This is a genomic window from Chromobacterium alticapitis, from assembly GCF_002924365.1.
Classification (GTDB): domain Bacteria; phylum Pseudomonadota; class Gammaproteobacteria; order Burkholderiales; family Chromobacteriaceae; genus Chromobacterium; species Chromobacterium alticapitis.
In genome coordinates this window covers 1-56,265 of the sequence record NZ_PQWB01000005.1, presented here as the reverse complement: position 1 = coordinate 56,265, position 56,265 = coordinate 1, and the positions used below count along the sequence as shown (strand labels likewise).

55 protein-coding genes, 1 tRNA gene and 1 pseudogene (1 of these 57 only partly in view) are annotated in these 56,265 nt (G+C 62.3%); 23 read left to right on the top strand and 34 right to left on the bottom strand.

The genetic code is table 11. The features are described from left to right. Positions 1-732, bottom strand: the start of a protein-coding gene (ilvB, locus tag C2I19_RS00780) for a biosynthetic-type acetolactate synthase large subunit (protein ID WP_103900822.1). The gene continues 1,035 nt to the left of window position 1, outside the view; the window shows 732 of its 1,767 coding nt (coding positions 1-732); it begins with the start codon at positions 730-732; its stop codon lies off the left edge, out of view. Positions 733-924: 192 nt separating this feature from the next. Between ilvB and C2I19_RS00775 the strand changes: the two genes are divergently transcribed. From C2I19_RS00775 to C2I19_RS00760, 4 genes are read left to right on the top strand one after another with little or no spacing between them, the layout of a single operon-like run. Beyond that, positions 925-1,491 carry an RNA polymerase sigma factor gene (locus tag C2I19_RS00775; RefSeq protein ID WP_103900821.1) on the top strand — a complete coding sequence of 189 codons (567 nt, stop codon included), beginning with the start codon at positions 925-927 and terminating at the stop codon, positions 1,489-1,491. Further along, positions 1,488-1,868, top strand: a complete 381-nt coding sequence (locus tag C2I19_RS00770) for a DUF3619 family protein (protein ID WP_158253600.1) — start codon at positions 1,488-1,490, stop codon at positions 1,866-1,868. The genes C2I19_RS00775 and C2I19_RS00770 overlap by 4 nt, the downstream gene beginning before the upstream one ends. Beyond that, a complete protein-coding gene (locus C2I19_RS00765) occupies positions 1,861-2,259 on the top strand; it encodes a DUF3106 domain-containing protein (protein WP_103900819.1) in 399 nt (132 codons plus the stop codon). The genes C2I19_RS00770 and C2I19_RS00765 overlap by 8 nt, the downstream gene beginning before the upstream one ends. Further along, positions 2,256-2,777: an RDD family protein gene (locus tag C2I19_RS00760; RefSeq protein ID WP_103900818.1), complete on the top strand. Its 522-nt coding sequence runs from the start codon at positions 2,256-2,258 to the stop codon at positions 2,775-2,777. Before C2I19_RS00765 ends, C2I19_RS00760 begins: the two co-directional genes overlap by 4 nt. Positions 2,778-2,897: 120 nt before the next feature. On the opposite strand, the gene C2I19_RS00755 is transcribed toward C2I19_RS00760, so the two are convergent. Together C2I19_RS00755 and guaD are read right to left on the bottom strand one after the other, a co-directional pair. After that, positions 2,898-3,188, bottom strand: coding sequence for a hypothetical protein (locus tag C2I19_RS00755; protein ID WP_103900817.1), 291 nt, complete (start codon positions 3,186-3,188; stop codon positions 2,898-2,900). A gap of 203 nt (positions 3,189-3,391) precedes the next feature. Continuing rightward, positions 3,392-4,699, bottom strand: a complete 1,308-nt coding sequence (guaD, locus tag C2I19_RS00750; protein WP_103900816.1) for a guanine deaminase — start codon at positions 4,697-4,699, stop codon at positions 3,392-3,394. 211 nt (positions 4,700-4,910) lie between these two features. Here guaD and C2I19_RS00745 point away from each other — a divergent pair, with 211 nt between their 5' ends. Continuing rightward, positions 4,911-5,408, top strand: a complete 498-nt coding sequence (locus tag C2I19_RS00745) for a MarR family winged helix-turn-helix transcriptional regulator (protein ID WP_103900815.1) — start codon at positions 4,911-4,913, stop codon at positions 5,406-5,408. Positions 5,409-5,455: 47 nt separating this feature from the next. On the opposite strand, the gene C2I19_RS00740 is transcribed toward C2I19_RS00745, so the two are convergent. After that, the gene (locus C2I19_RS00740) at positions 5,456-6,172 is read right to left on the bottom strand and encodes a lytic transglycosylase domain-containing protein (protein WP_103900814.1); all 717 of its coding nucleotides are present in this window, start codon (positions 6,170-6,172) and stop codon (positions 5,456-5,458) included. After that, a complete protein-coding gene (locus C2I19_RS00735) occupies positions 6,172-7,878 on the bottom strand; it encodes a proline--tRNA ligase (protein ID WP_103900865.1) in 1,707 nt (568 codons plus the stop codon). The genes C2I19_RS00740 and C2I19_RS00735 overlap by 1 nt, the downstream gene beginning before the upstream one ends. 328 nt (positions 7,879-8,206) lie before the next feature. Between C2I19_RS00735 and kup the strand changes: the two genes are divergently transcribed. Next, positions 8,207-10,072, top strand: a complete 1,866-nt coding sequence (gene kup, locus C2I19_RS00730) for a low affinity potassium transporter Kup (protein WP_103900813.1) — start codon at positions 8,207-8,209, stop codon at positions 10,070-10,072. 45 nt (positions 10,073-10,117) lie between these two features. Here kup and C2I19_RS00725 read toward each other — a convergent pair whose 3' ends face one another. From C2I19_RS00725 to mnmG, 20 genes and pseudogenes are all read right to left on the bottom strand, one after another. Continuing rightward, positions 10,118-10,690, bottom strand: a complete 573-nt coding sequence (locus C2I19_RS00725) for a phosphohydrolase (RefSeq protein ID WP_103900812.1) — start codon at positions 10,688-10,690, stop codon at positions 10,118-10,120. Positions 10,691-11,056: 366 nt separating this feature from the next. Then, positions 11,057-12,170: pseudogene (locus C2I19_RS22835) on the bottom strand (ISAs1 family transposase). 459 nt (positions 12,171-12,629) lie between these two features. Then, the gene (locus C2I19_RS21645) at positions 12,630-13,286 is read right to left on the bottom strand and encodes an MAE_28990/MAE_18760 family HEPN-like nuclease (RefSeq protein ID WP_146056708.1); all 657 of its coding nucleotides are present in this window, start codon (positions 13,284-13,286) and stop codon (positions 12,630-12,632) included. A 2-nt stretch (positions 13,287-13,288) separates the two neighbouring features. Beyond that, positions 13,289-14,350: a DUF262 domain-containing protein gene (locus C2I19_RS00710; protein WP_103900864.1), complete on the bottom strand. Its 1,062-nt coding sequence runs from the start codon at positions 14,348-14,350 to the stop codon at positions 13,289-13,291. A gap of 548 nt (positions 14,351-14,898) precedes the next feature. Then, positions 14,899-16,728, bottom strand: coding sequence for a glutamine--fructose-6-phosphate transaminase (isomerizing) (gene glmS / locus C2I19_RS00705; RefSeq protein WP_103900809.1), 1,830 nt, complete (start codon positions 16,726-16,728; stop codon positions 14,899-14,901). Then, on the bottom strand, positions 16,728-17,522 hold the full coding sequence (locus tag C2I19_RS00700; RefSeq protein WP_103900808.1) for a DeoR/GlpR family DNA-binding transcription regulator: 795 nt from the start codon (positions 17,520-17,522) through the stop codon (positions 16,728-16,730). The genes glmS and C2I19_RS00700 overlap by 1 nt, the downstream gene beginning before the upstream one ends. Positions 17,523-18,599: 1,077 nt before the next feature. Next, positions 18,600-19,964 (bottom strand): bifunctional UDP-N-acetylglucosamine diphosphorylase/glucosamine-1-phosphate N-acetyltransferase GlmU, encoded by a 1,365-nt coding sequence (glmU, locus tag C2I19_RS00695; RefSeq protein ID WP_103900807.1) that lies wholly within the window; start codon positions 19,962-19,964, stop codon positions 18,600-18,602. Between the two features lie 85 nt (positions 19,965-20,049). Then, positions 20,050-20,472 (bottom strand): F0F1 ATP synthase subunit epsilon, encoded by a 423-nt coding sequence (locus tag C2I19_RS00690; RefSeq protein ID WP_103900806.1) that lies wholly within the window; start codon positions 20,470-20,472, stop codon positions 20,050-20,052. Positions 20,473-20,483: 11 nt separating this feature from the next. Beyond that, positions 20,484-21,881, bottom strand: a complete 1,398-nt coding sequence (gene atpD, locus C2I19_RS00685; protein ID WP_103900805.1) for a F0F1 ATP synthase subunit beta — start codon at positions 21,879-21,881, stop codon at positions 20,484-20,486. Positions 21,882-21,921: 40 nt separating this feature from the next. Continuing rightward, entirely contained in the window at positions 21,922-22,788 is an 867-nt protein-coding gene (gene atpG, locus C2I19_RS00680) for a F0F1 ATP synthase subunit gamma (RefSeq protein ID WP_103900804.1), read from the bottom strand. A 40-nt stretch (positions 22,789-22,828) separates the two neighbouring features. Continuing rightward, entirely contained in the window at positions 22,829-24,373 is a 1,545-nt protein-coding gene (gene atpA, locus C2I19_RS00675; protein WP_021474888.1) for a F0F1 ATP synthase subunit alpha, read from the bottom strand. Between the two features lie 8 nt (positions 24,374-24,381). Then, complete coding sequence (locus C2I19_RS00670; RefSeq protein ID WP_103900803.1) at positions 24,382-24,918, bottom strand: F0F1 ATP synthase subunit delta; 537 nt, start codon at positions 24,916-24,918, stop codon at positions 24,382-24,384. A 7-nt stretch (positions 24,919-24,925) separates the two neighbouring features. Then, positions 24,926-25,396 (bottom strand): F0F1 ATP synthase subunit B, encoded by a 471-nt coding sequence (locus tag C2I19_RS00665; RefSeq protein WP_021474886.1) that lies wholly within the window; start codon positions 25,394-25,396, stop codon positions 24,926-24,928. Positions 25,397-25,454: 58 nt separating this feature from the next. Continuing rightward, entirely contained in the window at positions 25,455-25,742 is a 288-nt protein-coding gene (atpE, locus tag C2I19_RS00660) for a F0F1 ATP synthase subunit C (RefSeq protein WP_101710528.1), read from the bottom strand. A 65-nt stretch (positions 25,743-25,807) separates the two neighbouring features. Further along, positions 25,808-26,620 carry a F0F1 ATP synthase subunit A gene (gene atpB, locus C2I19_RS00655; protein ID WP_103900802.1) on the bottom strand — a complete coding sequence of 271 codons (813 nt, stop codon included), beginning with the start codon at positions 26,618-26,620 and terminating at the stop codon, positions 25,808-25,810. A 10-nt stretch (positions 26,621-26,630) separates the two neighbouring features. Then, entirely contained in the window at positions 26,631-26,993 is a 363-nt protein-coding gene (locus tag C2I19_RS00650; RefSeq protein ID WP_103900801.1) for an ATP synthase subunit I, read from the bottom strand. 91 nt (positions 26,994-27,084) lie between these two features. After that, positions 27,085-27,939 (bottom strand): ParB/RepB/Spo0J family partition protein, encoded by an 855-nt coding sequence (locus C2I19_RS00645; protein WP_103900800.1) that lies wholly within the window; start codon positions 27,937-27,939, stop codon positions 27,085-27,087. Between the two features lie 4 nt (positions 27,940-27,943). After that, complete coding sequence (locus tag C2I19_RS00640) at positions 27,944-28,735, bottom strand: ParA family protein (RefSeq protein ID WP_103900799.1); 792 nt, start codon at positions 28,733-28,735, stop codon at positions 27,944-27,946. Then, positions 28,732-29,361 (bottom strand): 16S rRNA (guanine(527)-N(7))-methyltransferase RsmG, encoded by a 630-nt coding sequence (rsmG, locus tag C2I19_RS00635; RefSeq protein ID WP_103900798.1) that lies wholly within the window; start codon positions 29,359-29,361, stop codon positions 28,732-28,734. The genes C2I19_RS00640 and rsmG overlap by 4 nt, the downstream gene beginning before the upstream one ends. Then, entirely contained in the window at positions 29,358-31,256 is a 1,899-nt protein-coding gene (mnmG, locus tag C2I19_RS00630; RefSeq protein ID WP_103900797.1) for a tRNA uridine-5-carboxymethylaminomethyl(34) synthesis enzyme MnmG, read from the bottom strand. Before mnmG ends, rsmG begins: the two co-directional genes overlap by 4 nt. 192 nt (positions 31,257-31,448) lie before the next feature. Here mnmG and C2I19_RS00625 point away from each other — a divergent pair, with 192 nt between their 5' ends. The 4 genes from C2I19_RS00625 (at position 31,449) to C2I19_RS00610 (ending at position 35,368) form a co-directional block, all read left to right on the top strand. Beyond that, complete coding sequence (locus C2I19_RS00625) at positions 31,449-32,198, top strand: GNAT family N-acetyltransferase (protein ID WP_103900796.1); 750 nt, start codon at positions 31,449-31,451, stop codon at positions 32,196-32,198. Positions 32,199-32,262: 64 nt separating this feature from the next. After that, positions 32,263-32,961: a tRNA (N6-threonylcarbamoyladenosine(37)-N6)-methyltransferase TrmO gene (tsaA, locus tag C2I19_RS00620; protein WP_103900863.1), complete on the top strand. Its 699-nt coding sequence runs from the start codon at positions 32,263-32,265 to the stop codon at positions 32,959-32,961. Between the two features lie 53 nt (positions 32,962-33,014). Then, positions 33,015-33,998, top strand: a complete 984-nt coding sequence (locus C2I19_RS00615; RefSeq protein WP_103900795.1) for a Tim44 domain-containing protein — start codon at positions 33,015-33,017, stop codon at positions 33,996-33,998. 167 nt (positions 33,999-34,165) lie between these two features. Next, on the top strand, positions 34,166-35,368 hold the full coding sequence (locus C2I19_RS00610; protein ID WP_103900794.1) for a sensor domain-containing phosphodiesterase: 1,203 nt from the start codon (positions 34,166-34,168) through the stop codon (positions 35,366-35,368). A gap of 66 nt (positions 35,369-35,434) precedes the next feature. Here the strand turns inward: C2I19_RS00610 and C2I19_RS00605 are convergent, their stop codons facing one another. From C2I19_RS00605 to C2I19_RS00590, 4 genes are read right to left on the bottom strand one after another with little or no spacing between them, the layout of a single operon-like run. Beyond that, positions 35,435-36,022: a BON domain-containing protein gene (locus C2I19_RS00605; RefSeq protein WP_103900793.1), complete on the bottom strand. Its 588-nt coding sequence runs from the start codon at positions 36,020-36,022 to the stop codon at positions 35,435-35,437. Position 36,023: 1 nt separating this feature from the next. Next, entirely contained in the window at positions 36,024-36,614 is a 591-nt protein-coding gene (locus tag C2I19_RS00600; protein WP_103900792.1) for a phosphoheptose isomerase, read from the bottom strand. Positions 36,615-36,636: 22 nt separating this feature from the next. After that, on the bottom strand, positions 36,637-36,975 hold the full coding sequence (locus C2I19_RS00595) for a YraN family protein (protein WP_103900791.1): 339 nt from the start codon (positions 36,973-36,975) through the stop codon (positions 36,637-36,639). Then, positions 36,972-38,120 carry a penicillin-binding protein activator gene (locus C2I19_RS00590; protein ID WP_103900790.1) on the bottom strand — a complete coding sequence of 383 codons (1,149 nt, stop codon included), beginning with the start codon at positions 38,118-38,120 and terminating at the stop codon, positions 36,972-36,974. The genes C2I19_RS00595 and C2I19_RS00590 overlap by 4 nt, the downstream gene beginning before the upstream one ends. A 60-nt stretch (positions 38,121-38,180) precedes the next feature. Between C2I19_RS00590 and rsmI the strand changes: the two genes are divergently transcribed. The 4 genes from rsmI (at position 38,181) to C2I19_RS00570 (ending at position 41,493) form a co-directional block, all read left to right on the top strand. After that, positions 38,181-39,011 (top strand): 16S rRNA (cytidine(1402)-2'-O)-methyltransferase, encoded by an 831-nt coding sequence (gene rsmI, locus C2I19_RS00585; protein WP_103900789.1) that lies wholly within the window; start codon positions 38,181-38,183, stop codon positions 39,009-39,011. A gap of 57 nt (positions 39,012-39,068) precedes the next feature. After that, positions 39,069-39,153: transfer RNA gene (locus C2I19_RS00580), tRNA-Leu, on the top strand. Between the two features lie 120 nt (positions 39,154-39,273). After that, the gene (locus C2I19_RS00575; RefSeq protein WP_199181034.1) at positions 39,274-39,669 is read left to right on the top strand and encodes a hypothetical protein; all 396 of its coding nucleotides are present in this window, start codon (positions 39,274-39,276) and stop codon (positions 39,667-39,669) included. An 891-nt stretch (positions 39,670-40,560) separates the two neighbouring features. Continuing rightward, positions 40,561-41,493, top strand: a complete 933-nt coding sequence (locus C2I19_RS00570) for a S1 family peptidase (RefSeq protein ID WP_103900788.1) — start codon at positions 40,561-40,563, stop codon at positions 41,491-41,493. A 51-nt stretch (positions 41,494-41,544) separates the two neighbouring features. Here the strand turns inward: C2I19_RS00570 and C2I19_RS21640 are convergent, their stop codons facing one another. The 3 genes from C2I19_RS21640 to C2I19_RS00560 form a co-directional block, all read right to left on the bottom strand. Beyond that, positions 41,545-41,847, bottom strand: a complete 303-nt coding sequence (locus tag C2I19_RS21640) for a hypothetical protein (protein ID WP_146056707.1) — start codon at positions 41,845-41,847, stop codon at positions 41,545-41,547. 160 nt (positions 41,848-42,007) lie between these two features. Next, entirely contained in the window at positions 42,008-42,289 is a 282-nt protein-coding gene (locus tag C2I19_RS00565; protein ID WP_103900787.1) for a DUF3761 domain-containing protein, read from the bottom strand. Between the two features lie 454 nt (positions 42,290-42,743). Further along, on the bottom strand, positions 42,744-43,538 hold the full coding sequence (locus tag C2I19_RS00560; protein ID WP_158253599.1) for an alpha/beta hydrolase family protein: 795 nt from the start codon (positions 43,536-43,538) through the stop codon (positions 42,744-42,746). Between the two features lie 311 nt (positions 43,539-43,849). Here C2I19_RS00560 and C2I19_RS00555 point away from each other — a divergent pair, with 311 nt between their 5' ends. Further along, on the top strand, positions 43,850-44,509 hold the full coding sequence (locus tag C2I19_RS00555) for a hypothetical protein (protein WP_103900785.1): 660 nt from the start codon (positions 43,850-43,852) through the stop codon (positions 44,507-44,509). On the opposite strand, the gene C2I19_RS00550 is transcribed toward C2I19_RS00555, so the two are convergent. After that, positions 44,412-45,893: an adenosine deaminase family protein gene (locus C2I19_RS00550; protein ID WP_103900784.1), complete on the bottom strand. Its 1,482-nt coding sequence runs from the start codon at positions 45,891-45,893 to the stop codon at positions 44,412-44,414. The two genes, C2I19_RS00555 and C2I19_RS00550, sit on opposite strands and share 98 nt — an antisense overlap. A gap of 532 nt (positions 45,894-46,425) precedes the next feature. On the opposite strand from C2I19_RS00550, the gene C2I19_RS00545 reads away from it, so the two are divergent. Continuing rightward, a complete protein-coding gene (locus C2I19_RS00545; protein ID WP_103900783.1) occupies positions 46,426-46,785 on the top strand; it encodes an NADH-quinone oxidoreductase subunit A in 360 nt (119 codons plus the stop codon). Between the two features lie 77 nt (positions 46,786-46,862). On the opposite strand, the gene C2I19_RS00540 is transcribed toward C2I19_RS00545, so the two are convergent. Next, positions 46,863-47,552 (bottom strand): magnesium transporter, encoded by a 690-nt coding sequence (locus C2I19_RS00540; protein WP_146056706.1) that lies wholly within the window; start codon positions 47,550-47,552, stop codon positions 46,863-46,865. Between the two features lie 1,178 nt (positions 47,553-48,730). On the opposite strand from C2I19_RS00540, the gene C2I19_RS00530 reads away from it, so the two are divergent. The 7 genes from C2I19_RS00530 to C2I19_RS00500 all read left to right on the top strand — a co-directional run bounded on the left by C2I19_RS00530 (position 48,731) and on the right by C2I19_RS00500 (position 55,779). After that, a complete protein-coding gene (locus tag C2I19_RS00530) occupies positions 48,731-49,648 on the top strand; it encodes a bestrophin family protein (RefSeq protein ID WP_103900780.1) in 918 nt (305 codons plus the stop codon). 66 nt (positions 49,649-49,714) lie between these two features. Next, positions 49,715-51,457, top strand: a complete 1,743-nt coding sequence (locus tag C2I19_RS00525; protein ID WP_103900779.1) for an ABC transporter ATP-binding protein — start codon at positions 49,715-49,717, stop codon at positions 51,455-51,457. Beyond that, entirely contained in the window at positions 51,447-53,213 is a 1,767-nt protein-coding gene (locus tag C2I19_RS00520) for an ABC transporter ATP-binding protein (RefSeq protein ID WP_103900778.1), read from the top strand. Before C2I19_RS00525 ends, C2I19_RS00520 begins: the two co-directional genes overlap by 11 nt. Beyond that, the gene (locus tag C2I19_RS00515; RefSeq protein WP_199181033.1) at positions 53,210-53,737 is read left to right on the top strand and encodes a P-loop nucleotide/nucleoside kinase family protein; all 528 of its coding nucleotides are present in this window, start codon (positions 53,210-53,212) and stop codon (positions 53,735-53,737) included. The genes C2I19_RS00520 and C2I19_RS00515 overlap by 4 nt, the downstream gene beginning before the upstream one ends. Further along, entirely contained in the window at positions 53,734-54,273 is a 540-nt protein-coding gene (locus C2I19_RS00510; RefSeq protein ID WP_103900777.1) for an NUDIX domain-containing protein, read from the top strand. The genes C2I19_RS00515 and C2I19_RS00510 overlap by 4 nt, the downstream gene beginning before the upstream one ends. Positions 54,274-54,307: 34 nt before the next feature. After that, positions 54,308-54,991, top strand: a complete 684-nt coding sequence (locus C2I19_RS00505; RefSeq protein ID WP_103900776.1) for a hypothetical protein — start codon at positions 54,308-54,310, stop codon at positions 54,989-54,991. Continuing rightward, positions 54,991-55,779 carry a TatD family hydrolase gene (locus C2I19_RS00500; RefSeq protein ID WP_103900775.1) on the top strand — a complete coding sequence of 263 codons (789 nt, stop codon included), beginning with the start codon at positions 54,991-54,993 and terminating at the stop codon, positions 55,777-55,779. Before C2I19_RS00505 ends, C2I19_RS00500 begins: the two co-directional genes overlap by 1 nt. Positions 55,780-56,265: the final 486 nt, after the last annotated feature.

Here is a 56,265-nt window from a genome sequence, read left to right as displayed (position 1 = left end):
ATAGGCGCCCAGGCCCATCAGCGTGTTGGTGCACGGCAGGTTCAAGGACCGCACCAGCTCGGTCACTTCGGCCTCGGCGCGGCCCTGCACCGCGCCGCCGCCGACATAGATGTAAGGACGCTTGGCCTCAAGCAGCAGGTTCACCGCCTTCTTGATCTGCCCGCTGTGGCCGCGGGTAGCCGGCACATAGGAGCGGATGTGCACGCTGTCCGGGTAACGGAACTCCGCGCGCTGCTGGGTGATGTCCTTGGGAATGTCCACCACCACCGGGCCGGGACGGCCGCTCTGGGCGATGTAAAAAGCCTTTTTGATCGTCGCGGCGATCTCGCCCACGTCCTTGACCAGGAAGTTATGCTTCACACAGGGACGGGTGATGCCCACCATGTCCACCTCCTGGAACGCGTCCAGACCGATGGCCGGCGACGGCACCTGGCCGGAGATCACCACCATGGGGATGGAGTCCATATAGGCGGTGGCGATGCCGGTCACGGCGTTGGTCGCGCCGGGACCGGAAGTCACCAGCGCCACGCCCACCTTGTCGCTGGAACGCGAGTAGGCGTCGGCGGCGTGCGTAGCCGCCTGCTCGTGCCTGACCAGCACGTGTTTGAACTTGTCCTGCCGGAAGATGGCATCGTAGATTTCCAGTACCGCGCCGCCCGGATAGCCGAAGACGAACTCGACTCCCTCTTCCTGCAGGCAGCGGACCACTATTTCGGCGCCCGATATCTGCATATCGCCTCTATTTCGTAATAATTTCATCCCGTTTGCTCAAAGACCTTAGCGTATTGCTCGAAGCATGGTCAAGTGCTTTTGTGCAGGTGCAAAATGACGCTAAACCACGGTTATTTCAGGCAAAAAAACAGACTAGCCTAGTCTATCCTGCTCTGTTACCATCGTTGGTTGGCATCAACCTGAAACGCACAGATGGCAAGCCGCAAGGAAATGGCCGACTTCCTCGAGTCGGTGGAGAAACGCGCCTTCAAGCAGGCCCTGTACGCGGTGCGGCAGGAAGACAATGCGCTGGACATCGTGCAGGATTCGATGATGAAGTTGGCCGACCGCTACGCCCACGCGCCGGCCGCGGAACTGCCGCTGATCTTCCAGCGCATTCTGCAAAACACCATCCGCGATCACTACCGCCGCAGCAAAGTACGCAGCTTCGTCAGCACGCTGCTGTCCTCGCTGATCCCCACCCATGCCGAAGACGACTCTCCCGATCCGCTGGAAACGCTAGACGTCGCCGCCGACGAGGCGCACACCAATCCGGAACAGTGGTATCAGCGCAAGGAAGTGGCGCTGATGATAGACGCCTCGCTGCAACTGCTGCCCGCCCGTCAACGCGAGGCCTTTCTGCTGCGTTACTGGGAAGGATTGGACGTTGCCGAAACCGCGCTGGTGATGGGATGTTCGGAAGGCAGCGTCAAGACGCATTGCTCGCGCGCCAACCACACCCTGGCCGCCATTCTTGCGCAAAAGGGAGTACTGCTGTGAAACACGCCAACGATAGCCCGGGCGACCATTTGCCGAACCACATCACCCGCATTCTGGACAACACCTCCTCCGACCCCACGCCGCAACAGCTGGCCCGGCTGCGCGCCGCGCGGCAAAATGCCCTGCGCCAGTACGACCAGCGCGCCGCCCAGCGCATGGGCTTGCATGAAAAGCTGGCGATATGGGCGCAGCGCCACCTCGTGATGCTGCGCCGCAGCGGCGCCGCGCTCGGTTTCGCCGCGATAGCCGCCGCCGGCATGATGCTGGCCGAAGGCCTGCTGGTCGAAACCGAATCGGTGGACGCCGCCGTGCTGTCGCAAGACCTGCCCTTGGACTCGCTGCTGGAGCCGCACTTCAGCAGGGGGCTGCATGAATAAGGCCGCAAGCCTGGTCCTGGCGGCAAATCTGGCCGGTCTGCTTTTCTCCGCTTCCGCCACCGCCTCTCCCCTGGCCAACCCCGATTGGAGCCAGCTGGACACCCGGCAGCAGCAAGTGCTGTCGCCGCTGGCCGGAGAATGGAATCGTTACGCGCCGGACAAGAAGCAGAGTTTGCTTGCCATTGTGCCTGGCCTCAACCATCTTCCGCCGGAACAGCAGCAGCGAGCGCAGCAGAAACTGAAAGCCTGGTCCAGCCTGACGCCGCAACAGCGGCTGGAAATCCGCGCCAACTGGAAGAAACTGCAGCAAATGGCACCCGAGCGGCGCGAGCAGGTGATGCGCCGCCTGCGGCTGCAACACGCCCGAACCGATACCTCCGCCGCCCAATGAACCAAGCCGCCACCCCTAGCCTGGCCCGTTGCCTGGCCAGCCTGTTCTACGAGTCGCTATTGATCGTCGCCATGCTGCTGATCACCAGCGCCGTGCTGACCCCGCTGCAAAAGATGTTGGGCCAGGACTCCTGGCTGCTGCACAGCCTGATCCAGATAGCCGCCGCCGGCGTGCTGTTCGCTTACTTCGGTTATTGCTGGACCCGCAGCGGCCAAACCGCCGCGATGAAAACCTGGCATATCCGGCTGGTCGCGGCCGATGGCCGGCTGCTGAACTGGCAACAGGCGCTGATGCGCTTCGCCGTGGCCGCGATGTTGTTCATCGGCCTGCCCATCATCTCCTACCTGGGCTGGCTGCGCAGCTACGGCGACCATCCCGCGGCCAAATGGCTGGCGCTGGCCTGGTGGCTGTTGCCCTTCCTGGCCCGCTATTACGACAAGGATGGCCGCCACCTGCACGACAGGCTGGCCGGCACCCGCCTGGAACTGCTGCCCAAGCCGCCGCGCGGCGGCAAATAATCCCCGGCGCCAGCGCACGCAGAGCTGCACTTATCCGGCACCGTGAAACGGGAATCCCCGCCTCCGTGCCGATCGCGCCATGGTTGATAACACCCTCAACAGCGACGCTGCAGACCAGCCTCAACGGGCCGGATGCAGAACCAGCACGCGCGCCGCGGAGGCCTCCTCCGCCCAGCCTCGCAAAGTCGTCAGCGCAGCCTCTTCAGGAGAGCCCTGCGCGGGAGCAGGGTTGGGCGTCAACTGCTCCAGAGCCTGCCGGTAGGCCTTCAAATCATGCCACTGCCAGCGGCCGCCCCACCACGGCGTGAATAGGTTCAGCCAGTAGGTGGCGGGATCGATGTCTTGCAGCACATTGCCGCTGAAAGGCAAATGAATTTGCGGCGCGAAAATCCAGAACCAGGGGAAAAACATGCGGCCTCCATTCGAAACGCGGCCCGCCCGACTGAGCCCGCCGCTTCCGCTTGGTATAAAGCCGCGCGCGCTCAAGCGAAATACGTGAAAACACGGCCCGCCCACTTATCCACAGAATTTTCCACTCAGGGAAATTATCCACAAAAAGGGCGAATCGGCTCTGCGCCGCTTCGCCCACTTCATCCCTGCGCTTCGCGCCCGCCTCAAACGCCGCGCCGATAGGCCTCCCGGCCGGCAACATACGTCGCCGCCACCGCGCGGTCGTCGCCCAGCATCATCTGGATAAACAGCACCTCTGAAAGATCGCGCGCATAGCGCATGCGGAAATCCAAGAGCGGGGTGGAACGCAGATCCAGCACCGCCAGATCGGCCTCCATGCCCGGCGTCACGCTGCCCACCTTGTCGGCGATGCCCAGCGCCTCGGCGCCGCCGCGCGTCGCCAGATAGAAAGCCTGGACAGCCGACAGCGGCTTGCCGTGGCTTTGCGCCGCCATATAGGCCGCGTTCATCGTTTGCAGCATGGAAAAGCTGGTGCCGGCGCCCAGGTCGGTGCCGAGGCCGACGGGTATCGGCCGTTCCGCTTCCACGCAGGGGCGCAGATTCAGGCTGCCGGAGCCGAGGAAAAAGTTGGAGGTGGGACAATGCGCCAAGGACGCGCCACTGTCGCGGAAGGCATTCAGCTCGGCTTCGGACAGGTGGATGCCATGGCCGTAGACCGCGCGCGGCCGCAGCAGGCCGTAGCGCTGATAAACGCTGGCGTAATCGCGGCAGCCGGGGAATAGCTGCTTGACCCAGGCGATCTCGTCCAAGTTTTCCGAGATATGGGACTGGATGGCGACGTCCGGGAACTCCGCCGCCAGCGCGCCCAGCATTTCCAGCTGGCCATGGCTGGAAGTCGGCGCGAAGCGCGGCGTGATGACGTACTCGGCGCGGCCCTTGCCGTGCCAGCGCAGGATCAGCTCGCGCGAATCCTCGTAGGCGGCAAGCGGCGTGTCGAGCAAGGCCTCCGGCGCGTGGCGGTCCATGCATACTTTGCCCGCCAGGATGCGTAGATCATGCCGTGCCGCCTCCTCGAACAGCGCATCAACCGAACCTGCATGCACGGTCCCGAACACACAGCCGGTGGTGACGCCATTGCGCAACTGCTCGCCCAGGAACACGCGCGCCACTTCGCGCGCATGCTCCGCGTCGGCGAAGCCCTGCTCGGTGACGAAAGTGTAATGATGCAGCCAGTCCAGCAACTGTTCGCCGTAGGCCGCCATCATCTCGGTTTGCGGATAGTGGACGTGGCAGTCGATGAAGCCCGGCAAGATCAGGTGATCCGGATAGTGCGCCACGGCGCTGCCGGCCGGCAGCGTGGGCAGCAACTCGGCCGCCGGGCCGCAAGCGGCTATGCATCCGTTTTCCATCACCACCAGCGCGTCGCGCTGGAATGCCAGGCAATCCTGCTCGGCCTGCCGGAACGGATTGTCCCGGAAGCTCAGCACATCGCCGCGTACCGCTGTTTTCAATCTTGGCTCCCGCCGCTATCGCGGCAATATCTTCAGATAAAGATTCTTCACATGCAAATATATCCAAAATTCTCATCTGCGGCAAGACCGCCCCGGAGCCGCAACTGATCTGCGGCAAGTTGTCTCCACATGAAGATAGTATATTTTGAAGTCGTGATACTCTTGCGCCCGACCGGATTCGCGCATTTACTTTTGATCAGGAACCAGCAGCATGCAGCAAGCCCCAGACCAGATTGACCGCATCGTCGCCCTGTGGAATGAAGTCCGTCCCGATCTCGACACCTCCGCCACGCAAGTCATCGGCCGCATCGTGCGGATGGAATACTTCATCACCCGCCGGGTGCTGCAGGATTTGTCCCGCCATAATCTCAATGTAGGCGAATTCGACGTGCTGGCGGCCCTGCGCCGCCGCGGCGAACCCTACCAGCTGTCGCCCAATCAGCTGCAAGGCATGGTGCTGATCTCATCCGGCGCGCTGACCAATCGCATCAACCGCCTGGAAGAGGCCGGCCTGGTCCACCGCTCGCCGGACCCGGACGACCGCCGCGGCGTCATCGTCACCCTCACGCCCAAGGGCTTTCAAGTCATTGAAGACGCGGCAGGCCATCACCTGGCGGCGGAGTCGGAACTGCTGGAAATGCTGGACGGCGAGGAGCGTGAAACGCTGGCGCGCCTGCTGAAGAAAATGCTGCAAGCGCAAGAGGACTGAGCGCCTCGCGCCGCGAAAAAACGAAACCGGCCATCAGGCCGGTTTTTTCATGGCAAAGCCGCCGTGCGCAACGCGGAGGGCGGCGTCCACGCCCAGCGCTTGCGCCAGGCGCCCATCACCATATTCGGGTATTCCGGCTGGCCCAGGCTGCCGTTGTAGCGGCCCAGCGCGCGGTACAGATTGCCGCGCTCGATATCGAGATAATGGCGCAAGATGGTGCAGCCGTAGCGCAGATTGGTGCTGAGATCGAATAGATTGTGCTGCGGCGCGCCGATGTGGCGGGTCCAGAACGGCATGACCTGCATCAGGCCGCGCGCGCCGGCGCCGGAGACGGCGTATTTGTTGAAGCCGCTCTCCACCTGGATCAGCCCCAGCACCAACTGCGGGTCCAGCCCCGCGCGCGTCGCCTCGTACTGGATGGCGGTGAGCAGGCGCTCGCGCATCCACGGGTCCGGGATTTTCTTTTGCAGCCGGGATGACATTTCCGCCAGCCAGGCCTGCCCCTCGCGCGGGTTGTCGAACACCAGCCGCGGCGCGTTGACGTCCGAGATGGAACGGCTCATCGCCGTGGCCACATTGGCCGACAAAGCTTCTTCCTTTTGCGCGCCTGCATCGGCGAAGGCAGGCAACAACAGAACCGCCAGCGCCAATGCGCGCAGCGCGCCCCCTCTCCCCCACCCCCTCTCCCTCGAAGGGTGAAGGGAGCAAACCGCCGCGCCTGCGCGCAGCGGTTCACAGGCTGAAGAGCTGGGGGTCCGTTTCATCACGCCAGCTTGGACAGCACGTGGTCCAGGATGGCGTCGGCGGCGACGGCGGTGGCCTCGCTGTCTCGGCGATGCTGGTATTCCACCTTGCCTTCCTTCAGGCCGCGGTCGCCGATGGTGACGCGGTGCGGCGCGCCGATCAGTTCCCAGTCGGCGAACATCGCGCCCGGGCGCTCTCCGCGGTCGTCCAGCATCACGTCCACGCCCTTGGCGGCCAGATCCGCATACAGCTTGTCGGCGGCTTCCTTCACCGCGTCGGAGCGGTCGTAGCCCACCGGGCAGATCACCACGGCGAACGGCGCCATGGCATCCGGCCAGATCATGCCCTTATCGTCGTAATTCTGCTCGATGGCGGCGCCCAGGATGCGGGTCACGCCTATGCCGTAGCAACCCATTTCGAACGGCTTGGGTTTGCCGTCTTCGTCCAGGAAGGTGGCGTTCATCGCGGCGGAGTACTTGGTGCCCAGGTAGAACACGTGGCCCACTTCGATGCCGCGCTGGATGGCCAGCAGGCCCTGGCCGTCCGGCGACGGATCGCCTTCCACCACGTTGCGGATGTCGAACACTTCCGGCTCGGCGCAGTCGCGGCCGAAGTTGGCGCCGGTGTAGTGCTGGTCGTCCTCATTCGCGCCGATGACGAAGTCGGCCATCTTGGCCACGGTGCGGTCGGCGATCACGCGGCCCTGGAAGCCCACCGGGCCCAGCGAGCCGGGATTGGCGCCGAAGGCGTCGCGGATGGCGGCCGGGCTGGCGAAAGCCAGCGGGTTCTTGATGCCGGCCACTTTTTGCGCTTTCACTTCGTTCAGCTCATGGTCGCCGCGCACCAGCATCAGCACCGCCTCGCCCTCTTCGCCTTCCACCACCACCGCCTTGACGGTCTGCTGGATATCGATCTTCAGGAAGTCCACCAGCTCGGCGATGGTCTTGACCTTAGGCGTATGCGCCTTGGTCAACGCGGCAGAGGCTGCGGCGCGCTCGCCGGCCGGCGCCACGGCTTCGGCCAGTTCGATATTGGCGGCGTATTCCGATTGCGGACAGTAGACGATGGCGTCTTCGCCGGTGTCGGCGATCACCTGGAATTCATGCGAGCGGTCGCCGCCGATGGCGCCGGTGTCGGCCGCCACCGCGCGGTAGGTCAGGCCGAAGCGGTCGAAGATGCGACGGTAGGCCGCGTACATATTGTCATAGCTCTTGCCGGCGTCTTCGGCGCTGCGGTCGAACGAGTACGCATCCTTCATGGTGAACTCGCGGCCGCGCATCACGCCGAAGCGCGGACGGCGCTCGTCGCGGAACTTGGTCTGGATCTGGAAGAAGTTCTTCGGCAGCGCGCGGTAGCTGCGCAGCTCGCGGCGGGCGATGTCGGTGATCACTTCCTCGGCCGTCGGCTGCAGCGCGAAATCGCGCTCGTGACGGTCCTTGAAGCGCAGCAGCTCGGCGCCCATCGCGTCCCAGCGGCCGGTTTCCTGCCACAGCTCGGCCGGCTGCACCACCGGCAGGCTCACCTCGATGGCGCCGGCGCGGTTCATTTCCTCGCGGATGATGTTCTCAACCTTGCGCAGCACGCGCAGTCCCATCGGCATCCAGGAGTAGATGCCGGCGGCCTGCTTGCGGATGAAGCCGGCGCGCATCATCAGCTTCTGGCTGGTGATGTCGGCGTCGGCGGGAGCTTCCTTCAGAGTGGAAATGAAAAACTGCGATGCGCGCATGGTGCGTCCTTGGAATTCGGCTAAATGGCTATGATTGTAGCGTCGTCCCGCCTTGGCGGCCAAGCGTCGCCCCTTCTCACGCCCAGGCCCGCGCCGTCAACGCCGGCCATTTCGACAGTTGCTGCGCTACAACAACCCTGCCAGCCGCGCGGCTACGCCCTCTTGGCTGCCCAGTCGCTCTGGAGTAACCTGCGCGCTCCGAGCACTTTTACGGCTTTTTTATTCCGTCGCCTTCATCCACTATGATGTTACGACGCAGGCCCAAGATGCATCCGGCTCTCGCATCGCCGCCGCGGCATGCGCGATGCACAACCCGCAATGGAAACTTATGCAGGATCACAAGAAACAGGCCATGGCTGGCCTGACGCTGGCCGCGCTGGGCGTGGTCTACGGCGATATCGGCACCAGCCCGCTGTATACGCTGCGCGAATGCTTCACCGGCCAAAACATCCCCACCACTCCTGAAAACATCTTCGGCATCCTGTCGCTGATCTTCTGGTCGCTGATCTTCGTGGTCTCGATCAAATACGTCGCCTTCATCCTGCGCGCGGACAACCGCGGCGAGGGCGGCATCATGGCGCTGATGGCGTTGGCGCGCCATTACACCACCCACGCCGCGCGCTGGAAGATCGTGCTGCTCGGCCTGTTCGGCGCCTCGCTGTTCTATGGCGACGCCATCATCACGCCGGCCATCTCGGTGCTGTCGGCGGCGGAAGGCATGGAAGTGCTGTCGCCCGCGATGCAAACCTGGGTGCTGCCGGTAGCGGTCAGCGTGCTGCTGGGCCTGTTCCTGCTGCAGCGCTTCGGCACCGCCAAGGTGGGCATGCTGTTCGGCCCGGTGATGATGGTGTGGTTCGCCACCATAGGCCTGATGGGCCTCAAGGAAATTCTGGTCACGCCGGCCGTGCTGCACGGCCTGAATCCGCTGCACGCCCTGTACTTCGTCCAGCAGCACGGTTTCCACGCCTTCCTGACGCTGGGCTCGGTAGTGCTGGCCTTGACAGGCGCCGAGGCGCTGTACGCCGACATGGGCCACTTCGGCAAGACGCCGATCCGCCGCGCCTGGTTTGCTCTGGTGCTGCCTGGCCTGGCCCTGAACTACTTCGGCCAGGGCGCGCTGCTGATGCGCGATCCGTCCGCCATCAAGAACCCCTTCTTCATCCTGGCGCCGGACTGGGGCCTGGTGCCGCTGATCATGCTGGCCACCCTGGCTACCGTCATCGCCTCGCAGGCGGTGATCTCCGGCGCCTTCTCGCTGTCGCGCCAGGCCATACAGCTGGGCTACAGCCCGCGCATGGAGGTGGAGCACACTTCGGCGCAGGAAATCGGCCAGATCTACATGCCCTTCATCAACTGGCTGCTGATGATATCCGTGATGATCGTGGTGCTGACCTTCCGCTCGTCCGACAGCCTGGCCGCGGCCTACGGCATCGCCGTCACCGGCACCATGCTGATCACCACCCTGCTGTTCTTCGTGGTGGCGCGGGTCAACTGGCGCTGGCCGCTGCCGCTGGCGCTGAGCATCACCGTGTTCTTCGGCATCATCGACTTCGCCTTCTTCAGCGCCAACTTCCACAAGATAGGCGACGGCGGCTGGCTGCCGCTGGCGATGGGCGCGGTGATCTTCCTCTTGATGAGCACCTGGAAGCGCGGCCGCGAGCTGCTGTTCAACCGCCTGCGCGAACAAGCGCTGCCGCTGGAAGGCTTCATCGAGAATCTGGAAGCCTTCCCGCCGACGCGCGTGCAGGGCACCGCGGTGTTCCTGACCAGCACCTTGCACGGCGTGCCGCACGCGATGCTGCATAATCTGAAACACAACAAGGTGCTGCATGAGCGAGTCGTGCTGATGACGGTGCGCACCGAGGATGTGCCGTATATTTCCGACGATGACAGACTGGACGTGGTGCAGATGTCGGCCTCGTTCTGGCGCGTAGTGGCGCGCTACGGCTTCAAGGAAGACCCGAACGTGCTGCAGGTGTTGGAAATGTGCGCCAAGGACGGCCTGGAGATGGAACTGATGGACACGTCCTTCTTCCTGTCGCGCGAGACCATCGTCGCCACCGAGCATCCGGGAATGGCGCGCTGGCGCAGCAAACTGTTCATGTGGATGAGCAAGAACGCCCTGCGCGCGACGGACTTCTTCCAAGTGCCGACCAACCGCGTGGTGGAGCTGGGCGCCCAGGTCGAGCTGTAAGCTCCCGCATGATGACTGCCAGGCGCGCCCAAAGGCGCGCCTTTTTCACGTCCCGACCAGCCCGTCGCGCCTCAACTGGATGCGTGACGGCTGCGGCCAGCGCAGGGCCTGCTCGTATTGTTCGCAGAACCTGGCCAGCGCCTGGGAGATGGGCATGGGCCAGATCCGCTCCTGCAGCGGCTGAATCCCCGCCAGAATCGGCCACTCTTGCCGGTCAGGCGGCATCAGGTCGCGCCGCTCCGTGGCCAGCAGCCGCGCCTCGGCCAGGGCCAGCTCCGCCCTGTCCTCGCCATTCAGCTCCAGTTCGAAGCGCGCCTCCACCGCCGCCGCCAGCCTGTTCCGGCAAGGCGCGACGTCGTAGCGCTCCGCCCTCACCACCTCGCCGCAATAGGCCTTGGCCGCGCCGCTCAGCAAACCCGCCAATTGCAGCCTGCCAGGCAGGATTTCCGCCAGCCGCACGGCGTGCTCCGCTTCGCTGTAAAACTGGCGGCAAGCGCCGCAGAAACGGCAAATATGCGCCAGATGGTGGGCGATATCGACAATATCGATATCCTCCGGCCTTGGGTCCAGCACATTGAGATAACGACCGGAAACGGTCTGAATGAATGCAGCGTTCATGCCATTGCTCCATACCGCCGGGATGCTCGCCTCCGCGACTTTCGCCAGCGAAGATGGCCCGCAAACTGGAAAACCAAAAAAATCATAGAAACTGAAATCGATTCATGCCGCATGCCGCCGGCCATTCATATGCCATCACCGGCAATATCGCACGAAGCGGCATGGAATATCAATTTAGCACGCCATTCCCTGCAGTTACCACTCATCGCGCCTTGACTGGATTTTGAAATTAAATATCAAAACGAGTTTAGTCAAAATAGAAAACAAATTTGAAGGCAAGCCCGCACCCCCGCCCCATCCCGCGTGAAGGAAGGCATGGGATATTATAAATGGACCACTCACCCAGCAGGGCCATTCAATGCTATCTCATGCCAGCTTGCATAGCGCCAGTAACTGGTCTGGCGACCAACCCAGTTGTTCGCGTGCCGCTTTGATATTGTGATGGCCTGCCCAACGCAAGCCGTTCAGTGCCCAGCTACGCAGCTGAGCAAACACACCAGGATTCACGCTGATTTGGCTGGCATCTTCGTTCAGGGTCACGTCACGTACGTAGTGGCAGCGGTTCTCTATGCCCCAATGACCCCGAACCAACTGACTGGCTTGCTCCGCCGTCAGCTCCCGAGTGCAGACATACCAGGCGGTGTCCTGGCTTGAGCGCCATTGCTGATGTCCAACGTCGAAACGCTCCACGTTGCGCTCCACGCCAATCAGCGTGCGCAGCAAGGCCCAGTCTTCCGGCAGGGTGCCCTCCGATAGCCGCCAGATACGTGTCTCGCGTCGTTCTATTCGGTTGCGGCGACCCACATCTTGCTTGGCGCACAGCTCCGCTGCCGCATGTGAGGTAGCCAATTCCAATAGCAGCTTGTGGAGCTTGGGTTGGTTGCGCTTGACCTGCACCAGCACGTCACTGCCGCTTTTTTGAGCAATCTGCAGTGTTTTTTTGGCAGTGTAGGGCATCCAGCGTGTACAGCTGGCCGGGCAGCCCCAACTCTTCAATCAGTTGCTGCGCCGCTGCGATTTCGTTGTTCTTGTCGCCATCGCGCCAGCTGACCTGTCCCAGCACCAGGTGATCGAGATGGCGAAAGGCTGACAGCCATTGCAACGCTGGCGTTTGTGCCGCTTGGTCGAGGCTGCCGCGCAGGGTCTTTCCGTCCAGCGCGACGGCGCAGAGGCCCTCGTCCTGGGGGGGCGCCGTCAGTTGTGCGGCTTGCTGGCGCAGTGCCTGCTCCAGGGCGGAGGCATCGATACCTCGCAGGATGGTGTAAAGCGCGGTGTAGCAAGGCTTGCGCCGCCAATTGAGGCCTGTGTGCTGGCGCAGCCAGTCCCAGCGAACATCAATGAAGCGATAGACCGAGCGGTAGCTGTCTGCGCCGGCGAGCACGGCCAGAATGCTGCACAGGAGCACGTGCGGCAGGTCGAACAAGCGGCCTTGGCCGCGCCGATGGTCGGGGATGGAGGAAAGGATGGCGAGGGTTAGCATGTGGCATATCGCAAATAAATACTGACCGTTCATTTGCCTACGAGTTCAGCGTTGAATGGCCCTGGTACGACAGGGACCTGCTTGCAAACGCGTTAGGAGGGGAATGGCCAAAAAATCTGACTGGATGGCTCGACCTCAGACCAATGATCGATACCACCGTGTTCAATCAAGCAGTGGAGCGCTATCACACCCCAGAGCGGCCATGGCATCACGCGTTGTACGATGCCCGAGCACATCGCGCTGGTTGGCTTGCCTGGATGAATGACAGGAAGAACAAGCTCTAAACAACCATTTCAATGTACTCAGGCAGCAATTCGAGCAAATCCCAACCTACGGACTTTCCTGCAATTTTTTCTAATCTGAAAACGATCAGGATCGTAATTTCCTTACTTTGTGGAAGTACACAAGTACGGTCAGTATACTAGTGCCTACGCTCTTCTTTTCCCGCAGCCCCCCTGTTCACGGAGAGCTACGGTAGCCATTTTCATTCAGATATAACTCTACCGCACAAATGAAATCGCGAAGAATTTTGCCTACAGATATTGCCGCACGCCTTAGATCTGATGTTTTTATACCTTGACCGCCATCAGACATAGACTGCTCACCATGTGCTATTTTATTTCTCTTATTCTTCACCCAAAGCATTTTATCAGCATCCTGCCTTGAAAAGGCCAATTTTGCTACACCATAAGAAACCCCAATTACATTTAATTTTCTAGCATCAACATTTCCAGAAAATAGCGACTGCCTGCGAAGGAAGTCAGAAAATTCCGGAAAGGTTTGAGACGTTGTTCTAAATTTTAATTCCTCCTCAGAAACTTTTTGCTGATCCTTTACGAACGCACTAGCAGTTTTTCCAAAGGAATACCGAAGCATCTTCATTCTCAACGGAGCTGCAATCTCATCATAAGTCAGCGAAGATGCGGAATCGTGAATTCTTTCAACCACAGAATATACTGTGGCCTCAATATTGTTATATAGCGCAATAAAGACACTTGATTTAAGAACCACTATCACATCAACTTTTCCTCGAGTCTCCCCAACATCATCAATATGATCAAGAAGACGCCCGATAGAGTATTCTCTATCCTCAAGATCTACGATCACCCCCCGCATAATTAGGCCTTCATCAATAGAATGTGATCCCTTACAAAGTGGATTCTTTTCTGCAAGTTTTCAGTCGAATGTGTTCTATACTCACCATTTACAGATTTATAAAAATCCCGATCCCTCAGCCAGTACTGCACATCAATTTTTTTCCTAAGCACGAGCTGTGGAACCTCTTTGAGCGCAAGATGACACCCCACAGAAATCGCTTCGAAGAAGATACGAGAAACATCCTTGTTCGGCCCTTTCAGGAATCCATACTCGAAATTATTAACAACGAATTCAATCATTTTTTTGAAGTCATGAAGTTTCTGAGCTTTCTCTCCGTCGCTAAATTCATCTCGTTTTTGTGCCATGTAACTATCCAACGCTTTGCTCACGCTACGGGAAAATTCAGAATACTTCGGGTAGATATCAACGAGAGCAAAAAACCTCAAAACAAGCTCTTCGTACTCCTGCCTATTTTGGACATTTCTAGAAAGTCGGATTGATTCCCTAAAATCAGGACGATTGGCACATTCATTATAAATAAAATCAGTAAATGCTCCTCTATAGATCCCTTTACGGGTTTCCATATTTCGCAGAATATCACTACCCTTATTAATTCTTTCAAAAAGATCATTTTTTACTTCATCTGTCGCACTTTCAGAGAGAACTATAACCGTAAAGGTAGTATTATTAAATTTTCTCTTTCGCGAAACATCAAAGTCGTCGAAAGCCATGCCATTTAGCATGGTAACCTTCTCTAGACCATCCAATCGCAGTTCATTATTTAGAAAAGCACTTAATGTGCGCACCCGTTGTGAGCCATCAACTATCTCCAAACGTCCATCTTTATTCTCCGCAACAAAAATCGGTGGGATTGGTAGCCCTAAAACTATTGACTCTATAAGACGTGATTGGCGGGAATTATCCCAAACAAACTCACGCTGATATTCCGGCACATATATTTCATTTTCATTATCCTCCACCCCTTCTAAATATTTTTTTACTAAAATTTCAATCGTATAATCCTTACTGTCATAGGCAACTGTCTTTTTTAGTTCAATAATCTGCTGTTCCACATCACTCATCATTGGTTCCTTTGATTTTTAACAGTCAATAAAGTTAAAATTAAAACTGCCTTATAGAGTCATTTATCTATTAAGCATAATATATAATATGAGTTACCTACGATCGTTTCCGCAGCTGCCAATAAGGACGTTCCCTTACCACTACTTTCTACGCAATGTTCTTGCGTCAGCTTGAACAACAGATGTTGAAACAACTCGTCAAAATGACCGCAAAGCATGAGCGTTGGCAGTCTAACGAACGACCGCTGCATCTCGGAAGCACATCGTTCTCACAATTCCAGATCCCATGAACATGGGGAGTCACTTGGCGTTATTGTATCACTACGTCATCAAAATCGGCGCCAGCAGAATTACCGTCAGACATTGGCCAACTGAGTGGCCGTTGCAGTAGGTCAGAGGGCTGTTGTGGAATTGGGATACGCAAAAAAACAAAGCCCGGCAAGCAAGCTTGCCGGGCTTTTTTACATATTTATTGTATGAGATACAACTTTATTGTTTAAGCGAGATATTTATTGCTTGTAAACAAAGTCAAGCGCTCGCAACGCCCATTACTCGACAGTGACCGATTTTGCGAGGTTGCGCGGCTTGTCCACGTCCGTGCCGCGCGACAGCGCGACGTGGTAGGCCAGCATCTGCACAGGGATAGTGTGGACGATGGGGCTGAGCACGCCTACATGCCGCGGGGTGCGGATCACGTGCACGCCGTCGGATTCGCTGAAGTGGCTGTCGGCGTCGGCGAACACGAACAGCTCGCCGCCGCGGGCGCGGACTTCCTGCATGTTCGACTTCACTTTTTCCAGCAGCGCGTCGTTGGGGGCGATCACCACCACCGGCATATTCTCGTCCACCAGCGCCAGCGGGCCGTGCTTGAGTTCGCCGGCCGGGTAGGCTTCGGCGTGGATGTAGGAGATTTCCTTCAGCTTCAACGCGCCTTCCAGGGCGATGGGGTAATGCAGGCCGCGGCCGAGGAACAGCGCGTCGTCCTTGGCGGCGAAGCGCTCGGACCAGGCCTTGATCTGAGGCTCCAGGTTCAGCGCGTGCTGCACGCTGCCCGGCAGATGGCGCAGCTCGTCCAGGTATTGCGCCTCCATCTCGGTGGACACGCGGCCGCGGGTCTTGCCCAGGGTCACGGCCAGCGCGAACAGGCCCACCAGCTGGGTGGTGAAAGCCTTGGTGGAAGCTACGCCGATTTCCGCGCCGGCGCGGGTGTAGAACACCAGGTCGCTGGCGCGCGGGATGGCGGATTCGCGCACATTGCAGATGGACAGCGCGTACTGATGGCCCAACTCCTTGGCGTACTTCAGCGCCTCCATGGTGTCCAGCGTTTCGCCGGACTGGGAGATGGTGACGATCAGGTGCTTGGGATTGGCGAAGGCGTCGCGGTAGCGGTATTCGCTGGCGATCTCCACATCGCAGGCGATGCCAGCGATGCTTTCTATCCAGTACTTGGCGGTCATGCCGGCGTAGTAGCTGGTGCCGCAGGCCAGGATTTTCACGCCTTCCAGCTGCGGCAGGATGCCGGTCGCGGCCTCACCGAACAGTTCCGGATTGAAGCCGGTGTCTTGTACCGCTTCGATGGTATCGGCCAGCGCCTTCGGCTGCTCGTGGATTTCCTTCTGCATGAAATGGCTGTACGGGCCCAGCTCCAGCGAGGCCAAGGACACGTCGGACAGATGCACCGGGCGCTCGATGGGCTGGTCGTTCTTGTCCATCAGCTTGACACCGTCGCGGGTGAGGTGGCCGATATCGCCCTCTTCCAGGAAGATCACGCGGCGGGTGGCGGACAGGATGGCGGAGACGTCGGAGGCGATGAAGTTTTCGCCTTCGCCCAGGCCCACCAGCAGCGGGCAGCCCATGCGGGCGCACACCAGTTCGTCCGGGCGGTCCAGCGCGATCACGCCGATGGCGTAGGCGCCGGTCAGCTCGCGGGTGGCTTGCTTCACCGCGTCGAACAGGCTGCTGCCCGCCTGGTAGTAGTGATGCACCAGGTGGGCGATCACTTCAGTGTCGGTTTGCGATTCGAACGCGTAGCCCAGGTCTTTCAGACGCTGGCGCTGCTCTTCGTGGTTCTCGATGATGCCGTTGTGCACCACGGCGATCTTGCCGAAGGAAATGTGCGGGTGGGCGTTGTATTCGGTCACGCCGCCGTGGGTGGCCCAGCGGGTATGGCCGATGCCGAGCTGGCCCTGCAGGCTTTCCTCGGCGGCGGCGCTTTCCATTTCAGCCACGCGGCCGACGCGGCGCACGCGGCGGATTTCGTCGCCGGCCAGCACGGCCACGCCGGCCGAGTCATAGCCGCGGTATTCCAGACGCTTCAGGCCATCCACCAGGATGGGAACGATATTACGCTTGGCGATGGCGCCAACAATGCCGCACATTACTTTCTCCTTGCACTACTGTCTTGAATTGCGGGGGCGCAAATCAGCGTCACGCCCTTCGCTTGAATCTTGTCTCTGGCTTCCTGGCCCAGCGCGTCGTCAGTGACCAGGGTGTGGATCTTGTCCCACGGCAACTCCAGATTGGGAATGCGGCGGCCGATCTTTTCCGACTCCACCATCACGATCACTTCGCGCGCCACTTCCGCCATCACGCGGGACAGGCCCACCAGTTCGTTGAAGGTGGTGGTGCCGCGCGCCAGGTCTATGCCGTCGGCGCCGATGAATAATTGGTCAAAATCATAGGAGCGCAGCGCCTGCTCGGCGATCTGGCCTTGGAATGATTCCGAATGCGGGTCCCAGGTGCCGCCGGTCATCAGCAGCACGGGTTCATTTTCCAATTCGCGCAGCTGGCCCGCCACGTTCAGCGAGTTGGTCATCACCACCAAGCCGCGCTTGTTGCCCAGCAGCGGAATCATCGCGCTGGTGGTAGTGCCGCTGTCGATGATCACGCGGTTGTGGTCGCGAATGCGCTCCGCCGCGGCGCGGGAGATAGCCTGCTTTCGCTTCGAAACTTTTTCCGCATCCGGCTCCGCCACCATTTCGCTGGGCAGCGATACCGCGCCGCCATAACGGCGCAGCAACAGGCCGCCGGTTTCCAGCAAGGCCAGATCTTTACGGATAGTGACTTCAGAGGTGGAGAAACGTTGAGTCAGCTCTTCCACGCTGACTTCGCCTTTTTCCTGCACCAGCGCCGCTATCGCATGGCGGCGCTGCTGAGTGTTTCGTTTAGTCATCACAAGTTTCGTTTCGAAAGTTTTGTGATGATATCAGCGAGGGATTTTGCTTGGCAAGCCCCCCTCTCCCCACCCCCTCTCTCGCGAGGGGAGAGGGGCTTCCCTGCGGCAAAAACATGGCGCAAATCGGCCCAGGATGGATGCGTGCCTGGTTTCAAACTCGTCGCGCGGCTTGGCTATGGGTCATACCCGTTGCCCGTTTTACCACCCTGGCATCGCTCGCGGTTACGGCCCTCCGGCCGACCCTCACTACAGAACGCTCCCGCAAGGCGAGAGGGGCTTCCCTGCGGCAAAAACATGGCGCAAATCGGCCTAGGATGGATGCGTGCCTGGTTTCAAACTCGTCGCGCGGCTTGGCCATGGCTCATGCCCGCTGCCCGTTTCACCACCCTGGCATCGTTCGCGGGCATGGCCTCCAGCCAACCCGCGCTACGGAACGCTCCCGCAAGGGGAGAGGGCTTCCCTGCGGCAAAACATGGCGCAAATCGGCCTAGGATGGATGCGTGCCTGGTTTCAAACCCGTCGCGCGGCTTGGCCATGGCTCATGCCCGCTGCCCGTTTCACCACCCTGGCATCGTTCGCGGGTATGGCCTCCAGCCAACCCGCGCTACGGAACGCTCCCACAAGGGGAGAGGGGCTTCCCTGCGGCAAAAACATGGCGCAAATCGGCCCAGGATGGATGCGTGCCTGGTTTCAAACTCGTCGCGCGGCTTGGCCATGGCTCATACCCGCGGCCGGTTTCACCACCCTGGCATCGTTCGCGGGCATGGCCTCCAGCCAACCCGCGCTACGGAACGCTCCCGAGAGGGGAGAGGGGCTTCCCTGCGGCAAAAACATGGCGCAAATCGGCCTAGGATGGATGCGTGCCTGGTTTCAAACTCATCGCGCGGCTTGGCCATGGCTCATACCCGCTGCCCGTTTCACCACCCTGGCATCGCTCGCGGTTGCGGCCCGCCGACCAACCTGCGCTACTGGACGGCTTGGCAGATGGAGAGGAGGCGCGATGCAAGGCAAACAAATGCAAAACGCCCGGCGCGCTGTAGCAGCACACCGGGCGCAGAAAGGGCAATCAGCTAATCAGCTCTTCTTTTCCGGCCGCTTCCAACCTGGCACGGTCACCTGGCGCGCGCGCGCCACGGTCAGCTCGCCTGCCGGCGCGTTTTTGCTGACCACCGAGCCTGCGCCTATGGTGGAGTCGCGCTCAAGCGTCACCGGCGCCACCATCAGCGTGCCGGAGCCGACGAATACATTATCGCCGATCACGGTCTTGAACTTGTTCACGCCGTCATAGTTGCAGGTGACGGAGCCCGCGCCGATGTTGACCTTGCGGCCGATCTCGGCATCGCCGACATAAGTCAGATGATTGACCTTGGAGCCGTCGCCTATCTTGCTCTTCTTCACCTCGACGAAGTTGCCGATGTGCACATGGCCGGCGAGTTCCGCTCCTGGACGCAGCCGCGCATAGGGGCCGATCTTGCAGGCTCCGCCCACCACCGCGTCTTCCAGATGCGAGAAAGGCGCGATCTTGCTTCCCGCCCCGATCTTCACATTCTTCAGCACGCAATGGGCGCCGACTTCCACATTGTCGCCCAGCTCCACCAGGCCTTCGAATACGCAGCCCACGTCAATGCTGACATCCATGCCATGCTGGATTTCGCCGCGGATGTCGATGCGCGCCGGGTCGGCCAGCGTGACGCCGGCTTCCAGCAGCGTGCGTGCCTGGTTGGCCTGCAGGATACGTTCCAGCTCAGCCAGCTGCAGCTTGTTGTTGACGCCGGCAGCCTCCCAGCTGGCGTCCACGCTGGTGCTTTCCACCGTCACGCCGTCCTTCACCGCCAGTTCCAGCACGTCGGTCAGATAATATTCGCTCTGGGCATTGCCATTGTTCAAGGCGGCAAGCCAGCCGGCCAGGCGCGCATTCGGCAGCGCCATCATGCCAGTGTTGATCTCGCGAATAGCCAGTTGCTCCGGCGTGCAGTCCTTGTGCTCGACAATGGCTTGCAGCTTGCCGTCAGCCCCGCGCACCATGCGGCCGTAGCCGCTGGCGTCGTCCAGCACATCGGTCAGCACCGCCATGCCTTCTCCCGCCGCTTCAACCAAGCGCTGCAAAGTAGACATCTTGGTTAAGGGCACGTCGCCGTACAGCACTAGCGTCTTGCCGTCCGCCGACAGGTACGGCAGCGCCATCTTCAGCGCGTGGCCAGTCCCCAATTGTTCAGCCTGTTCGGCCCAGATAATGTCGCTGTCGGCGATGCGCTCGCGCACTTGGTCGCCGCCATGGCCGTATACCACCACCAGCCGGGACGGACTCAGACCGCGCGCGGTGCGAATCACGCGCGCCAGCATCGGCTCGCCGCCAACGGGATGCAATACTTTGGGCATGCTGGAATACATGCGCTTACCCTTGCCCGCGGCAAGGATAACGATATTCAGACTATCCATAATGTTTCTTTGATCGAGCCAAAAATGGAAAAAGGCCGCCACTTGCGTGGCAGCCTTGCACTATACACGATTGCATCTCGCGTAATCAGTGAGCGCGCTTCTTGAGGTAGTCCAGCGTCTTGAGCTCGGCAATGGCCACCGCCAGTGCGGCGTGGGCCTTGGCCGTGCTCAGGTCGTCGGTCGCGCGCTTGAGGACATCCTCGGCAGCGCGTTTCGCCTCATTGGCGCGGGCCTCATCGAGATCCTCGCCGCGGATCGCCGTATCGGCGAGTACCGTGATCAGGCTCGGCTGCACTTCCATCATGCCGCCGGACACTGCCACCAGTACTTCTTCCTTGCTGCCCGGCACCTTCAAACGAAGCACGCCGGGCTTGATACGGGTCAGGAGCGGCACGTGTTGCGGGTAGACGCCGATCTCGCCTTCGGTAGCCGGCGCGACGACGAATTCCGCCTCGCCGGAGAAGATGAGCTGTTCGGTGCTAACCACTTCGACACGCATCTTGGACATCCGCCCTCTCCTTAGTTAAGGGTCTTGGCTTTCTCGGCAGCTTCGTCGATCGCGCCAACCATGTAGAACGCTTGTTCCGGCAGGTGGTCGTATTCGCCAGCGAGAATGGCCTTGAAGCCTTTGATGGTTTCGCGCAGCGGAACGTACTTGCCCGGGGAGCCGGTAAATACTTCAGCCACGTGGAACGGCTGGGACAGGAAGCGCTGGATCTTACGGGCGCGAGCCACGACCAGTTTGTCTTCCTCGGACAGTTCGTCCATGCCCAGAATCGCGATGATGTCGCGCAGTTCCTTGTAACGCTGCAGAGTGGACTGCACGCCGCGAGCGACGGAGTAGTGCTCGTCGCCAACCACCAACGGATCCAGCTGACGCGAGGTGGAGTCGAGCGGGTCCACGGCCGGGTAGATACCCAGCGAGGCGATGTCGCGCGACAGTACCACGGTAGCGTCCAAGTGGGCGAAGGTGGTCGCCGGGGACGGGTCGGTCAAGTCATCCGCAGGGACGTATACGGCCTGGATGGAGGTAATGGAACCATCCTTGGTCGAAGTAATACGCTCTTGCAGACGGCCCATTTCCTCGGCCAGCGTCGGCTGGTAGCCCACGGCGGACGGCATACGGCCCAGCAGAGCGGACACTTCGGTACCGGCCAGGGTGTAGCGGTAGATGTTGTCCACGAACAGCAGAACGTCGCGGCCCTTGCCGTTTTCGTCCTTCTCGTCGCGGAAGTGCTCGGCCATGGTCAGGCCGGTCAGGGCTACGCGCAGACGGTTGCCCGGCGGCTCGTTCATCTGACCGTACACCATCGCTACCTTGTCCAGAACGTTGGAGTCCTTCATTTCGTGGTAGAAGTCGTTACCCTCACGAGTACGCTCACCCACGCCGGCGAACACGGACAGACCCGAGTGGGCCTTGGCGATGTTGTTGATCAACTCCATCATGTTCACGGTCTTGCCCACACCGGCGCCGCCGAACAGACCCACCTTGCCGCCCTTGGCGAACGGGCACAGCAGGTCGATCACCTTGATGCCGGTTTCCAGGATGTCGGAGGCGGCCGACAGTTCGTCGAACTTCGGAGCCGACTGGTGAATGGCGCGGCGCGCGTCAGTCGCTACCGGACCGGCGTCGTCCACCGGGTTGCCCAGTACGTCCATGATGCGGCCGAGGGTGGCGGCGCCAACCGGCACCGAAATCGGTGCGCCGGTACTGGCAACGGCCATGCCACGCTTCAGACCGTCGGAGCTGCCCATCGCAATGGTACGGACCACGCCGTCGCCCAGCTGTTGCTGAACTTCGAGCGTCAGGTCGGCGTCTACCAGCTTCAGGGCATCATAAACCTTCGGCATGGCGTCGCGCGGAAATTCCACGTCGATCACCGCGCCAATGATTTGTACGATTTTGCCTTGGCTCATTATCGCTTCCTAAAAATAAACTTTGTGTTCCGCAAGTGGGCTACACCGCGGCGGCGCCTGCCACGATTTCCGACAACTCGGTCGTAATCGCCGCTTGACGCGCCTTGTTGTACACCAGGCGCAGCTGCTTGATGGTGTTGCCCGCGTTGTCGGTGGCGGCTTTCATCGCCACCATCCGCGCGGCCTGCTCGGAAGCCATGTTCTCGGCCAGAGCCTGGTACACCACCGATTCCAGATAACGGCGCACCAGGAATTCCATCAGCGTCGGCGCATCCGGCTCGTACAGGTAATCCCACGAGTGCGAATGCTCCACCACCATGTGGTGCGGCGTCAGCGGAAGCAGCTGTTCAAGTGCCGGCTCCTGCTTCATGGTATTCACGAAGCTGGAGTACACGATGTAAACCGCATCCAGTTCGCCTTCGGCGTACTGATTGAACAGAACCGTAAGCGGGCCAATCAGTTTTTCCATCTTCGGCGTATCGCCGAGATGAACCGCGCTTGCCACCACGTTCAGACGGGCGCGCTGGGCAGCTCCCAGGCCTTTCTGGCCCAAGCAGCAGACGTCGACTTCGACGCCCTGATCCTGCAGTTCCTTGACCTTGGCGAAGAAGCGCTTGAACGAGTTCACGTTCAAGCCGCCGCACAGGCCCTTGTCGGAGGAAACCAGGATGATGCCGGCGCGCTTGATCGTCTCGCGACGGGCAAGCAAGGGGTGACCAAGTTCCGCGTTCGCCTGAGCCAGGTGCGCCATGACTGTGCGCACCTTCTCGGCGTAAGGACGGGCAGCGCGCATACGCTCTTGCGTTTTGCGCATCTTCGAGGTCGACACCATCTGCATAGCGCGGGTGATCTTCTGCGTGTTTTGCACGCTGCGGATCTTGGTGAGAATCTCTTTACCGACTGCCATATCCTGAACCTTTCTTTAGCAACGACTTATCGTCTAAGGCTCAGTTGAAGCTGTAGCCAGCCTTGAACGATTCCATCGCCTTGGCCAGTACCTTCTCGTTGTCGGCAGACAGATCACCGGAGGCGTTCACGGCCTGCAGCACTTCGGCGTGGTTGGCACGCACGTTGGCCAGGAACTCGGCTTCGAAAGCCAGGGCCTTCTTCACCGGAACGTCTTCGTAGCTGCCCTTGTTCACCGCCCACAGGGTCAGCGCCATTTCCGCGGTGGACAGGGTGGAGAACTGCTTCTGCTTCATCAGTTCGGTCACCACTTCACCGTGGGACAGCTGCTTGCGGGTGGCTTCGTCCAGATCGGAGGCGAACTGCGCGAACGCAGCCAACTCGCGGTACTGGGCCAGCGCCAGACGGATACCGCCGCCGAGCTTCTTGATCACCTTGGTCTGAGCGGCGCCGCCCACGCGAGATACCGAGATACCGGCGTTGATGGCCGGACGGATGCCCGCGTTGAACAGGTCGGTTTCCAGGAAGATCTGGCCGTCGGTAATCGAAATCACGTTGGTCGGAACGAACGCGGATACGTCGCCGGCCTGGGTTTCGATGATAGGCAGAGCGGTCAGCGAACCGGTTTTGCCCTTCACGGCGCCGCCAGTCAGCTTTTCCACTTCGTCTTCGTTGATGCGCGCGGCGCGCTCCAGCAGACGGGAGTGGAGATAGAACACGTCGCCCGGGTAGGCTTCGCGGCCCGGCGGACGGCGCAGCAGCAGCGAAATCTGACGGTAGGCGACGGCTTGCTTGGACAGGTCGTCGTATACGATCAGCGCGTCTTCGCCGATGTCGCGGAAGTATTCGCCCATCGCGCAGCCGGAGTACGGGGCGATGAACTGCAGGGCGGCGGCTTCGGAAGCGGTGGCGGCCACGATGATGGTGTGACCCATCGCGCCGTGCTCTTCCAGCTTGCGAACCACGTTGGCGATGGAGGAAGCCTTCTGACCTACGGCTACGTAGATGCAGATGACGCCATTGCCCTTCTGGTTGATGATGGCGTCCAGCGCCACGGCGGTCTTGCCGGTCTGACGGTCGCCAATGATCAGCTCACGCTGGCCGCGGCCAACCGGAACCATGGAGTCGATGGACTTCAGGCCGGTTTGCATCGGCTGCGATACCGATTGACGCGCGATCACGCCCGGAGCGATCTTTTCGATCGGGGACGATTTCTTGGCGTTGACCGGACCCTTGCCGTCGATAGGCTGACCCAGAGCGTTGACCACGCGGCCAATCAGTTCCGGACCAACCGGCACTTCCAGAATGCGGCCGGTGCACTTGACTTCGTCGCCTTCGGAGATGTGCTCGTACTCGCCCAGTACCACGGCGCCGACAGAGTCGCGCTCCAGGTTCATGGCGAGGCCAAAGGTGTTGCCCGGGAATTCGAGCATTTCGCCCTGCATCACATCGGCCAGGCCGTGGATGCGGACGATACCGTCGGTCACGGAGATAACCGTGCCCTTGGTGCGAACTTCAGCGCCTTCAGCCAGATTCTGGATCTTGGCCTTGATCAGATCGCTGATTTCAGAGGGGTTCAACTGCATGATCTCTCCTAATTCTTGAGGCTTGCTGCCATTGCCTGCAGTTTGCCGCGCACGGAAGCGTCGATGACATCGTCGCCCACCGACACGCGAACGCCGCCGATCAGGTCGGCGTTCTCACGCACGTCAAGGCGCACGGCTTTGCCGTACTTCTTGGAAAGCGTGTTGGTCAGTTCGGCTTTCTGTTCATCGGACAAAGCAAAAGCGGACTCCACCAGGGCGTCCACGATGTTTTCCGATTGCGCCTTCAGCAATTCAAACTGCGCGGCAATTTCAGGCAGCAGCGTCAAACGGGCGTTCTCGATCAGCGCGGCGATGAAGCGTTTCACGTCTTCGTTGCCGCGGCCGCCGAGCACATCCAGCATCAGCGCCTCAACCTCTTGTGCGGTATGTTTCGGATTGGTGACGACTTGGGCCAGATCCGGGTTATTCACCATGGCAGCCAGCCACGACAGCGCATCCGACCACTGGTCGAGCTTGCCCTGTTCCGTGGCGAGGCTGTATACCGCTTCGGCGTAGGGCCTTGCGACGGTAATGAGTTCTGCCATGAGTTAGTTAAAACTCCGCTTTGATGGAGGCAAGCAGGTCGGCGTGCTTAGCGGCGTCGATCTCCTTGCGCAGGATCTTCTCGGCGCCGGAAACGGCCAGGTCGGCGACATGCGCGCGCAGGGATTCCTTGGCGCGCAGCACTTCCTGGTCGATTTCAGACTTGGCGTCAGCCACGATGCGGGCACCTTCGGTGCGCGCCGCTTCCTTGGCTTCGTCCACGATCTGGTTAGCACGCTTTTCGGCGGCAACCACGATCTCGGTAGCCTGCTGCTTAGCCTTGCGGATTTCGTCCGCAACGCGCTTTTCAGCGGCTTCCAGATCCTGCTTGCCACGTTCCGCGGCGGCCAAGCCGTCAGCAATGCGCTTGGCCCGCTCATCCATCATGTTGGTAAGCGGAGGCCAAACAAACTTCATGGTGAACCATACCAGGATGGCGAACGTGATCGCCTGGCCCAGTAGTGTTACGTTGAATTCCACGCTTGTTTTCCTCCAGAGTATGACTACAACAACCGTCTACGCGTCCGTTGGAAACGGATTAGTGAGCAGCCTTAACGACAGCCAGGGCAGCAGACAGGAACGGGTTGTTGAAGGTGAACAGCATGGCGACACCAACACCAATCATGGAGATCGCGTCCAGCAGACCGGCGATGATGAACAGCTTGGTTTGCAGAACCGGGATCATTTCCGGCTGGCGAGCGGAGGACTCGAGGAACTTGCCGCCCAGAATGGCGAAACCGATAGCGGTGCCCAGAGCGCCCAGACCAATGATCAGGGCTGCAGCGATAGCGGTCATCGACTGGATCTGAGAAACGAGTGCTTCCATTGTGTATCTCCTAAGACTTAAAGCAAGGATGGTTGGTAAAAAAGTATGGTGAATCTACGGGTAAATCAGTGCGCTTCCACTGCCAGGCTCAGATACACGATGGTCAGCATCATGAATACGAAGGCCTGCAGGGTGATGATCAGGATGTGGAAGATCGCCCACGGCGCGCCCAGCACCCACTGCAAGCCCCAGGGCAGCAGCGCGATCAGGATGAAGATCAGCTCGCCGGCGTACAGGTTGCCGAACAAACGAAGAGACAGAGAAATCGGCTTGGCGGCCAGTTCCACCAGCTGGAACGCGAAGTTCAGCGGAGCCAGGATGATGGCGCCGACCGGGTGGGAGCTGTGGAACGGAGCCGTCAACAGTTCCTTGCCCCAGCCGCCCAGGCCCTTGGCCTTGATCGAGAAGCCCACGATCAGGATCAGCACGGACAGCGACATGGCGAAGGTGGAGTTCACGTCGGCGGACGGCACGACGCGGAAGTACACGTGATGCGGTTCCAGGCCGAAGAAGGCGTAGCCTACCCATTGCGCGGCCATCGGGAACAGATCCACCGGGAACAAGTCCATGAAGTTCATCAGGAACACCCAGCAGAAGATGGTCAGCGCCAGCGGGGCGATCATCTTGCTCTTGCCGTGGAACACTTCGCGAACCTGGGTCTGCACCATCTCGATGATCATTTCGACGAACAGCTGCAGCCGGCCCGGCGCCTCGATGCTGGCGCGGCGAGCCACGCAGGCGAACACGCCGGCGAAGATGAAGCCGAGCAGCAGCGAGATGGAGAAGGTGTCGACGTGCAGGCTCCAGAAGCCCGCGGACGGATCCGAATTCCAGAAGGTCAGGTGGTGCTTGATGTAATCGGTTGCGTTGCTTGCCATCGCTCTTTTCTCAATTTTTGATTAGAAGCCCGAAGCCGTAGCCGGAGGTGGCGGCAAAAAACCCACCCAAAAAGCCGACTACGGACAAATCCTTGAAACTGGCCAAAACCGCACCACTTAACAGCACGGTCAGACAAAACTTTACCGCTTCGGCCAAAAAATGCGCCTTGATCAGCGCCGCCGGCGGCACATGGCGTTTGGCATAAGCGATCCTGGCATACAGCAGGGCCGGCAGCAGAACGGCCAGGCCGCCCAGCAGCGCGGACACCGCTACAGCCGCGCTGCCGCCACTGACGAGTAGCGCGACGATTACAGCCAGGCCGACCAAGCTGGCCTGCAGGCGCAGCACGCGCTTCACTTCCTGAGAGATCATGTTCGTCAGTGTAAAAAAACCGCTGGATTATAGGCTTCGCATTTGCGTTGCGTCAACTTTGCCCAACGTAGGGTTTGGCACCGCAACAAGCTCATTTTTGGGGATTTTTTTGCAGCTTGGCCAATATGGAATCGAGTTCGTCCAAGCTGGCATATTCTATGATCAGCCTGCCATTGCCGCCGCTGGCATGGCGTATGCTGACGCGCGCGCCCACCGCCCCTGAAACCTGTTCTTCCAGCCGCGCCACATCGGGATCGACGCGTTTTTGCTGCGGCGAAACTGTCTCCTTTTGCGCAACATGCTGCGCGCGGCGCTCCACTTCGCGCACTGACAAGCCCTTGCGCGCCACTTCGCCAGCCAGTTCCAGCTGCGCCACGGCCGGCAGCGTCAGCAGAGCGCGGGCATGGCCCATTTCCAGCTGCCCCTCGTGCATCATTTGCTGCAGCGGCTGCGGCAAAGCCAGAAGGCGCAACAGATTGGACACGGCGCTGCGCGAGCGGCCCACCGCGTCGGCGGCGGATTCATGCGTGAGGCCGAACTCGTCGATCAGGCGCTTGATGCCCTGCGCCTCCTCTATCGGGTCCAGCTCCTGGCGCTGGATGTTCTCGATCAGCGCCATGGCCAGCGCGGCCTCGTCCGGCACACTCTTGATCACCACCGGCACTTCGGCCAAGCCCGCCTTGCGCGAGGCGCGCCAGCGGCGCTCGCCGGCGATCAGCTCGTAGTCGCCCAGACCCAGCTCGCGCACGATCAGGGGTTGAATGATGCCCTGGGCGCGGATGGAGGCGGCCAGCTCATCCAGCGCGGCCTCGTCCATGAAGCTGCGCGGCTGGTACTTGCCGGGTCGGATGCTGTCTATCGGGAGAGTGGAAAGTCTGTCGTCCACCGCGTCGACGGTGGACAGGAGCGCGTCCAGGCCGCGCCCCAATCCTTTTAATTTGGCCATATTGTCAGACGGAGGGGGTTGCGGTTGCGGGTTCGAGCCGTTCGACCAGCTCTTGCGACAGCGCGAGATAAGCCTGCGCGCCGCGCGAGTTGCGATCGTAGACCAGGCCCGGCAGGCCGTGGCTGGGCGCCTCGGCCAGGCGCACATTGCGCGGGATGACGGTCTGGAACACCTTTTCGCCGAAATGGCGGGCCAGCTGTTCCGATACCTGTTGCGACAGATTGTTGCGGGCGTCGAACATGGTGCGCAAAAGACCCATGATCTCGATCCGGGGATTGACCGCGACGCGCACCTTGCGCAGCGTGGCCACCAGATCGGACAGGCCCTCCAGCGCGTAGTATTCGCACACCATGGGAATCAGCACGCTGTCGGCGGCCACCAGGCCGTTCAGCGTCAGCAGGTTCAGCGAGGGCGGGCAGTCTATCAGCACGTAATCGTACTGGTCCGCCACCTCGGCCAGCGCGTTTTTCAGCCGCGCCTCGCGCGCCAGCTCGTTGACCAGCTCCAGCTCGGCGCCGCCCAAATTGCGATTGGCCGGCAGCACGTGGTAGCCACCCGCCTTGGCGTCCTGGCGCGCCTCCTCCACCGTGGCTTCGCCCAGCAGCACGTCGTAGCCGGATTTCTCCAGCGGATGCTTGGGGATACCGCTGCCCATGGTGGCATTGCCCTGCGGGTCCAGATCGACGATCAGCACCCGCCGGCCCAGATCGGCCAAACCGGCCGCCAGATTGACGACGGTGGTGGTCTTGCCCACCCCGCCCTTCTGGTTGGCCACCGCGATCACGCGTGGATTCATTGCAGCACCATCCTCACCAGATGGCGTTCGGCGTCCAGCCCCGGCACCGTTACCGGCAGCACCTCCGAAACCGCCACGCCTTGCGGCAGCAAGGCGATTTCTTCATACGGATACACGCCCTTCATCGCCACATACTGGCCGCCGTCGGCCATCAGGTGGCGGGTCAGCTTGACGAACTCGCCCAGATCCGAGAACGCGCGGCTGGTGATGCGATCGAACTTCTGCTCCGGCTGATAGGCTTCCACCCGGTCGGTGATCACCTGCACATTGGGCAGGCCCAGTTCCAGCGCCACCTGGCGCAGGAAGGTGGTTTTTTTATGGTTGGAGTCCAGCAGCACCACTTGCAAGTCCGGCCGCGCGATGGCGGTGGGAATGCCGGGCATGCCGCCGCCGGAACCCACATCCAGCATGCGCGTGCCGCCGGCCAGATGCGGCACCAGGCTCAGGCTGTCCAGCAGATGATAGCTGACCATGCGCTCTTCCTGGCGGATGGCCGTCAGGTTGTAGGTCTGGTTCCACTTCACCAGCAGCGCCAGATAGCGCTCCAGCAGCTCCAGTTGCGGTTCGGTCAGATCCAGCGCCAGTTGCGCCAGCCCCTGTTTCAATTCGGCGGTATGTAGTGTCATGCGGTTTTAGCGTCGGTGAAGCCGCGCTTCAGGTGAACCATCAGCAGGGCGACGGCGGCCGGGGTGATGCCCTGGATGCGCGAAGCCTGGCCCAGCGTCTCCGGACGCTGCTGGTTCAGCTTCTGCTGCACTTCCTTGGACAGGCCCTTGACCAGGCTGTAGTCGATGTCGCCCGGCAGACGGATGTCTTCCAGATTGTCGCGGCGAGCCAGCTCTTCGTTCTGGCGATTGATGTATCCCTGGTATTTGACCTGAATTTCCACCTGCTCGGCAACCTCGTCCGACAGTTCCGGCGCGCCTTCGGCAGCCTCCGGCACCGTCATCAGCGCGCGGTACGGCACATTGGGCCGCTTGAGCAGGTCGATCAGCGTGTATTCGCGTTCGATGGGTTTGCCCAGCACCTGAGTCATCGCCTCGGGGTTTTGCAGCTTGGACGGATGCACCCAGGTGGCCTGCAGCCGCGCCTTTTCCGCCTCGACGGCGTCGCGCTTGCGGCAGAAGGCGTCCCACTGCTCGTCGCCCACCACGCCCAGCTTGCGGCCCATCTCGGTCAGACGCAGGTCGGCGTTGTCCTCTCTCAATTGGAGACGGAATTCGGCGCGGCTGGTGAACATGCGGTACGGCTCGGACACGCCCTTGGTGATCAGATCGTCCACCAGCACGCCCAGGTAGGCCTCGTCGCGGCGCGGACACCAGGCGTCCTGCTCGCGGGCGAACAGGCCGGCGTTCAAGCCGGCCAGCAAACCCTGGGCGGCGGCTTCTTCATAGCCGGTGGTGCCGTTGATCTGGCCGGCGAAGAACAGGCCCTGGATGGCCTTGGTTTCCAGCGAGGCCTTCAGGCCGCGCGGATCGAAGTAATCATATTCGATAGCGTAGCCGGGGCGCAGGATGTGCGCGTTTTCCAGGCCGCGGATGGAGCGCACGGCGGCCAGCTGGATGTCGAACGGCAGGCTGGTGGAAATCCCGTTGGGGTAGAACTCGTGGGTGGTCAGGCCTTCCGGCTCCATGAACACCTGGTGGCTGTCCTTGTCGGCGAAGCGATTGATCTTGTCCTCGATCGACGGACAGTAGCGCGGCCCCACGCCTTCGATCACGCCGGTGAACATCGGGCTGCGGTCGAAGCCGCCGCGGATGATCTCATGCGTGCGCTCGTTGGTGTGGGTGATCCAGCACGGCAGCTGCTTGGGATGCATCCCGCGATTGCCGCGGTAGGAGAACACCGGTTCCGGCGTATCGCCCGGCTGCTCTTCCATCACGCTGAAGTCGACGCTGCGGCCATCGATGCGCGGCGGCGTGCCGGTCTTCAGCCGGCCCACCGGCAGGTTCAGCTCGCGCAGGCGCTCGCCCAGCGTGGACGCCGCCTGATCGCCGGCGCGGCCGCCGGTGTAGTTTTCCAGGCCGACGTGGATCTTGCCGGACAGAAAAGTGCCGGCGGTCAGCACCACGGCCTTGGCGCGGAAAGTGATGCCGATGGCGGTGATGGCGCCGGCCACCCGGTCACCTTCCATCAGCAGGTCGTCCACCGGCTGCTGGAACAGCGTCAGATTGGGCTGGTTCTCCAGCATCTCGCGAATGGCGGCCTTGTACAGGATGCGGTCGGCCTGGGCGCGAGTGGCTCGCACCGCCGGCCCCTTGGACGCGTTCAGCGTGCGGAACTGGATGCCGCCGATATCGGTGGCCAGCGCCATCGCGCCGCCCAGCGCGTCCACCTCTTTAACCAGATGGCCCTTGCCGATGCCGCCGATCGACGGATTGCACGACATCTGGCCCAGGGTCTCGATATTGTGCGTCAAAAGGAGCGTGGCGCAGCCCATGCGCGCGGCGGCCAGCGCGGCCTCGGTGCCGGCGTGACCGCCGCCCACCACTATCACGTCGAAGCTTGTCGGATAAATCATGGCTGAAAGCGCAAATCGAGCGGAAAAACGGCCTATTCTACGCCAATTCCGACAATCCGGTAAGTCATTGATTTCAATAACCGCAACGCCGTCACCGCTTCGTCAAGCCACGGTCACCACATAGTCATATTCCGGACATTGGCCTGTCAAACTGCCCGCCTAGCATGAGCCCATCATCACGAGGGGCAAAACATGCTGCTAAATGAACAGCTTGCAAGCAGAACCAAACCAAAACTGGCCGTCCGCCTGGCGCAAAGCGCCGAAGACATCCGCCGCGCGCAGAAACTGCGCTACGACGTTTTCGCCGGAGAAATGGGCGCCGAGCTGGCCTCGCGCGAGCTGGGCATAGACTGCGACGAATACGACGAGCTGTGCGAACACCTGATCGTCGAAGACCACAACAGCGGCCTGGTGGTGGGCACCTATCGCATGCTCTCACCCGCCAACGCGCGCCGCGCGCCCTCTCTGTATTCCGAACACGAATTCGACCTGTCCCGCCTCTCCCACCTGCGCGACAGCCTGATAGAAGTGGGCCGTTCCTGCGTGCACCGCGACTTCCGCTCCGGTGCGGTGATCGCGCTGCTGTGGACCGGCCTGGCCGACTACGTCGCCAGCCACAACGGCGCCTACCTGGCCGGCTGCGCCAGCGTGTCGCTGACCGACGGCGGCCACCAGGCGGTCAGCCTGTATCGCCAATTGGAAGGCCAATACCTGGCGCCGCCGGAATGGCGCGTGTTCCCGCACCTGCCGCTGCCGCTGGACCGGGTGATAGACGACACCGCGCCGGTGCCGCTGCCGCCGCTGATCAAGGGCTATCTGCGCGCCGGCGCGCATGTCTGCGGCGAGCCGGCCTGGGATCCGGACTTCAATTGCGCCGACTTCTTCATGCTGCTGCCCATGAGCCGGCTCAGCGCGCGCTACAACAAGCACTTCGTGGGCTGAACGCCACGCCGGCCCGCCCGGGCCGGCGCCTCCTGGCGGCATGGGCGAGTGCTACAATCCCGCCATGAACTACTCCTTCGAACCGATAGGCGTGATCCGCTCGCCGTACCGGGAAAAATTCGGCATCCCGCGCCAACCGTCCCTGGTCAGCGCCGCGCGCGTCACGCTGGAACTGCTGCCGCCCTATGATCATCCAGACTGCGTGCGCGGTCTGGCGGATTTTTCACACGTCTGGATCCATTTCGTATTTCATGAAACGCTGGCCCGCGGCTGGCAGCCGCTGGTGCGGCCGCCGCGGCTGGGCGGCAACGCCAAAGTAGGCGTGTTCGCCAGCCGCTCCACCCACCGGCCCAATCCAATTGGTCTGTCGCTGGTGGAATTGGCATCGGTCAACACCGCGGGCCGCGTGATGCTGGAACTGGCCGGCGCGGATCTACTGGACGGCACGCCGGTGCTGGACATCAAGCCCTACATCCCCTTCGTCGAATCCAGGCCGGAGGCCAGGGGCGGCTTTGTGGACGGCCCGCCGCCGCGGCTAAGCGTAGCCTGGAGCGACAACGCCCTGCGCCAGCTGGCGGAGCTGGCCCCTCCTCCCGGCTTTGCCGAGCTGGTGGAGCAGGTGCTGGCGCAAGACCCTCGGCCGGCCTATCAAAACGACCCGGGCCGCGTCTATGGCGTCATGCTGTACTGCTACAATGTCCGCTTCGCCATAGATGGCGAACACGCCCTTGTGCTTGAAATTCTGCGAGAAAACCAAAACTAAATCGCATCTTCCCGGTCCTACCCGGGCAACTCAAACCACTCAGGACAAAGAAAATGACCACTCGCGCGAAGACGATCGTACTCGCCTTCACCCTGGTTTCCGTGTTGGCGACACCATTTGCCGAGGCCGCGCGCCTGGGCAAGGGCAAGAGCGCAGGCATGCAGCGCTCCACGCCCACCCGCAGCTATCAGCCGAGCACCCCGGCGCCGGCGCAACACGCGCCCGCCCCGGCAGCCGCTCCGGCGCCCACCCAAGCCCAACCGCAGAAGAGCGGCCCGGGCCTCGGCACCGCGCTGGCGGCAGGCGCCGCAGGCGCCGCAGCCGGCTATATGCTGGGCTCCGCGGGCAGCGACAAGCAGCACGCGGCACAACAGGCCGCCCCGCAGGATGGCGCCGCCGCCGCGGCTCCGGCGCAGCAACAGAAGGAAAGCGGCATGCCGTGGGGCATGCTGGCCCTGCTGGGCCTGCTGCTGGCGGGCGGCTTCATGTTCTTCCGCCGCAAGGCCGGCAATCCTGCCGCCAACGCGCCTCAACCGGCAGGCATGCCGCAGGGCATGGCCCAGCAGGCTGGCGGTTTCGAACCGATCCCCAAGATCGGCTCCGGCATGAACGGCGGCGCCAGTCAGCAAGGCTTCGGCGGCGGCGTCAACGCCCCGGCCGCGCCGATGACCCGCCTGCCGGACGGCACCGAGACCCCGCACTTCCTGCGCCAGGCCAAGGCCACCTTCCTGCATCTGCAAAACCTGAACACGCCGGACAGCATGGAGGAAGTGCGCAAGTACATGACGCCGGACCTGTTCAACGCGCTGCTGGGCGACATCGCCGCCAACAGCGGCGTGGCGGACTTCCCGCAGCTGGATTGCCAGCTGGCGGACGCCACTCTCGAGAACGGCCGCTACGTGGCCAGCGTGCGCTTCTCCGGCCAGGTGAGCGAGGAAGTCGGCTCGCCGGTGGTGCCGTTCAGCGAGATCTGGCACTACATCAAGGACGACAGCACCGGCGGCCGCTGGCTGGTGGCCGGCATCCAGCAAGACTGACGGCAAGCGCGCCGGCCTGTTGCTTTCCCGGCGCGCTTAACACTCGTTCACGACGGGCCTTCGGGCCCGTTTTTTATTTTCACACCGATGCACTAAACTGGAATGCCGATTGCTTTCGCAACGGGGACGGGTCGCCATAAGAACCCGAAGACTGGAGACCGTACGCGATGACAGCATTCGAGCACGCCGGCCTGAAAATCGGCAGCCATTTTCAGCCCATCTACAGCCTGGCGCATAGGCGCAGCATAGGCGTGGAGGCGCTGTTGCGAGCCGAACAGGGCGACACCGCGCTCACCCCGGCCGAAGCCTTCTACACCGCCGTCTCTCCCGAGCAGCGCCACCAGTTGGACCTGGCCGTCAGCCTGGCCCACATTCAGCGCTTCCGCGAATTGACGTTTGAACAACCGCGCTGGCTGTTCCTGAACATAGACGCCGCCTCGCTGTCGCGGCCGGACCGCGCCATGGCCCTGGTCAACGCCATCCGCCAGGCCGGACTGGAGCCGCACCACGTGGTGCTGGAGGTGCTGGAGCACGTGCTGGAGGTAGACGAGGCGCTGCTGGAAGGCGTGCACCTGTTGAAGAACAACGGCTTCATGATCGCGATAGACGATTTCGGCGTCGGCCACTCCAATCTGGAGCGGGTATGCCAGCTTGAGCCGTCCATGGTGAAGTTCGACCGCCAGCTGCTGCGCAACGCCATCAATCAGCCGCGCAGCCGCAGCCTGCTGTCGCGATTGGTGCGACTGATGCACGAAATTGGTGCATTGGTGGTGGTGGAAGGCATCGAAACCGAGCGCGATGTGCTGGTGGCGATGGATTCCGGCTGCGACCTGATCCAGGGCTTTTTCATCGCCCGTCCGGCGGAGCAGCCGGAAGTCGACAACATCATCACGCCCAAACTCGACGAACGCTGGGACGAGCTGATGGCGCACGCGCTGCTCAAGCGCAAGCTGACGCGCCGCCAGATCGAACTGGCCCGCCAGAGCTTCGTGCAAAGCGCCATTTCGCTGATGCAGGGCACGCCGTTCGACCTGGCGGCCAAACCCATGCTGTCGCTGCCGGACGTGATCCGCTGCTTCCTGCTGAACAGCGAAGGCAGGCAGATAGGCCGCAACCTGAACAACCGCCAGGCCTCCGCCACGCCGGACCCGCGTTACGCCCCGCTGGCCGACACCACCGGCGCGGTGTGGTCGCGCCGCAGCTATTTCCAGCACGCGGTGGACCAGCCCGGCGTGCTGTACATGAGCGAGCCCTACCTGTCCATGACGGATCCGCGCTCCTGCGTGACCATGTCGATGGCGATAGAGATAGACGAATGCATGCACGTGCTGTGCGCCGACCTGCTGGTGCCGCAAAGCGACATCAACTGAGCCTGGCGGCGCAGGACAAAAAAACAAGCGGCCGCGCGGCCGCTTGTTTTTTGCCCGGACAACGCCTTACTGCGCCGGCGTCACGTCCTGGATGTATTCGAACAGCGTCACCACCTTTTGCACGCCCGCGGTCTGGCTGACCACCTGGGCCGCCGCAGCGCCTTCCGGCTGCGTCACCAGGCCCAGCATGTAGACCGCGCCGCGCTCGGTCACCACCTTGACGTCATTCGGATTGTAACCCTTGCCTTCCAACAGCCGCGCGCGGACCTTGCTGGTGATCCAGGTGTCGTTGCTGCGCTCGGCCAGGCTAGACGCCGGCCCCACCGTCAGATAGTTATAGACGCGGCGCACATTGGGAATGCCGCGCACCACCAGTTCCGCCTGCTGGCGCGCCTCCTCGGACGAGGCCTCGCCCGTCAGCAGCACCGCGCGGTTGAAGCTGGTGCGGTTGACATGGGACGACGGCAGCCGGCTGGCGATCTGCTCGCCGGACTTCAGCTCTATGCCCTGATCGTCCACGTAAGCGCCGCTGGTGCGCCTATCCGACGCCACCAGCGCGCCGCCGGCCGCGCCTGCCGCCACCAGACCCACGCAGCCGCTCAGGCCGCTCATCACGCCTGCCGCCAGCAGCAGCGTCAATACGGTTCGTTTCATTTCATTCCCCTCCCAGCAGCATGCAGTCTATGGCGTCGCACAAGGCGTGAATCAGCAGGATGTGCGTCTCCTGAATGCGGCAGGTCCGCAGCGAAGGCACATTCAAGTGCATATCCTCCGGCGACAGGATTTCCGTGATCTTGCCGCCGTCACCGCCGGTCAGCGCGATCACGCTCATGCCGCGCTCGTGCGCCGCGTAGATCGCCTCTATCACGTTGGCGGAATTGCCTGAGGTGGAAATCGCCAGCAAGAGGTCGTTGGTATGGCCCAGCGCCCGCACCTGCTTGGAAAACACCATGTCGAAATCGTAGTCGTTGCCGATGGCAGTCAGCGCGGAGGTGTCGGTGGCCAGCGAAATCGCCGCCAGGCCCGGCCGCTCCTTCTCGAAGCGTCCCACCATCTCGGCCGCGAAATGCTGGGCGTCGGCGGCGGAACCGCCGTTGCCGCAGGCCAGAATCTTGCCCTCGTTCATCAGGCAGGTCACCATGCGCTCGGCAGCCACCGCCACGCCGGGCGACAGCAACTCCATCGCCTCCTGCTTAACGGCTATGCTTTCCAGAAAATGGCCGTTGACCCGGTCAATCAGATCCATTGGGGAATCCCCTTCTCAACAATTACTGCGTAAACACGTTCTTCAGCCACTGCGGCGCCTCGGCGCCCACGCTGACCACCGCGTCGAAGCGGCAGGGCGAATCAATATTGTGGCTGGCTAGATAGACTTCCGCCGCCAGCAGCAGTTTCCGCTGCTTGCCCGCGGTGATGCTGTCGGCCGCGCCGCCAAAGCGGCTGCCGCCGCGATGGCGCACCTCGACGAACACCAGTTCGGCGCCGTCGCGCATGATCAGGTCGATTTCGCCGCCGCGGCAATGCCAGTTGCGCGCCACCAGTTTCAGGCCGCGCTTTTGCAGCAGCGCCAGCGCGCGGTCTTCGGCGTCGCGCCCGGCCTGGTTCATTGCAGCGCGTTGCCGCCCATCACGCCGGCCGGCAGCTGGCGTTCGAACACGCGGTCGCGGCCCAGCTTCAAGTCGCCGGTGACGCCGTCCAGCTTCACCGCCGCGCCGGAACGCCCCCCGGCCAGCAGCACCGCCAGCCGGTAGGCATCAATGCCCAGCGCGTACAGGCGCTCGGTTTGCGGCGTCAGCGGCGTCGTCGGCCGCGGATAGCGCTGCACCGCCGGATGGCCCGGCATCAGCAGCCAGGGCATGTCGATGAAACGCACGCCGGCCAAGCCCGGCTGATTGCCGCCAGCGTTCAGCTGCGAGGTGCCGTACACCGGCACGTCCTGAGTCAGCGCGGATTTCAGCTTGACCGCCTGCGCCGCATCCAGCGCCAGGGCCACGCCGTCCGCTTGCCCCGCGGCCTCCAGCAGCGCGGTCATGTCGCCGGCGTCGAAAGCGAGTTGTCGCGCCGGCCTGCCGGACAGCGTACGCCATTCCTCGGCGAAAGCCTTGCCCAGACGCTGCGACAGGGCGTCGCCGCCCACCACCAGCAGCGGATTGACGCGGCCGTCGTCGCGCATCAGCCGCGCCAACTGCCGCGCCTCGCCCTCCACCGTCAGAGACAGCGAAAACAGCTTGGGATTGGCCGCAGCCTGCTTGTCTATCGAATTCAGCGCGAGCGTGGGCACAGTCACCGCCGGCGCCAGCTGTACGATGGCGCCGCGCGACAGCGGCCCGATCACCACGTTGACGCCGTCCGCCACTGCCGCGCGGTAGCGCGCCACCACGTTGTCGGTGGTGGCGTCCACGCTGATCAGCTCGGCGTTCTGATCCACCTGGGCCGCGGCTTCCACGCCGCTGCGCACCACGGCGGCGGCCTCGCCCAGCTCGGAGGATTCATTCGGCAGGATCACGCCTATGCGCAGCTTGCCGCGGCCGCCGGCCGGCTGCGCGGCGCGCGCGTCTGACGCGGCATCGCCCGCCGCCTTGGGGGCGCTCGCCGCGATCAATGGCGCCAGCCGCGGCGGCTGGCCGGGCTGCTGCAGCGCGCGCATCGGCGCGCCGTTGCTTTGGATGATATAGTCTGCGGTTTGGGCCATGGCCGGCGTGAACCACGTCAGCGCCATGCCAACCAACAACAGCGGAGTCAGTCTTTGCATACCTCGTTCGCCCACCTTATCGATGCCGCCAGGGATAGTTTCTGTAGCGGGACATTATATGTGGTGGCCACGCCCATTGGAAATTTAGCCGACATCAGCGCCCGCGCGCTGGCGGCGTTCGCGGCCGCCGATGTGGTATGCGCCGAAGACACCCGCGTCACCGGCCAGCTTTTGTCCGCCTACGGCATCCGCGCCAAACGCCTGGTCAGCCTGCGCGAGCACAACGAGCGCGGCATGGCCGAACAAGTGACGCGCTGGCTGGCGGAAGGCCAAATCGTGGTCCAGGTATCCGACGCCGGCACCCCGGCTGTGTCCGACCCCGGCGCGCGGCTGGTGGAGGCGGTTCGCGCCGCCGGCCACCCGGTGCGCCCGCTGCCCGGCGCCAGCGCCGTGATCGCCGCGCTGTCCGCCTGCGGCTTCACCGCGCCCACCTTTTTATTCCACGGCTTCCTGCCGCCGAAGAGCGGCGAGCGCCGCCGAACCTTGCAGCAATGGCTGTCCGCCCCCCACCTCACCGTCTGCTACGAGGCGCCGCACCGCATCGTGGACGCGCTGGAAGACATCGTGGCGGAATTGGGCGGCGAACGCCGGGTGATGATCGCGCGCGAACTGACCAAAACCTTTGAAACCTTCCAGGCGCTGCCGGCGGCAGAACTGCTGGAGTGGGTAAAAGCCGACAGCAACCAGCAACGCGGCGAAATCGCCCTGATCCTGGACGCCGCCCCGGCCGTGGAAGCCGACGCCGACGCCCCGCCGGCCGAAGCGCTGCGCGTGCTGCAAATCCTGGCCGCCGAGCTGCCCACCAAACAAGCGGCCACGCTGGCCGCCCAGATCAGCGGCGCCAACCGCAAGCAACTGTACGACCACGCGCTGAAACTTAAGAAAGACTGAGCGCCAACTATTTACAAGCGCTTGGCGCGAGGTTAATATCCGTATCTCGCAGATGTCGCCCGGGTGGCGAAATCGGTAGACGCAGGGGATTCAAAATCCCCCGCCGCAAGGCGTGTCGGTTCGAGTCCGACCCCGGGCACCACAAGACATCATGCAAAGCAATCACCGCACGGCGCAAGTCCTGCGGTTTTTTGTTGTCCATTGCCACTCCGCCTCATTCAGTCAACTCCGCTACAAGTCCATTGAAAACCTGCTGGCGGAAATGAGCAGACACAGCGTTGACACCGACGGCAGCCGCCTGCCCTGGGTGTGGATCATGGAAATCCTGCTGTCCGAGCTGGAGGCCCGGCGCTACGACTACCCGCACTGCTGGGACCGGGTGAAGCATGCCGACGGCCACACCGAGATGGCGCTGTTCATCCGGCCCAACCATGTAATGGACCATCTCTCCACCGCGCCGCATCTGCGCGCCAAGTTCGACGCGCTGCCGATAAAGACCGGCCGCATCTTCAAGAATCAGCTGCTGCAAAGCCCGGTAGTGCTGGCCGACGGCGTCGAGAAGACCATCCACGGCCGCCGCCAGGGCCATCTGACCGCCATCAGCCTGCCGCAGTTGGAAAAGCTGGGCCTCTACGCCGCGCCGGACGTCCAGCCCTAAGCCCAAACCTGCCCGCCCTTCCCCTCGACAGCCCGCCTTGTGTGGGCTGTCACGCTTTGCCCCGCTGAAACTGCGCACAGTAAACCCTTCCCTGCACCAAATATGACATTGACACGAGCAAGCCAGCGAGAACGGCCGGAAATCGCCGGTTTCCGCGCCATTGGGTATGGGAGGATGTGAAAAAATTCCGTGGATTGACCCCTTCACCAAAGCTAAGTCATTGATTGTTGAGAACAACCCATCCACGGTTTGCCCTCTGAAATCCACGGTTTCCCCTCCCACTTCCACGGTTTGCCCCGATTCTTCCACATCGTAGTTTTACGGATTCTCTTCATTTCTTCTCTTCTTCTTTTATAAAAAACAAAGAGATAGAGAAGGAAAGCAGTGAAAAAGGAAGCAAGGGGCCATCCACGGTTTCAGAGCGCTGCTTAAAAAAGCATCCACGGGTTTGCCGGCTGATGTGGTGGAAATGGTGGATTCGCCCTTCCCTTCATCGCATTGATTTTATTGAGGTTTCTGGAGCATCCACGGAATCGGGGGGAGAGGTGGTGGACAAACCGTGGATGAAAATCTATTACAGGACAATGACTTAGGGGCCAATCCACGGTTTTGGGGGGATTTTAGGTGTGTGTGTCTGGCCGGGCTGCGGAGAAGACGCGGTTTACAATCGACTGTTAACGACCATAACCGGTCACTGCACATTTGCCCGGCAGCAGACATCCTACCTGTCCAGCCGTCTTTCTGGCATTCGTATTACTGGAGATGTTATACGTACCCAGCAGGCCGGCTTACTTGCTCGGCGAATAATTTCAAACACATAATAGAAACCTGCATATCAATACATAGACAGATCCGACGGGTCCGTCCAATAACTGTTAGGCGCTAACGTCAATGTCGGAGTTCATCCATCCCATCGCGCAACTCGTGCATAGCACAGTCCGGATTGAGTGCACGGATTTGGAAAATAGAACCTCCTCTGGTTCTGGCTACATTTTTGTGTTTTGTGAGGCAGACGGAAAAGGAATTCCCTGCGTAGTGACAAACAAGCATGTCGTCGAGGGCGCGACCCGAGGAACCTTTCATTTAACGCTGAAGAAGAAAGACGGCACTCCTGATCTTGGGAACTACGAGGCTGTAGTCCTCAACGACTTAGGCAAATATTGCGTCCCCCACCCAATAGATGCGATAGATTTAGCTGCCTTCCCTATCGGCTCAATCTTGAACAGCGCAAGCAAGGCCGGGCGCGCATACCACTTTGTACCCCTTGGTAAAAACGTGCTAGCAAGCAATGATCTTCTGGAGTCCTTACCTCCGATGGAGGAGATCGTAATGATTGGCTACCCTAACGGACTCTGGGATCAGCTTCACAACTTGCCAATAATCAGGAAGGGAATTACGGCAACACATCCCAAGCTGAAGCTGAACGGGAAACCTGAATTCCTCATTGATGCAGCCTGCTTCCCTGGCTCATCAGGATCCCCCGTATTCTTGGCAAACATTGGGAGCTATGTGAGTCTGGACGGCACGCTACACACAGGTACCCGAGTAGCATTGCTTGGAACTCTGTATGCTGGTCCTCAGCACACCACAACCGGCGAAATAGTGGTGGTTGACGTTCCTACGGACACGAAACCGATAGCGGTAGGACATATCCCGAACAACCTTGGCTACGTCATTCAAGCGAGTGAGCTTCTAGTACTCGAAGAAGCAGTAAGGAAAGCTCTCGAACCAACTCCGGCGGTACCGCGAAATGCGCAGTGCCCCTGCGGGAGCGGGAAAAGATACAAGCAGTGTTGTGGCGCACTGAATGAAGCCTTGCGATGAGTGCTTGGTGCTGATATCTCACTCCAGCAGATTCACCTAAAATCTGTGAAGTCAATTGACATCAAATGTTAACCGACTGCTTTTTAAATCCTCGAACGGCAGCATTGAATCTAAACCTGCCATTTCAGAATGTGTATATTTTTGCGTATAGACGCATTTTTCACATCGTGAAAAATAAAATAATAACAACGACTTAACAAATCTTTTCGATAGAGACTCTGGCAACGAAAAATAACCGCACGGCGCAGGCCCTGCGGTTTTTTTGTTGTTCATTTGCGGAACCATCCGTCCAACCCGAGTTTTGTAAGCCCTGCTCCAACAGCCAACGGCTGCTGCGGTCTGGCTGCTTTGCATTCGGTGGCACGCCAAAGCGGTGCAATGCCCGGCAGAAAGGCGGTTGCAGCGACAGGTTTCTGGCCGGGTATTGCACCCTACGCTTACGATATACGTCCGCCATCCAACAGGTAGGCACCCTACGGCGCGGGAATCTCAATGTAAGGAAGGCCTCACGATCTTAGAGCCAGGATGCGACGCCGCCATGGTGTGAACAGGTGCCTCTGCGATGCGTGCTGAAGCTGTAGGTGCCGTCGCCGCACTGGGCGGATGCGCCGGCCGGAGCCTTGCCGGTTTTAGAGTGCGCCGGGCTATGCACGGCCTGGCCATCCGAATTTTGGTAGCGGCCATGCTCTAGCAATTGGGACTCGTTTGGGGTGTTGCTATAGGAGTGGCTGGGTTTCTTGGCGAAAACAGGCTGAAATGCCAATGCTGCTGCGAGGGCGAGGACGGCGAGGCGCATGCAATTTCCTTTTCTGCTCGAGAAATGTCAAGTGCATTTTACGTATTTTTACCAGTTCTCGCACACCTGATTCTGACACTGCGCAGCCTCCTGGACGCGAGACTCGGCCGCGGCCTCATCCATGCTGCCGGGCATCGCACTGATTGGCTGTGCGGAACTGCCGTTACAGCGAGATGGGCGGCGTGATGGAAATCAACAGGCTGCCGCCACGCTGATTTCCCCGCAGCCCTTGGTCCCCACGCAGCATCAACGCCCCATCTTACGCAAAACCGCCCCCGCGCCTTGAACCGGGCGGAGCGCGGGTTCAGGACCATAGCTTGAGCTAAACCACGCGAAGCCCAACGTTTACCGCGCAATGCAGCTTATGAAGGCATCGCCCACACTGCGCACCCGCGCGCGGTAAGCCATGCCCGATAAACGCCAGCAGCCAGCCCGAATGCGCTAAGCGCGCTAGCTACTCGTCTGTGGACTCTCCCTCCAACGCGGCGGATAACCACTCGCGCACCGCGTCATGCGCGCTGCTGGCTGGATCCAGAAAGGCCATGTGGCTGGAATCCGGCAGCTCCAGCAGCCTGATGGAATCGCCCGCGGCGCGGGCTGCGGCGGCGTAGGTCCGCGACATCTCAATGGGCACGGCATCGTCATCGATGGCGTGAACCAGCAACTGAGGAATGCCGAGCGGCAGGAGGCGCAAGGGCGAGGCGGCGGCGTAGCTTTCCGGCCGTTCCTCCGGCGTAGCGCCCAACAGCGCTTGAGCCGCGCCTCGGCCCAGCCCTAGCCGATGGGCGGCCTGCAAGTCGCTGACCGGCGCCTCGCCCGCCACCGCGCGGACGCGCACCCCTTTCAGCGCTTGCGCCGCCGCCCACAAAGCCAGATGGCCGCCAGCCGAATGGCCCACCAGCGCAACGCGGTTCAAATCCAGATCCATGCCCTTTCCAGCCAGCTCAGACAGGTATTCGATGCCGCGCAGCGCGTCTTCGCCGGTATTCGGCCACCCTCCCGTCGGCGCGCCTATCCGGCGGTAGCCTAGGTTCCACACGGCAAAGCCGCCAGCAGCCAGGTCTTGCGCGATGGCATGCATCTGCTCGCGGCCATAAGGCATGCGCCAAAAGCCGCCGTGAAACAGACAGACGACGGCGGGATGCGGCTGGTCGGGAAGGTATAGATCGCCGGCCTGCCCCTCATGCGGGCCATAGGACTCGGTAAGAATAAGCGGCGCGGGCGGGCAAGATGCGGCAGCGTGTTTCATAGCGGATGGTTTCCAGAAGCCAGGGCGAAACGGCGGCAGGCAAGGGGCTGCCGCGCATAGCAACATCATGCCATTGCCATTGAGTTTGACAAGCGAGTTGCCATTTCTGGCCTCTTCGCCGGGCCGCGCGGCTTGGCCAAACCGGCCTTGCCCGCCTCCACTTGGCCAGGCTGATTCTTTGCTAGCCTCAATCCCGCTCGCGGCATGGCCGCCTTGTCGCTTGTCCGCATCGCTGAACGCTGTCGCCTTAGCCTCTTGCCGCCGCAGGAGCATGCTGCTTCCCATTCAAACCACCCTTGGGGGAAACCGCGATGCCCTCCTGCATCCTGCCGCCTCGGAAACCGCAGCAGCCGCCTCGCCGCGCCAGCGGCGGCGCGCCCCTTCCGGAAATGCTGCTGCAACGCGTGAACCTCGTTTGCGCGTTAGAACGCTGGCCTGGGCAGGCGCGAGCGGAGTGGCTGGCCGTGCTGAGCCGGCAGCTGGCGCGCGACGGCGTGCCGGCGGCGGAATTGGCGGCGGCGCTGGACGCGCATCTGGCCATCCACGCCTCCGCCCATGCGGCCGACCATGAGGCGTTTGAAGAGAGAGCCGCCATTCTGGAATTCGACGGCGGACTGCCGCGCGCGGAGGCCGAGCTGAAGGCGGCCAGGCGCAATGACTGCCAAGGCTGCCGCCACTGGCGCGGCGAAGCCACGCTGCCGGATGCGCGCCAGCGCGCCGCCATGCTGGTTGGCCTCGCGCCCGCGCGGCTGGGCAACGCGACGGTAGGCGTATGCGCCGCGCGCTACCGGCCATGGCGGGCATCCAATATCGCCGGCGAGGCGGATTATCTGCGCTGGCACTATATAGGCGAGTGCTCGCGCGAGCCCGCCGCTACTTCCCCAGCCGCCGCAGCGCGGCCACCCGCGCTTCGAACTCCGCAAAACGGCCATCCAGCAGCTTCAGCTGCCGCGCCTTGTCCGCCGGGCTGAGGAAGGAATAGCGGATGCTGCGGTATACCGTTTGCTTCAGCTCGTCGTACGATGGCTTGTAGCGGCTGGCATACAACAGGTATTCGTTGCCGATGTCGCTGCGCGACACCCCTTCGTCGTCGGTGGAAATCACAAAGGGCACGCCATAGCGCCGGTACAGCGGCAAGGGATGGGACGCGCCCTCCACGCCCAGGATGAACTGATTGCTGGTGAGGTTGATCTCCACCGCCACGTCGCGCCGCCGCATCTCCGCCAGCAGGCGATCCGCGCCTTCTTCGTGGCTGATGTCTATGCCGTGGCCGATGCGGTTGGCGCCGGCCAGCTCCACCGCCAGCCGGATATGGTCGCGCAGCCCTTCCGGCGGCACCATGCCCAGCACCAGCTCGCCGGCATGCAGCGCCAGCTTCACATCGGGGAAACGCTGCTTCAGGAAATGGATCATCCGCATGTGCAGCGCGTAGTCGCGCATCGCCACGATGCCGTTTTCCGGGCCGACGATGTTCAGGCCCACCACCAGCGGGTTGTCATGCGCCGCGACGAAACCCGCGTACAAGGCGGCGAAGGTGGCTGATGGCGCGTTGTTGCGCGAGACATAGGTCTGGAAGCGCAGCGTGAAGCCGGCATCATCCATGCCCTGGGCGTAGCCGGCCAGCTGTTGCCGGTAATCGCGGATCATCCCCTGGGTGGCGGCATCCGCCGCCAGGCTCGCCAGGGAGCGGCCCAGCGCCTGGTTTATCGCATCCGCCCCGGCATTTGCCGGCAGCGCGTCCAATTCGGCCGCAAGCTTGCCGCTGTCGCCGGACGGCGCGCCGCGCAGCATGGTTTCCAGGTACTGCAGGTTTTCCGCCTTGGCCCGGTCCTTCAACAGCTGCAGCCCCACGCGCGGCGAATAACCGGCCGCCGCGCCGAAATAACCGAAGGTGTCGAAGAACTGCTTGTCCGGCGGCGGCTGGTCATGGCTGTGATTGTAGAAGTCCTTGTCAGACCACACGGTCAGCAAACGGCGATACAAGCCGTTGTCTTCCTTGACCTGCTCCGCGCTCAGGCACTCATTGCCGGGCTGGGGCGCCGCCTGCTGCGGCTTGGTTTCTATCTTCAGCGTCGAGCGGTAGATGCAGTAAGCCTGCTTGTCCACCCACTCCAAATAGGTTTCCACATACAGCGCGCCGGTGTAATGGTGATGCAGGTCGCCGCCTTTGGGCATCATGTTCATCAGCAGGCCCAGCTCCGCCAGCCGCCCGCCGTCCGACGCCAATTGCCGGTAGTAGTCTTGGGTTGCCTGGTAGTTGGCCTGCCGCGCCGCCGGGGCGGCCTCCCCCTGAGCCCATGACGGCAACGTCAGCAGGGCCATCTGCATGCCGATTACAGCCAGTCTCTTCTTCATCGCGGCCTCCACGCGTTCTGCAATCGTCATAACATAGTCTGGCGCGGACGGCGGGGGAAGAAGAATCGGTTTGCGTCAGGATGATATCCATTGAATCCAGGCGAGCTACACGCTGAAACAAAGCGTAACCAAAACAAGACTTTATTCCGGGGAATATCTGCCGATATTAAGTACAGGCAGTACCCGATAGTCTTACCATGGAGAGCAGCCTAGCGGCGAATCCGGAAGCCCATCTTCATCACTGACGACAGCTTAGCGCCATTGCCCGCTACCCTACGCAGATACCCACCAGACCGCGCCCCAGGCCGGGAGCCCTGTAGCTCAGCGACGGTCACGCTGCGAACGATGCGACGAGCGAAGACGCCGGATGGCCGGGAGGCCATCCCTAGCAGGGCCATCTCATACGGTGGCCTTTGTCATGCCAAGCACCTATGCCGTTGCGGTTTTACCAATCGTTTACGACTTTTCACGGCAATTCAAAGCCGTTTTACGGTCTATCCCTGTTTAGCCATTGCAACAGGAATAGAAAGCCATGCTGGAGAATTACTTTCCCATTCTGCTGTTCATCGTGGTGGGCCTCTTGATGGGCGTGCTGCCCATACTGGCCGGCCGCTTCCTTGGCCCAAACCGCCCGGACCCGGAAAAGCTGTCGCCATACGAATGCGGCTTCAACGCCTTCGGCGACGCGCGAAAGCGCTTTGACGTGCGCTACTACCTGGTAGCCATCCTGTTCATCCTGTTCGATCTCGAAGTGGCCTTCATGATTCCATGGGCGGTGACGCTGAAAGACGAGCTGGGCTTGTTCGGTCTGGGGGCGATGGCGGTATTCCTGGGCTTCCTGACCATAGGCTTCATCTATGAATGGAAAAAGGGCGCGCTGCGCTGGGAGTGAGGCCCGCCTGCGCGGAACTATAAAAAAAGCCTGGTGGGGTAACCAGGCTTTTGTTGCGCTTTGCGCGGGGGATGCCGTCACACCAGATTGCCGCCCAGAATCACCATGGCGAAGCCCAGGTAAATCAGCACGCCGACGAAGTCACAAATGCTGGTCAGCATGGGCGAGGACAGGGTGGCCGGGTCCGCGCCGAACTTCTTGGCGGCGAAGGGCAGGACCGCGCCGATGATGGAGCCGGTAATGGTGCAGGCGAACATGGACACGCCCACCACCAGCAGGATGTCGCCGCCCGGGGACTTGGTGAAGTGCGCCATCACCACCTCGGCCAATGCCACTACGCTAGCCAGCATGGTGGCGATCACGATTTCCTTTTTCAGCACCAGGAGCACGTCCTTGACCCGGACCTTCAGGTCTTGCAGCGCGATGGAGCGGATGACCAAGGTGGCCACCTGGCTGGCGGAGTTGCCGCCCATGTCCACGATGGCCGGCAGGAAGGCCGCCAGAATGATGGCCTTGTCCAGCAAATCGGCCTGTCCCGCGATGATGCTGCTGGTCAGAATGCCGAAGGCGGTGAGGATGAGCAGCCACATGGCGCGGACGCGGAAAATGCGCCAGATGCCATCCCGCTTCATATCCAGGTCATTGCCGTCTATCGCGTGGTTGCCGCCGAAATCGGAAATATCGTCTGCCACCTCTTTGACGTAGTCGGCATTGACCCAGCGCATGCCCTGAGCATCGGTCATGTAAATTTTAGTTGCTTGATTCACTTGGCATTCCTTTTCCGAATAGCTATGCGTCTCCAGCGCAGCTTTTCAGCGTGCCGCGCTGGAATTGCGCGCAAATATCCAATCATCTACGAATGGAAATTTAATGATGTATGAGAATTTGTGACGCTCCATTAGCGCGGATCCATCCGATGTCAGACAGGCCTTTAAAATCAAATGCCTGCCGGATTCAAACCGGAAAGAGCTGCTTGCAGGAAGCGCGCGCCCGGACGGTGATCCGCGGCGGAAAGTTTCCGTCATAGCTCCCCATGGCCGGCTTGATGACGCAACCGGTCCCGCAGCCAAGAGCTGCCGCCCGCCTGTACGCGACAGACGCAACGACCCCTCCGCGCTGCGACGGAAAAATCCAAAATGGGGAGAAACAGACGGGACTAGCCGCGCCCACTTTCCAGGCTATGCCGACGGGACAGCCGCGGCCCCGCCGCGACCAAGGTCAGCGGGGCGACGGCTCCGGCCGGCACGGTCGAGGTTCTGGCTCTTCAGACATCGAAATCTCCGTGTGGCGGATCAAGAAAGTGCGCTAGGCGGGCGGTCACAATGGCCGCGCGCCTGGCGCTTCGGTTCAGCAGGAACAGGGTGCGATGCGGCGGGCCATAGGCCGGCCGGCTAAGCCGCCCTGGGGCGGCAATGAGGAAGGACGTGCGGCCTCAGGGGCCGATGACGCCTCACCCTTGCTTGGCAGGATGAGGCAGCAAGAAAATCAGACTGCTCGCATCCCGCAAAGCGACGCGGCGATGGAGGATCGCCTACACCCGTCGTTGTTCATGATGAACCTTTGCTCTGTGGATAACGCGGCAGACTATAGCGGCCATGAGACGGGCAGGCAAACCTTGTAACAATGGTTTTACACTTTTCCCGCACAAACTCATAAAAATCCCAAATAAAGACGAATTTTCATACAAAATATTCCATTGGCACAAACATGCGAAGCCGCCCCTTTCCGTCAAAAATGCCAAACCCATGGGGCAGGACTGCATTCATCGATGGCTCGCCCGGCATGTTCCATCCTCCTCGGCCCTGGAAGCAAGGCCATTGCCACGACGAAAACACCAGCCTGCCAGCGCCGACATGCTCGCTCCAGCGCAAACCGACGGAACAAAGGCCATCTGACGGCGGGCAATTGTGTAACATTCAAGCTTTATGACACTCCACCCTCCGTCATGATCGTCCGCCACATTCCCTCTTGGTTCCGCCTGCTGTTTGTCTGGCATGGCTCGGTGCTGCCGCGCGTCTGGCCGCGCCTGCTCATCGTCTTTTGTGTGGCGCTGCTTGCCGCCGCGCTGCGCCACTGGTGGCTGCAGAGCCTGCATGACTCCTCGCTGAGCATTCCTGCCTTCACCCTCTTGGGCGTATCGCTGGCTATTTTTCTGGGCTTCCGCAACTCGGTCAGCTACGACCGTTTCTGGGAGGCCCGCAAGCTATGGGGCGGTTTATCCATCGCCAGCCGTTCACTGACGCGGCAAATTCTCGCCGCATTGGGCGACGATGCCGACAGCCGCCGCTTCATCAACAACCTGTGCGCATTCTCTTATGCGCTGAAAGGGCAACTGCGCGGCGAGGACGTAGCCGGCCACTTGCGGCGGCTATTGCCGCCGGATGAGCTTAATCGCGTATTGGCCGGGCGTTTCCGTCCGGCGCTGATCCTGGCTTGGCTGGGCCGCGAGGCGCAGCGGCTGCAACGCGAAGGCCGGCTAAGCGAACTGCAATGGCATGCGCTGGACCGCAATCTGAACACGTTGTCGGAAATCCTGGGCGGCTGCGAACGCATCGCGTCCACCCCCATGCCCTTCACCTACCGCGTGCTATTGAACCGCACCGTCACTTTCTATTGCCTGCTGCTGCCGGCTGGCCTGGTCAGCAGCATAGGCTGGCTGACGCCGCCCATCGCCGTCTTCATCGCCTACACCTATTTCGCACTGGAAGAGATCGCCGAGGAGCTGGAAGAGCCGTTCGGCACCGAGGGCAACGACCTGCCGTTGGCCACGCTGTGCCACACCATAGAAAGCTCGCTGCGCGAAATGCAAGGCCTGTCGCTGGACCTGCCGCCGCCGCCGCGCCAAGGCATCTACCTTCATTGAGCCACGGTGGCAATGACAATGGCTTTTCCATAGAATGAACGCCTCCGAACCAAGCCCGCCCCGCCCATGACCCTGTCCCGCCTTTTGCTGAATTTCGTCTCGCGCCACTGGCGCGCCTATATTCTGGCCGCGCTGATGCTGGCCGCGGTGGCGGTCATGACCGTGATGATCCCGCGCCAGGTCGGCCACATCGTGGATGGACTGGTGGCGCGCAAGCTAGCCGGAGACGCGCTGCTCAGGCAGCTGGCCTGGCTGCTGGGCATGGGCGTGGCCATTTATTTCCTGCGCGTGGGCTGGCGGCTGCAGCTGTTTTCCGTGTCCTACCGGCTCGGCGTGGAACTGCGCACCCGGCTCTACAAGCAGCTGTCGCGCCAGGGACCAGGCTTCTTCCAAAGCCAGCGCACCGGGGACTTGATGGCGCTGGCCACCAATGACATAGACTCGGTGGAAATGGCCGCCGGCGAAGCCATGCTGGCCGGTTTCGACGGCGCGCTGTCCCTGGTGCTGGTGCTGGGCATGATGACGCTGGGCGTGGACTGGCGGCTGGCGCTGGCGGCGCTGCTGCCCTTCCCCTTCATGGCCATGGGCTTCTCCCGCATCGCCAAATACATCCACCAGCATTGGGACGAGGCGCTGAAGCGCTTCGGCAAGCTCAACAACCATGTGCAGGAAACGCTGAGCGGCGTGCGCACCTTGCGCGCGCTGGGCCTGGAAGCGCGCAACGACGCCGAGCTGGCAAAGCTGGCCAAGGCCGCCGCCCACAGCAGCTTCGAGGCGCAGCGGGGAGAGGCGGCGTTCGAACCGGTGGTGGGCGTGTCCCTGGTCAGCGCCACCGCCATCGCGCTGACGGTGGGCGGCTACCTGGTATGGCATGGCCAACTGAGCATAGGCGCGCTGACCAGCTTCAATATGTATCTGGTGCAGCTGATCTGGCCGATGTTCGCCGCCGGCTGGGTCTTGTCGCTGCTGCAGCGCGGCTCCGCCGCCTGGCAGCGCCTGCAGCCGGTGCTGGACGCCGCGCCCGACGTGGCCGACGCCGGCGGCCGCGCCGAGCTGCCCCCCGGCTCCCTGCATTTCGACAAGCTGACTTTCCACTACGCGCCGGACGCCGCCGCCGCGCTGCGCCAGGTGTCCATTGACCTGCCGCCGGGCCGCACATTGGGCGTGGTCGGCCCCACCGGCAGCGGCAAATCCACGCTGCTCAAGCTGCTGCTGCGGCAATACCCCTTGCAGCAGGGCAATATCCGCTGGGACGGAGTGGACATCGCCGACTACCGCCTGGCGACGCTGCGCGGCGCCATCAGTTGGGTGCCGCAGGAAGCTTTCCTGTTCTCCGCCACCGTGGCGGAGAACATCGCGCTGGCGCGGCCGGAAGCCAGCCAGGAAGAGATAGAACGCGTGGCGCGGCTGGCGGCGGTGCACGAGGACATCCTGCGTCTGCCCCAGGGCTACCAGACGCCGGTGGGCGAAAAAGGCGTGGCACTGTCCGGCGGACAGCGCCAGCGCGTCGCCATCGCCCGCGCGCTGCTGGCCGACGCCCCCCTGCTGCTGCTGGACGACGCCTTGTCCGCGGTGGACACCCAGACCGAAACGCAAATCCTGCAGCACCTGCGCGAGGCGAGGCGCGGCCGCAGCGTGATCATCGTCAGCCACCGGCTGTCGGCGGTGGCCGACGCCGACCACATCATCGCGCTGCACCACGGCCACATCGCCGAACAAGGCAGCCACGAGCAACTGCTGCAAGGCGATGGCTGGTACGCCAGCCAGTGGCGCTATCAACAACTGGAGGCCAGCCTCGATGCAATCTGACGCTACCCGCACCCAAACCCGCGAAGCCGTCGCGCTGCTGACCGACGCCGCCCGGCCGGACCTGAACCATCTGTGGCGCGGCGGCGGCTGGCTGCTGATCGCCGCCCTGCTGGAGGCTGCCGCGCCCTTGCTTGGCAAGGTCTTCATCGACAGCTACCTGCTGCCGCACCGGCAGGAATGGGGCGCCATCGCCAGCCTGCTGGCCGGCAGCCTGCTGCTGGGCGTGGCCGCCGCCGTGCTGCGCTATCAGCAACTGGTGCGGTTGGCCGGCGTGGCCATGCGCGCCGTGGTGCGGCTGCGCGAACGCGTGTACGGCCACGTCATCCGCCTGCCCATGGCCTTTTTCGACCAGGCCATCACCGGCCAGCTGGTCAGCCGCGTCACCAATGACACCGAGTCGGTCAAGGCCCTGTATGTGCAGGCGCTATTCGTCATCCTCAACAGCAGCATCGTGGTGCTGGGCGCGCTAGCGGCCATGGCCTGGCTGGACTGGCGGCTGATGCTGGTGACGCTGCTGCTGTTCCCGGCCACTTTTCTCATCGTCTGGCTGTACCAGCGGCTGAGCGCGCCGTCGGTGGCGCGCGCCCGCGCCTTGCGCAGCGACATCAACGCGCAGATGGCGGAGTCCATCTCCGGCATCGCCGTGCTGCAGGCCAGCAATGCCGAGCGCCGCTTCATCGGCCGCTTCGACGACACCAATCAGCGCTATTACCAGTCGCGGCTGCGCGAACTGAACGCCAACGCCTGGCTGCTGCGACCGGCGCTGGACCTCTTGAACGTGCTGCTCTTGATCGCGGTGATCTACAGCTATGGCCAGCGCGAGCTGGGCGGCGTGGAAATCGGCGTGCTGTACGCCTTCGTCGGCTACATCGGCCGGGTGGTGGAGCCGCTGATCCAGATCACGCTGCAATTCGGCCAGCTGCAACAAGCCGTGGTGGCGGCCAGCCGCGTCAGCCACCTGCTGCAAGAACCCGCCGCCCAGCAGCCCGACGCGGACGGCGGCATCGCCGCCGGCGCAGTCAGCTTCCGCCAGCTGACCTTCGGCTACCAGCCGGAACACCCGGTGCTGCACGAGCTGTGCCTGGAGATTCCAGCCGGCGGCTTCATCGGCATCGTCGGCCACACCGGCAGCGGCAAATCCACGCTGCTGTCCTTGCTGCTGCGCTTCTACCGGCCGCAGCAGGGTGAGATCCTGATCGACGGCCAGCCGCTCTACGCCATCGGCGACGCCGCCTTCCGCGCCGGCGTGGGCCTGGTGCCGCAGGACCCGTTCCTACTGGCCGCCAGCGCGCGCGAAAACATAGACATGGGCCGCGGCTTGCCACAAGAACGGATAGAGGAAGCCGCCCGCGCGGCCGGCGTGCACGAGCTGATCCTGTCGCTGGAAAACGGCTACGACAGCGATATGGGCGAAAGCGGCGCGCGGCTGTCCAGCGGCCAAAAGCAGCTGATCGCCATCGCCCGCGCCCTGGCCGGCCAGCCGCGCATCCTGCTGCTGGATGAAGCCACCTCGCACATCGACAGCGAGACCGAACAGTTGGTGCAGCAGGCGCTGGCCAAGCTGGCCGGCAAGATCACGCTGATCTCCATCGCCCACCGGCTGTCCACCATACGCGACGCCGACACCATCATCGTGCTGAACCACGGCCGCATCGCCGAAACCGGCGACCACGAGCGGCTGATGCAGCTAGGCGGCATCTACCAGCGGCTGTACCTGCTGCAGCAGATGCAGACGGAAGAAGAGGAAGAGGCGTGAGCGGCTTGCTGATCGCCCTCGGCGGCCTGCCCGGCGCGGGTAAAACCACCATCGCCAGGCTGCTTGCCGGCAAATTGGCCGCAACGCATCTGCGCATCGACACGATAGAGCAGGCGCTGCTGCGCGCCGGCAGCCTCGCCCAGATGGGTCCCGAGGGCTATTTGATCGCCTATGCGCTGGCGGCGGACAATCTGAAGCTCGGCCACATCGTCATCGCGGACTCGGTCAATCCGCTGTCCATCACTCGGGAAGCCTGGCGCGAAACGGCGCAAGAAGCCGGCGCGCGCTTGCTCGAGGTAGAAATCGTCTGTTCGAACGCCACCGAGCATCGGGCCCGGGTCGAGTCTCGCGCTGCCGACATCTCCGGCCACCAGTTGCCGAATTGGAAGGCAGTGGCGGATCGCGGCTATGAAATCTGGGAATCCGCGGATTTACGCATAGACACCACCCTACTCACCGCAGAGCAGGCAGCGGCGCGCATTGTCGGAGAAGTCGAAACTAGATGGCCGGGGTCCGGCGAATGACTGCGGCTCCGCGCGCCGCCATCCGCGCCGAAACGGCCGCCATCGTCCCGCTGGACGCGCTGGAGGCGGAGCACCAGCACGCCGCGCTGGCCTGGATAGACTCCGGCGCGGAGCTGTGGCGGCGGCAAAAACCGGCCACGCCGCCGGTGCATCTGTCGACTTATTTCGCGCTGCTGGACGATGCCGGCATGCTGCTGGTGGACCACATGAATGCCGGCCTATGGCTGCCGCCAGGCGGCCATGTCGATCCGGGCGAGCATCCGCGCGATACCGTGGCGCGCGAGCTGTTCGAGGAGCTAGGGCTCAGCGGCATTGCCGTGCCCGCCGCTTCGTTCATCACGCTCACCGCCGTCGCCGGCCATCACCAGGACGTGACGCTGTGGTACGCGCTGCCGGTTTCGCGAGACCTGCCGCTGCGCCATGACCAGACGGAATTCCGCGAGGCGCGCTGGTTCGACTTCGACCAACTGCCTCATGCCGACAGCGAACCTCATCTGGCGCGCTTCGTCGCCAAACTGGATAAGATAGACATCTGAACGTGGGCTGCGGCCCTTTCACACTGGAGCCTTCATGTCCCGCCCGCTTTATCTCGCCAGCCTGTGCGGCCTGCTGCTGGCATCCCTGCCCTGTCTGGCCGATGACGGCAAGGACCTCGACCTGTCCATCAGCGCGGAGCTGATGACGCGGCAAACGGCCTACGGAAATTCCTCGCGGCTGCAACCCAGCGTGGACTTGCAATATCGCACCCGTTTCGGCGCCCTGTACGTGCAGGACGGCGAAGGCGGCTGGGCATTGCCAGCGCCCGGCGGCTGGATGTCGCTGGGCGTGGCCAGCGAGCCGGCGTGGAGCCTGGGCGGCGGCGTGTCGCAAAGCCTGTCCATCGCGCGCTACGGCTTGGACCTGCCGCGCGATGGCAGCCTGTCCTTCGGCTACGCCAGCCGCATCGGCGACAGCCACCCCGGCCAGCTGCTGGTGGCCAGCCTGGACGCGCCGCTGGGAGACTGGATGGGACAAAAATTCTCCGTGCTGGGCTGGGCCAGCCTGGCCAACCAGAAACGGCGGCTCGGTCTGAACCATAGCGATGACGGCAAAGGCTGGCAGTTGGAGCAAAGCAATCTCTTGCTGGTGATGTCCCACCCCATGGGCCAGCACTGGACGCTGGACCTGGGCACCGGCAGCCGCTGGGCGGCGGAAAACACCGCCAGCCACACCGCCGGTTGGCAAACCCTGCTCGGTTTCACCTGGAAGCTGTGATGCGCTTCGACCCGCTGCCGCCAAAAGACTGTTTGATAGACAGCCACTGCCACTTGGACGCGCCGGAACTGGCGGCCGATGTGGACGGCGTGGTCGCCCGGGCGCAGGCGGCCGGCGTGGGCCAATTGCTGGTGCCGGCTGTGACGGCCGGCAATTTCAGCGATGTGCTGGCGATGCGCGAGCGCTACGGCTGCTGGATCGCCCTCGGCCTGCATCCCATTTATCTCGCGCAGCATCTGGACGATCATCTGGCCCTGCTCGACGCGGCGCTGGCAGCCCATACGCCCGCCGCCGTCGGCGAGATCGGCCTGGATTTCTATCTGCCGGAGCTGGACCCCGCGCGGCAGGAGGCGCTGCTAGTGGAGCAACTGAAACTGGCGCGCAAGCATGGCCTGCCGGTGGTGCTGCATGTGCGGCGTTCGGTGGACCGCGTGCTCAAGCACTTGCGCGAGCAAAAGATAGAAGGCGGCATCGCCCACGCCTTCAACGGCAGCGAGCAACAGGCGCAGGCCTTTATCCGCCAGGGCTTCAAGCTCGGCTTCGGCGGCGCGATGACTTACAGCGGCTCCCGCCGCATCCGCCAGTTGGCGGCCACCCTGCCGCTGTCCAGCCTGGCGCTGGAAACCGACGCGCCGGACATTCGCCCAGAATTCGCGCAGGACGCGCCCAATGAGCCATCGCGGCTGGCGCGCTTCGTCGAAATCTTAGCCGAATTGCGTGGCAGCAATATTGCCGCGTTGCGCCGCGCGCTGCGCCACAACACGCTGGCGGCGCTGGCCTTGGCTTGAGCCCGCCTCGCCAAAACAGGCGGCGCCGCCCCCTCTCCCCAACCCCTCTCCCGCGAGGGGAGAGGGGCTTCGCTGCGGCAGGGCATGGCGCAAACCGGCCTGGGGTGGGTGCGCGCCTGGTTTCAAACCTACGCCCGTGTAACTTTCAAACGCGTAGCGCGGCTTGGCCATGGGCCATACCCACGGTCCGTTTGCCCCGAAGTCGCTCGCGGGCATGGCCTCCGGCCAACCCGCGCTACGGAACTGGCTTGGCCCAGGCCAGACGGAAACAGGCGGCGTCGCCCCCCTCGCCCCAACCCCTCTCCCGCGAGGGGAGAGGGGCTTCCCTGCGGCAAAACATGGCGCAAACCGGCCTGGGGGGTACGCGCCTGGTTTCAAACCTACGCCCCATGTAACTTTCAAACGCGTAGCGCGGCTTGGCCATGGGCCATACCCACGGTCCGTTTGCCCCGAAGTCGCTCGCGGGCATGGCCTCCGGCCAACCCG

Bases quoted from the DNA above. Each gene is read 5' to 3' on its own strand.
- C2I19_RS00775 (WP_103900821.1), top strand. From the start codon at position 925: ATGGCAAGCCGCAAGGAAATGGCCGACTTCCTCGAGTCGGTGGAGAAA.
- C2I19_RS00765 (WP_103900819.1), top strand. From the start codon at position 1,861: ATGAATAAGGCCGCAAGCCTGGTCCTGGCGGCAAATCTGGCCGGTCTG.
- C2I19_RS00760 (WP_103900818.1), top strand. From the start codon at position 2,256: ATGAACCAAGCCGCCACCCCTAGCCTGGCCCGTTGCCTGGCCAGCCTG.
- C2I19_RS00755 (WP_103900817.1), bottom strand. From the start codon at position 3,188: ATGTTTTTCCCCTGGTTCTGGATTTTCGCGCCGCAAATTCATTTGCCT.
- C2I19_RS00745 (WP_103900815.1), top strand. From the start codon at position 4,911: ATGCAGCAAGCCCCAGACCAGATTGACCGCATCGTCGCCCTGTGGAAT.
- C2I19_RS00740 (WP_103900814.1), bottom strand. From the start codon at position 6,172: ATGAAACGGACCCCCAGCTCTTCAGCCTGTGAACCGCTGCGCGCAGGC.
- C2I19_RS00735 (WP_103900865.1), bottom strand. From the start codon at position 7,878: ATGCGCGCATCGCAGTTTTTCATTTCCACTCTGAAGGAAGCTCCCGCC.
- kup (WP_103900813.1), top strand. From the start codon at position 8,207: ATGCAGGATCACAAGAAACAGGCCATGGCTGGCCTGACGCTGGCCGCG.
- C2I19_RS00725 (WP_103900812.1), bottom strand. From the start codon at position 10,690: ATGAACGCTGCATTCATTCAGACCGTTTCCGGTCGTTATCTCAATGTG.
- C2I19_RS21645 (WP_146056708.1), bottom strand. From the start codon at position 13,286: ATGCGGGGGGTGATCGTAGATCTTGAGGATAGAGAATACTCTATCGGG.
- C2I19_RS00710 (WP_103900864.1), bottom strand. From the start codon at position 14,350: ATGAGTGATGTGGAACAGCAGATTATTGAACTAAAAAAGACAGTTGCC.
- glmS (WP_103900809.1), bottom strand. From the start codon at position 16,728: ATGTGCGGCATTGTTGGCGCCATCGCCAAGCGTAATATCGTTCCCATC.
- C2I19_RS00700 (WP_103900808.1), bottom strand. From the start codon at position 17,522: ATGACTAAACGAAACACTCAGCAGCGCCGCCATGCGATAGCGGCGCTG.
- glmU (WP_103900807.1), bottom strand. From the start codon at position 19,964: ATGGATAGTCTGAATATCGTTATCCTTGCCGCGGGCAAGGGTAAGCGC.
- C2I19_RS00690 (WP_103900806.1), bottom strand. From the start codon at position 20,472: ATGTCCAAGATGCGTGTCGAAGTGGTTAGCACCGAACAGCTCATCTTC.
- atpD (WP_103900805.1), bottom strand. From the start codon at position 21,881: ATGAGCCAAGGCAAAATCGTACAAATCATTGGCGCGGTGATCGACGTG.
- atpG (WP_103900804.1), bottom strand. From the start codon at position 22,788: ATGGCAGTCGGTAAAGAGATTCTCACCAAGATCCGCAGCGTGCAAAAC.
- atpA (WP_021474888.1), bottom strand. From the start codon at position 24,373: ATGCAGTTGAACCCCTCTGAAATCAGCGATCTGATCAAGGCCAAGATC.
- C2I19_RS00670 (WP_103900803.1), bottom strand. From the start codon at position 24,918: ATGGCAGAACTCATTACCGTCGCAAGGCCCTACGCCGAAGCGGTATAC.
- atpE (WP_101710528.1), bottom strand. From the start codon at position 25,742: ATGGAAGCACTCGTTTCTCAGATCCAGTCGATGACCGCTATCGCTGCA.
- atpB (WP_103900802.1), bottom strand. From the start codon at position 26,620: ATGGCAAGCAACGCAACCGATTACATCAAGCACCACCTGACCTTCTGG.
- C2I19_RS00650 (WP_103900801.1), bottom strand. From the start codon at position 26,993: ATGATCTCTCAGGAAGTGAAGCGCGTGCTGCGCCTGCAGGCCAGCTTG.
- C2I19_RS00645 (WP_103900800.1), bottom strand. From the start codon at position 27,939: ATGGCCAAATTAAAAGGATTGGGGCGCGGCCTGGACGCGCTCCTGTCC.
- C2I19_RS00640 (WP_103900799.1), bottom strand. From the start codon at position 28,735: ATGAATCCACGCGTGATCGCGGTGGCCAACCAGAAGGGCGGGGTGGGC.
- rsmG (WP_103900798.1), bottom strand. From the start codon at position 29,361: ATGACACTACATACCGCCGAATTGAAACAGGGGCTGGCGCAACTGGCG.
- mnmG (WP_103900797.1), bottom strand. From the start codon at position 31,256: ATGATTTATCCGACAAGCTTCGACGTGATAGTGGTGGGCGGCGGTCAC.
- C2I19_RS00625 (WP_103900796.1), top strand. From the start codon at position 31,449: ATGCTGCTAAATGAACAGCTTGCAAGCAGAACCAAACCAAAACTGGCC.
- tsaA (WP_103900863.1), top strand. From the start codon at position 32,263: ATGAACTACTCCTTCGAACCGATAGGCGTGATCCGCTCGCCGTACCGG.
- C2I19_RS00615 (WP_103900795.1), top strand. From the start codon at position 33,015: ATGACCACTCGCGCGAAGACGATCGTACTCGCCTTCACCCTGGTTTCC.
- C2I19_RS00610 (WP_103900794.1), top strand. From the start codon at position 34,166: ATGACAGCATTCGAGCACGCCGGCCTGAAAATCGGCAGCCATTTTCAG.
- C2I19_RS00605 (WP_103900793.1), bottom strand. From the start codon at position 36,022: ATGAAACGAACCGTATTGACGCTGCTGCTGGCGGCAGGCGTGATGAGC.
- C2I19_RS00600 (WP_103900792.1), bottom strand. From the start codon at position 36,614: ATGGATCTGATTGACCGGGTCAACGGCCATTTTCTGGAAAGCATAGCC.
- C2I19_RS00595 (WP_103900791.1), bottom strand. From the start codon at position 36,975: ATGAACCAGGCCGGGCGCGACGCCGAAGACCGCGCGCTGGCGCTGCTG.
- C2I19_RS00590 (WP_103900790.1), bottom strand. From the start codon at position 38,120: ATGCAAAGACTGACTCCGCTGTTGTTGGTTGGCATGGCGCTGACGTGG.
- C2I19_RS00575 (WP_199181034.1), top strand. From the start codon at position 39,274: ATGAGCAGACACAGCGTTGACACCGACGGCAGCCGCCTGCCCTGGGTG.
- C2I19_RS00570 (WP_103900788.1), top strand. From the start codon at position 40,561: ATGTCGGAGTTCATCCATCCCATCGCGCAACTCGTGCATAGCACAGTC.
- C2I19_RS21640 (WP_146056707.1), bottom strand. From the start codon at position 41,847: ATGCAAAGCAGCCAGACCGCAGCAGCCGTTGGCTGTTGGAGCAGGGCT.
- C2I19_RS00565 (WP_103900787.1), bottom strand. From the start codon at position 42,289: ATGCGCCTCGCCGTCCTCGCCCTCGCAGCAGCATTGGCATTTCAGCCT.
- C2I19_RS00560 (WP_158253599.1), bottom strand. From the start codon at position 43,538: ATGAAACACGCTGCCGCATCTTGCCCGCCCGCGCCGCTTATTCTTACC.
- C2I19_RS00555 (WP_103900785.1), top strand. From the start codon at position 43,850: ATGCCCTCCTGCATCCTGCCGCCTCGGAAACCGCAGCAGCCGCCTCGC.
- C2I19_RS00550 (WP_103900784.1), bottom strand. From the start codon at position 45,893: ATGAAGAAGAGACTGGCTGTAATCGGCATGCAGATGGCCCTGCTGACG.
- C2I19_RS00545 (WP_103900783.1), top strand. From the start codon at position 46,426: ATGCTGGAGAATTACTTTCCCATTCTGCTGTTCATCGTGGTGGGCCTC.
- C2I19_RS00530 (WP_103900780.1), top strand. From the start codon at position 48,731: ATGATCGTCCGCCACATTCCCTCTTGGTTCCGCCTGCTGTTTGTCTGG.
- C2I19_RS00525 (WP_103900779.1), top strand. From the start codon at position 49,715: ATGACCCTGTCCCGCCTTTTGCTGAATTTCGTCTCGCGCCACTGGCGC.
- C2I19_RS00520 (WP_103900778.1), top strand. From the start codon at position 51,447: ATGCAATCTGACGCTACCCGCACCCAAACCCGCGAAGCCGTCGCGCTG.
- C2I19_RS00510 (WP_103900777.1), top strand. From the start codon at position 53,734: ATGACTGCGGCTCCGCGCGCCGCCATCCGCGCCGAAACGGCCGCCATC.
- C2I19_RS00505 (WP_103900776.1), top strand. From the start codon at position 54,308: ATGTCCCGCCCGCTTTATCTCGCCAGCCTGTGCGGCCTGCTGCTGGCA.
- C2I19_RS00500 (WP_103900775.1), top strand. From the start codon at position 54,991: ATGCGCTTCGACCCGCTGCCGCCAAAAGACTGTTTGATAGACAGCCAC.